51 protein-coding genes, 1 pseudogene and 1 riboswitch (2 of these 53 only partly in view) are annotated in these 57,671 nt (G+C 58.2%); of the genes and pseudogenes, 23 read left to right on the forward strand and 29 right to left on the reverse strand.

Annotated features, from left to right (window positions below):
* Positions 1-74, reverse strand: the 5' end (the start) of a protein-coding gene (locus GS611_RS12640; protein WP_171636142.1) for a carbohydrate ABC transporter permease. The gene continues 934 nt to the left of window position 1, outside the view; only the first 74 of its 1,008 coding nucleotides appear in the window; it begins with the start codon at positions 72-74; its stop codon lies off the left edge, out of view.
* A gap of 55 nt (positions 75-129) precedes the next feature.
* Positions 130-1,488, reverse strand: coding sequence for an ABC transporter substrate-binding protein (locus GS611_RS12645; RefSeq protein ID WP_171636144.1), 1,359 nt, complete (start codon positions 1,486-1,488; stop codon positions 130-132).
* A 220-nt stretch (positions 1,489-1,708) separates the two neighbouring features.
* Here GS611_RS12645 and GS611_RS12650 point away from each other — a divergent pair, with 220 nt between their 5' ends.
* The 9 genes and pseudogenes from GS611_RS12650 to GS611_RS12685 all read left to right on the forward strand — a co-directional run bounded on the left by GS611_RS12650 (position 1,709) and on the right by GS611_RS12685 (position 10,219).
* Positions 1,709-2,746: a LacI family DNA-binding transcriptional regulator gene (locus tag GS611_RS12650; RefSeq protein WP_171636146.1), complete on the forward strand. Its 1,038-nt coding sequence runs from the start codon at positions 1,709-1,711 to the stop codon at positions 2,744-2,746.
* Positions 2,743-4,044, forward strand: a pseudogene (locus GS611_RS21165) (GH1 family beta-glucosidase); the annotation flags it as partial. The gene GS611_RS12650 and the pseudogene GS611_RS21165, both read left to right, overlap by 4 nt.
* Complete coding sequence (locus GS611_RS21170; RefSeq protein ID WP_245218070.1) at positions 4,021-5,079, forward strand: ROK family protein; 1,059 nt, start codon at positions 4,021-4,023, stop codon at positions 5,077-5,079. The pseudogene GS611_RS21165 and the gene GS611_RS21170, both read left to right, overlap by 24 nt.
* Before the next feature lie 31 nt (positions 5,080-5,110).
* Positions 5,111-6,037, forward strand: a complete 927-nt coding sequence (locus tag GS611_RS12660) for a carbohydrate kinase (protein ID WP_171636150.1) — start codon at positions 5,111-5,113, stop codon at positions 6,035-6,037.
* A 16-nt stretch (positions 6,038-6,053) separates the two neighbouring features.
* A complete protein-coding gene (locus tag GS611_RS12665; protein ID WP_171636152.1) occupies positions 6,054-6,719 on the forward strand; it encodes a D-lyxose/D-mannose family sugar isomerase in 666 nt (221 codons plus the stop codon).
* 99 nt (positions 6,720-6,818) lie between these two features.
* Positions 6,819-7,016: riboswitch (cobalamin riboswitch) on the forward strand.
* Between the two features lie 97 nt (positions 7,017-7,113).
* Entirely contained in the window at positions 7,114-7,470 is a 357-nt protein-coding gene (locus GS611_RS12670) for a DUF1636 domain-containing protein (protein ID WP_171636155.1), read from the forward strand.
* The gene (locus tag GS611_RS12675; protein ID WP_171636157.1) at positions 7,467-8,240 is read left to right on the forward strand and encodes an ABC transporter ATP-binding protein; all 774 of its coding nucleotides are present in this window, start codon (positions 7,467-7,469) and stop codon (positions 8,238-8,240) included. The genes GS611_RS12670 and GS611_RS12675 overlap by 4 nt, the downstream gene beginning before the upstream one ends.
* A gap of 16 nt (positions 8,241-8,256) precedes the next feature.
* Positions 8,257-9,207 carry an ABC transporter substrate-binding protein gene (locus GS611_RS12680; RefSeq protein WP_245223510.1) on the forward strand — a complete coding sequence of 317 codons (951 nt, stop codon included), beginning with the start codon at positions 8,257-8,259 and terminating at the stop codon, positions 9,205-9,207.
* A gap of 1 nt (position 9,208) precedes the next feature.
* Positions 9,209-10,219 (forward strand): iron ABC transporter permease, encoded by a 1,011-nt coding sequence (locus GS611_RS12685; protein ID WP_171636159.1) that lies wholly within the window; start codon positions 9,209-9,211, stop codon positions 10,217-10,219.
* 23 nt (positions 10,220-10,242) lie between these two features.
* On the opposite strand, the gene GS611_RS12690 is transcribed toward GS611_RS12685, so the two are convergent.
* From GS611_RS12690 to GS611_RS12715, 6 genes are all read right to left on the reverse strand, one after another.
* On the reverse strand, positions 10,243-11,022 hold the full coding sequence (locus GS611_RS12690) for an inositol monophosphatase family protein (RefSeq protein WP_171636161.1): 780 nt from the start codon (positions 11,020-11,022) through the stop codon (positions 10,243-10,245).
* A gap of 266 nt (positions 11,023-11,288) precedes the next feature.
* Complete coding sequence (locus GS611_RS12695) at positions 11,289-13,733, reverse strand: FAD-dependent oxidoreductase (RefSeq protein WP_171636163.1); 2,445 nt, start codon at positions 13,731-13,733, stop codon at positions 11,289-11,291.
* Positions 13,734-13,741: 8 nt separating this feature from the next.
* Complete coding sequence (locus GS611_RS12700; RefSeq protein ID WP_216598272.1) at positions 13,742-14,623, reverse strand: phosphotransferase; 882 nt, start codon at positions 14,621-14,623, stop codon at positions 13,742-13,744.
* A gap of 1 nt (position 14,624) precedes the next feature.
* Positions 14,625-16,616, reverse strand: coding sequence for a proline/glycine betaine ABC transporter permease (locus tag GS611_RS12705; RefSeq protein ID WP_171636165.1), 1,992 nt, complete (start codon positions 16,614-16,616; stop codon positions 14,625-14,627).
* Entirely contained in the window at positions 16,613-17,635 is a 1,023-nt protein-coding gene (locus tag GS611_RS12710) for a glycine betaine/L-proline ABC transporter ATP-binding protein (RefSeq protein ID WP_171636166.1), read from the reverse strand. The genes GS611_RS12705 and GS611_RS12710 overlap by 4 nt, the downstream gene beginning before the upstream one ends.
* 74 nt (positions 17,636-17,709) lie before the next feature.
* Positions 17,710-18,654: an ABC transporter substrate-binding protein gene (locus GS611_RS12715; RefSeq protein ID WP_171636168.1), complete on the reverse strand. Its 945-nt coding sequence runs from the start codon at positions 18,652-18,654 to the stop codon at positions 17,710-17,712.
* 217 nt (positions 18,655-18,871) lie between these two features.
* On the opposite strand from GS611_RS12715, the gene GS611_RS12720 reads away from it, so the two are divergent.
* On the forward strand, positions 18,872-19,645 hold the full coding sequence (locus GS611_RS12720) for a DeoR/GlpR family DNA-binding transcription regulator (protein WP_171636170.1): 774 nt from the start codon (positions 18,872-18,874) through the stop codon (positions 19,643-19,645).
* A gap of 4 nt (positions 19,646-19,649) precedes the next feature.
* Here GS611_RS12720 and GS611_RS12725 read toward each other — a convergent pair whose 3' ends face one another.
* The 13 genes from GS611_RS12725 to hutI form a co-directional block, all read right to left on the reverse strand.
* Positions 19,650-20,405, reverse strand: coding sequence for a methyltransferase (locus tag GS611_RS12725; RefSeq protein WP_171636172.1), 756 nt, complete (start codon positions 20,403-20,405; stop codon positions 19,650-19,652).
* Positions 20,402-21,022, reverse strand: a complete 621-nt coding sequence (locus GS611_RS12730) for a DUF452 family protein (RefSeq protein WP_171636174.1) — start codon at positions 21,020-21,022, stop codon at positions 20,402-20,404. The genes GS611_RS12725 and GS611_RS12730 overlap by 4 nt, the downstream gene beginning before the upstream one ends.
* Positions 21,019-22,305 (reverse strand): adenosylmethionine--8-amino-7-oxononanoate transaminase, encoded by a 1,287-nt coding sequence (bioA, locus tag GS611_RS12735; protein ID WP_171636176.1) that lies wholly within the window; start codon positions 22,303-22,305, stop codon positions 21,019-21,021. Before bioA ends, GS611_RS12730 begins: the two co-directional genes overlap by 4 nt.
* Positions 22,302-22,922, reverse strand: coding sequence for a dethiobiotin synthase (bioD, locus tag GS611_RS12740; protein WP_171636178.1), 621 nt, complete (start codon positions 22,920-22,922; stop codon positions 22,302-22,304). Before bioD ends, bioA begins: the two co-directional genes overlap by 4 nt.
* Positions 22,919-24,052: an 8-amino-7-oxononanoate synthase gene (locus GS611_RS12745; RefSeq protein ID WP_171636180.1), complete on the reverse strand. Its 1,134-nt coding sequence runs from the start codon at positions 24,050-24,052 to the stop codon at positions 22,919-22,921. The genes bioD and GS611_RS12745 overlap by 4 nt, the downstream gene beginning before the upstream one ends.
* On the reverse strand, positions 24,049-25,029 hold the full coding sequence (gene bioB / locus GS611_RS12750) for a biotin synthase BioB (RefSeq protein WP_171636182.1): 981 nt from the start codon (positions 25,027-25,029) through the stop codon (positions 24,049-24,051). Before bioB ends, GS611_RS12745 begins: the two co-directional genes overlap by 4 nt.
* 115 nt (positions 25,030-25,144) lie before the next feature.
* The gene (gene nadC, locus GS611_RS12755; RefSeq protein ID WP_171636184.1) at positions 25,145-25,993 is read right to left on the reverse strand and encodes a carboxylating nicotinate-nucleotide diphosphorylase; all 849 of its coding nucleotides are present in this window, start codon (positions 25,991-25,993) and stop codon (positions 25,145-25,147) included.
* Positions 25,990-27,558: an L-aspartate oxidase gene (locus GS611_RS12760; RefSeq protein WP_171636186.1), complete on the reverse strand. Its 1,569-nt coding sequence runs from the start codon at positions 27,556-27,558 to the stop codon at positions 25,990-25,992. Before GS611_RS12760 ends, nadC begins: the two co-directional genes overlap by 4 nt.
* 6 nt (positions 27,559-27,564) lie before the next feature.
* Complete coding sequence (nadA, locus tag GS611_RS12765; RefSeq protein ID WP_171230399.1) at positions 27,565-28,614, reverse strand: quinolinate synthase NadA; 1,050 nt, start codon at positions 28,612-28,614, stop codon at positions 27,565-27,567.
* 142 nt (positions 28,615-28,756) lie between these two features.
* Positions 28,757-30,439, reverse strand: a complete 1,683-nt coding sequence (hutU, locus tag GS611_RS12770; protein ID WP_171636189.1) for a urocanate hydratase — start codon at positions 30,437-30,439, stop codon at positions 28,757-28,759.
* Positions 30,436-31,230 (reverse strand): N-formylglutamate deformylase, encoded by a 795-nt coding sequence (hutG, locus tag GS611_RS12775; protein ID WP_171636190.1) that lies wholly within the window; start codon positions 31,228-31,230, stop codon positions 30,436-30,438. Before hutG ends, hutU begins: the two co-directional genes overlap by 4 nt.
* Positions 31,227-32,765 carry a histidine ammonia-lyase gene (hutH, locus tag GS611_RS12780; protein ID WP_171636191.1) on the reverse strand — a complete coding sequence of 513 codons (1,539 nt, stop codon included), beginning with the start codon at positions 32,763-32,765 and terminating at the stop codon, positions 31,227-31,229. Before hutH ends, hutG begins: the two co-directional genes overlap by 4 nt.
* Complete coding sequence (gene hutI, locus GS611_RS12785) at positions 32,762-33,973, reverse strand: imidazolonepropionase (protein WP_171636192.1); 1,212 nt, start codon at positions 33,971-33,973, stop codon at positions 32,762-32,764. Before hutI ends, hutH begins: the two co-directional genes overlap by 4 nt.
* An 82-nt stretch (positions 33,974-34,055) precedes the next feature.
* On the opposite strand from hutI, the gene GS611_RS12790 reads away from it, so the two are divergent.
* Both GS611_RS12790 and GS611_RS12795 read left to right on the forward strand, forming a co-directional pair.
* The gene (locus GS611_RS12790) at positions 34,056-35,417 is read left to right on the forward strand and encodes a formimidoylglutamate deiminase (protein ID WP_171636193.1); all 1,362 of its coding nucleotides are present in this window, start codon (positions 34,056-34,058) and stop codon (positions 35,415-35,417) included.
* 77 nt (positions 35,418-35,494) lie between these two features.
* Positions 35,495-36,196, forward strand: a complete 702-nt coding sequence (locus GS611_RS12795) for a UTRA domain-containing protein (RefSeq protein ID WP_171636194.1) — start codon at positions 35,495-35,497, stop codon at positions 36,194-36,196.
* On the opposite strand, the gene GS611_RS12800 is transcribed toward GS611_RS12795, so the two are convergent.
* The gene (locus tag GS611_RS12800) at positions 36,166-36,756 is read right to left on the reverse strand and encodes a LysR substrate-binding domain-containing protein (RefSeq protein WP_305848770.1); all 591 of its coding nucleotides are present in this window, start codon (positions 36,754-36,756) and stop codon (positions 36,166-36,168) included. The genes GS611_RS12795 and GS611_RS12800 overlap by 31 nt on opposite strands.
* A gap of 201 nt (positions 36,757-36,957) precedes the next feature.
* On the opposite strand from GS611_RS12800, the gene GS611_RS12805 reads away from it, so the two are divergent.
* Positions 36,958-37,812 (forward strand): hypothetical protein, encoded by an 855-nt coding sequence (locus tag GS611_RS12805; RefSeq protein ID WP_171636196.1) that lies wholly within the window; start codon positions 36,958-36,960, stop codon positions 37,810-37,812.
* 106 nt (positions 37,813-37,918) lie between these two features.
* On the opposite strand, the gene GS611_RS12810 is transcribed toward GS611_RS12805, so the two are convergent.
* Positions 37,919-38,536, reverse strand: a complete 618-nt coding sequence (locus tag GS611_RS12810) for a TetR/AcrR family transcriptional regulator (RefSeq protein ID WP_171636198.1) — start codon at positions 38,534-38,536, stop codon at positions 37,919-37,921.
* Positions 38,537-38,682: 146 nt separating this feature from the next.
* Between GS611_RS12810 and GS611_RS12815 the strand changes: the two genes are divergently transcribed.
* The 6 genes from GS611_RS12815 to GS611_RS12840 all read left to right on the forward strand — a co-directional run bounded on the left by GS611_RS12815 (position 38,683) and on the right by GS611_RS12840 (position 45,793).
* Entirely contained in the window at positions 38,683-39,612 is a 930-nt protein-coding gene (locus GS611_RS12815; protein WP_171636200.1) for an AEC family transporter, read from the forward strand.
* A gap of 103 nt (positions 39,613-39,715) precedes the next feature.
* Positions 39,716-40,549, forward strand: a complete 834-nt coding sequence (fghA, locus tag GS611_RS12820; RefSeq protein ID WP_171636202.1) for an S-formylglutathione hydrolase — start codon at positions 39,716-39,718, stop codon at positions 40,547-40,549.
* A gap of 3 nt (positions 40,550-40,552) precedes the next feature.
* The gene (gene sthA / locus GS611_RS12825) at positions 40,553-42,010 is read left to right on the forward strand and encodes a Si-specific NAD(P)(+) transhydrogenase (RefSeq protein ID WP_171230389.1); all 1,458 of its coding nucleotides are present in this window, start codon (positions 40,553-40,555) and stop codon (positions 42,008-42,010) included.
* Positions 42,007-42,462: a YaiI/YqxD family protein gene (locus tag GS611_RS12830; RefSeq protein WP_171119171.1), complete on the forward strand. Its 456-nt coding sequence runs from the start codon at positions 42,007-42,009 to the stop codon at positions 42,460-42,462. The genes sthA and GS611_RS12830 overlap by 4 nt, the downstream gene beginning before the upstream one ends.
* 121 nt (positions 42,463-42,583) lie before the next feature.
* Positions 42,584-43,678 carry an S-methyl-5-thioribose-1-phosphate isomerase gene (gene mtnA, locus GS611_RS12835; RefSeq protein WP_171636204.1) on the forward strand — a complete coding sequence of 365 codons (1,095 nt, stop codon included), beginning with the start codon at positions 42,584-42,586 and terminating at the stop codon, positions 43,676-43,678.
* A 75-nt stretch (positions 43,679-43,753) separates the two neighbouring features.
* Positions 43,754-45,793: a bifunctional aldolase/short-chain dehydrogenase gene (locus GS611_RS12840; protein ID WP_216598274.1), complete on the forward strand. Its 2,040-nt coding sequence runs from the start codon at positions 43,754-43,756 to the stop codon at positions 45,791-45,793.
* Positions 45,794-45,838: 45 nt separating this feature from the next.
* On the opposite strand, the gene GS611_RS12845 is transcribed toward GS611_RS12840, so the two are convergent.
* The gene (locus GS611_RS12845; protein ID WP_171636206.1) at positions 45,839-47,074 is read right to left on the reverse strand and encodes an MFS transporter; all 1,236 of its coding nucleotides are present in this window, start codon (positions 47,072-47,074) and stop codon (positions 45,839-45,841) included.
* 148 nt (positions 47,075-47,222) lie between these two features.
* Between GS611_RS12845 and zapE the strand changes: the two genes are divergently transcribed.
* Positions 47,223-48,290 (forward strand): cell division protein ZapE, encoded by a 1,068-nt coding sequence (zapE, locus tag GS611_RS12850; protein WP_171636208.1) that lies wholly within the window; start codon positions 47,223-47,225, stop codon positions 48,288-48,290.
* A 64-nt stretch (positions 48,291-48,354) separates the two neighbouring features.
* Here the strand turns inward: zapE and GS611_RS12855 are convergent, their stop codons facing one another.
* Genes GS611_RS12855 through GS611_RS12870 form a run of 4 tightly spaced genes read right to left on the reverse strand, consistent with a single transcriptional unit; the run spans position 48,355 to position 54,600 of the window.
* Positions 48,355-49,629: a folylpolyglutamate synthase/dihydrofolate synthase family protein gene (locus tag GS611_RS12855; RefSeq protein WP_171636209.1), complete on the reverse strand. Its 1,275-nt coding sequence runs from the start codon at positions 49,627-49,629 to the stop codon at positions 48,355-48,357.
* Positions 49,626-50,555: an acetyl-CoA carboxylase, carboxyltransferase subunit beta gene (accD, locus tag GS611_RS12860; RefSeq protein WP_171636211.1), complete on the reverse strand. Its 930-nt coding sequence runs from the start codon at positions 50,553-50,555 to the stop codon at positions 49,626-49,628. Before accD ends, GS611_RS12855 begins: the two co-directional genes overlap by 4 nt.
* A 60-nt stretch (positions 50,556-50,615) precedes the next feature.
* Complete coding sequence (locus GS611_RS12865; RefSeq protein ID WP_171636272.1) at positions 50,616-51,500, reverse strand: CPBP family intramembrane glutamic endopeptidase; 885 nt, start codon at positions 51,498-51,500, stop codon at positions 50,616-50,618.
* Positions 51,493-54,600 (reverse strand): ABC transporter transmembrane domain-containing protein, encoded by a 3,108-nt coding sequence (locus GS611_RS12870; protein ID WP_171636213.1) that lies wholly within the window; start codon positions 54,598-54,600, stop codon positions 51,493-51,495. The genes GS611_RS12865 and GS611_RS12870 overlap by 8 nt, the downstream gene beginning before the upstream one ends.
* Before the next feature lie 252 nt (positions 54,601-54,852).
* Here GS611_RS12870 and GS611_RS12875 point away from each other — a divergent pair, with 252 nt between their 5' ends.
* The 3 genes from GS611_RS12875 to GS611_RS12885 all read left to right on the forward strand — a co-directional run bounded on the left by GS611_RS12875 (position 54,853) and on the right by GS611_RS12885 (position 57,590).
* On the forward strand, positions 54,853-55,614 hold the full coding sequence (locus GS611_RS12875) for a DUF6478 family protein (RefSeq protein WP_171636215.1): 762 nt from the start codon (positions 54,853-54,855) through the stop codon (positions 55,612-55,614).
* Between the two features lie 11 nt (positions 55,615-55,625).
* Complete coding sequence (locus GS611_RS12880; protein ID WP_171636217.1) at positions 55,626-55,985, forward strand: hypothetical protein; 360 nt, start codon at positions 55,626-55,628, stop codon at positions 55,983-55,985.
* A gap of 78 nt (positions 55,986-56,063) precedes the next feature.
* On the forward strand, positions 56,064-57,590 hold the full coding sequence (locus GS611_RS12885) for an MFS transporter (protein WP_171636219.1): 1,527 nt from the start codon (positions 56,064-56,066) through the stop codon (positions 57,588-57,590).
* A 42-nt stretch (positions 57,591-57,632) separates the two neighbouring features.
* On the opposite strand, the gene GS611_RS12890 is transcribed toward GS611_RS12885, so the two are convergent.
* Positions 57,633-57,671 carry the end of a S41 family peptidase gene (locus GS611_RS12890; protein ID WP_171119151.1) on the reverse strand. Its footprint extends 1,302 nt past the window's final position, so 39 of the gene's 1,341 nt are visible here — the last part of the coding sequence; the start codon falls outside the window, past its right edge; the stop codon is at positions 57,633-57,635.

The following is a 57,671-nucleotide window of genomic DNA, read 5'->3' on the forward strand; positions in this document are numbered from 1 at the left end:
GAAAGATAGAAGTAGCCCACGCAACCCGACACGCCGATGGCGATCGTCAGCAGGCCTTGTAATGCGGGTGTCATGATACGCCCATCCGTTTGGCAAACGGGGCGGCCTCAGGACCGCCCCATGAGTTGGTCACTTGATTGCGTCCCAGGACGCCTGGATTTCACGTGCCACGGTGGCTGCGTCTTTTGCACCCGACGAGTAATCGACCATCCCGGTCCAGAACGTACCTGCCCCGACCGCACCGGGCATCAGGTCGGACCCGTCAAAGCGGAAGGTCGTTGCGTTGGTCAGAATTTCACCCTGTCCCCGCTGTGAATCATTCGAATAGTTCGCCGGGTCCGCACCCAGATGTGGCGTCAGGAAACCGTCCTGCGACATCATGATCTCATGGGCGAAAGGTGTCTTGAGGAACTCCAGAAAGGCTTCGGCTGCGGGGTTTGGGTTGGTGATTGTGAACAATGTCCCTGCCCCAAGCACCGGTGTCCCCAGGTCTTTTTCGGCGTAAGCCGGGAAGTAGAAGAAATCAGCATCCACCCCCAATTCGGTGCCTTCCGGAAAATAGGCGGGAATAAACGAAGCCTGACGATGCATCATGCAAGCGGGCGGGCTATCGAAAAGACCTTTGGGGCTGTCACGGAAATCGATTGCCGCTGTGTCGTCTGCGTCACCTACCACATAGTCGTCATTGCGGGTAAAGCTGCCATATTCCTCAATCGCGGCTATGACGCGGGGATCATCGAACTTCATTTCGTTCGACACCCATTGGTCATAGACTTCAGGTGGTTGCGTACGCAGCATAAGATCCTCGACCCAGTCCGTCGCAGGCCAACCCGTTGCGCCGCCCGAGGCCAGACCGACGCACAAAGGCGTCTCGCCGTCCTCGACCATCTGATCCATCAGAGCCTTGAATTCTTCCATGGTTTCGGGCACTTCATACCCAAAGTCTTCGAAGTTTTCGGGCACGTACCAAACCAGCGATTTGACGTTCACATTGAAGAAGAACCCGTAAAAATCGTCAGACCCTTCCGCGTTCTCAAACGTGCCCAGATCGACCCAGGATTGTCCCGCGGCGAAGTTTTCCTTGATCCAGTCCTCAGTGCCTTCGGCCAATGGCGTCAGATAGCCCTGTTTTGCGAGGTTTGCCGCCAAACCAGGCTGCGGGAAAACAGTCAGATTCGGCGCCGAGCCTGCGGCCGCATCAATCAGGATCTGCTGTTCCAGAGAATCCGAACCCACATAGCTGGAATTCGCGCCTGTTGCCTCATCGAAATAGGCCACGAGGTTTTCGAAGGACTTGCCCTCGCCAGCCAGCCAGGGGCCGAAAATGGTCAGGCTTTCGCCGGACAGATCATTCGCTTCGGCAAAGGCCTGAAACCCATCCCAGTCAAAACTGCCCTCGCCGACGACGTGGATCATCTCACCTTCTGCCTGAACTGATCCGGCCATCAGGGCGAGTGCCGCCGCGCCTGCGTAAAGCCCGTGTTTCATCAAATCCTCCTCCCAAGCTTTCATGTACTCAAAGACTCGCTTTCAAAGCGCTTTGGATGACGTGTGTTATCCGCTAACATCGGCACCCTGTCAATATTTTGCTTCCCAGCGCCAAAATAATTTATATTTTTTGCTTTTAACACAAAACAAGTTGACGGATGCCATATTTGCTCACAAAACAAAAAAGAGCCACTCAATTTAAGGCGCTTTGAATCGTAAAATGAACCTGAAGCAGCTCTCGGAAGTTCTGGGCCTTTCGCAAACTACGGTCAGCCGGGCGCTGAACGGGTACCCCGAAGTGAGCGAGGACACACGTGCGCGCGTTCTAGCCGCGGCACGCAAACACGGGTACCGGCCGAACAGTCGCGCCAAAGGGCTTGCGACCGGACGATCGATGGTGATCGGCCACGTCATTCCCAGCTCGTCCCGGCATGAAATGGTCAACCCGATCTTCGGAGATTTCGTCGCCGGCGCCGCAAAGAAATACGCTGAACATGGCTATGACATGATGTTCACCAATGCCGACGACACTTCGATTGAAGAAGCGTATCGGAGTCTTTTTAAACGCGGCGCGGTGGACGGAGTCGTGCTGCAAGGCCCCAAAGTAAACGAACCACGGATCGAAGTCCTGACCCGCATGGGCGTCCCATTCATCGTGCACGGACGCTCGACCGGCGTCGACGCTCAGTATGACTGGATCGACGTGAACAACAAAAGTTCGTTCATGCGCGCCACGCGCTTTCTGATTGACCTTGGCCATCGCCGTATCGCTCTGATCAACGGTCTGGAAGATATGGATTTTGCCCAACGCCGCCGCGACGGATATCTTGAGGCGCTTGGTCAGGCCGGGCTTGCGCCCGATGCAAATCTGATGCGCAGCGCTGAAATGACAGAGGTTTACGGCCATCACGAAACGCAGAACATGTTGCGCCTCGATTCCCCTCCGACCGCTATTTTGTGTTCATCGATGATCTCTGCCATCGGCGTACGGCGTGCGCTGTCCGAAAACGGGCTTGAGATGGGTAGGGATGTGTCAGTGATCGCCCATGACGACGACCTGTCCTATTTGAAGAACGGGCAGGATGTTCCGATTTTCACGGCAACACGCTCATCCGTCCGTCAGGCGGGTGAAATGGCGGCTGACATGTTGATCCAGCGCATCAAATCCCCGAATGATCCCGTCAAAACCAGGCTGCTGGAGGCCGAGCTGGTCGTTGGTAGGTCAACCGGCCCTGCACCCAACAGGGTGCAACCATGAAATACGCACGCGCTGACTTTCCCAAAGATTTTCTCTTTGGTGTTGCCACTTCTGCGTACCAGATTGAAGGCCACGCACAGGGCGGGGCGGGGCGAACTCATTGGGATACCTTTGCGGCGTCGCCAGGCAACGTGGTGCGCGGGGAAAACGGAGACGTCGCATGCGATCACCTGAACCGGTTCGAGCAGGATTTCGATCTGGTGCGCGAGGCCGGGTTTGACTGTTATCGTTTTTCAACCAGCTGGGCACGCGTACTGCCCGACGGGCGTGGTCAGGTCAATCAGGCAGGGTTGGATTATTATGACCGATTGGCGGACGCCCTGCTGGAGCGCGGTATCCGCCCCTGTGTGACGCTTTATCATTGGGAATTGCCGTCAGCGCTTGCGGATCAGGGGGGATGGTGCAATCGCGACATCGCGGATTGGTTCGCGGATTATACACAGGTCATCATGGGTCGGATCGGAGACCGGATGTTCAGTGCCGCGCCGATCAACGAACCCTGGTGCGTCAGTTGGCTGAGCCATTTTGAAGGCCACCATGCGCCCGGTCTGCGCGATATCCGCGCCGCGGCCCGGGCGATGCATCACGTTTTGTTGGCCCACGGGCGGGCCATTCAGACCATGCGCAGTCTTGGGATGAGCAATCTGGGTGCCGTGTTCAACCTCGAATGGTCCGAGCCCGCGGATGACAGCGCAGATGCGCGGCTTGCGGCAGATCGCTACGATGCGATCTACAACCGGTTCTTCCTTGGCGGTGTTTTCAACAAGGAATATCCCCAAATAGCCCTGGAGGGGTTGGAGTCGCACTTGCCCAAGGGCTGGCAGAACGACTTTGAAACCATCGGCACACAAGTCGATTGGTGCGGGTTGAACTACTATACCCGAAAGTTGATAGCCCCGGCGGACACCGCTTGGCCCAGCCTGCAAGAGGTTACCGGACCGTTACCCAAAACGCAGATGGGATGGGAAATCGATCCCTCTGCCCTAACCCGCTTTCTTGTCAGAGCAAGGAAAGACTATACGGGCGCCCTGCCAATCTATATCACCGAAAACGGTATGGCGAGTGAGGAGCGCGTGCAGGACGATGATCGTATCGATTATCTCGACAAGCACCTTGCGGCCGTACTGGACGCTTTGGCACAAGGTGTTCCGGTGGATGGCTATTTTGTCTGGTCGCTGCTGGACAATTATGAATGGGCCTTCGGGTACGAGAAGAGGTTTGGACTGGTGGACGTGGATTTCGAAACACTTGCGAGAACGCCCAAAGCGTCTTTCATGGCGCTGAAATCCGCCCTGTCCGGGGGTCAGAGTGTCTCTCAGCCGTTAGCGCAACCATTCGGTGCCGTGCATGAGCATTGGAACCTGGTTGCGGATATCGGCGGTACGAACACACGTCTGGGCGTTGTTACGAACGGAGAATTGGCAGATCTTCGGAAACACCCGACGGGGACATTGGAAGATCTGCTCGAGGCGTTCCATGACCTCAGGGACGAGATCGGAACCAACCCACAGGCCGTCGTAGCAGCCGGAGCCGGGCCGGTCAGGGACGGAACGATTCAGTTGACCAACGCGAACCTGGATCTTTCGGAAACCGAGCTGACGAAAGCAACAGGAGCAGAGCGCACTTTTGTCATAAATGATTTCACCGCTGCGGCGTGGTCAGTGGCCGAGGTGACCCGGTCGGATGTTGCGGTCTTGCAGGGTCAGGCGACGCCGCCCGCTGGCACACGGCTGGTTGTAGGGCCCGGAACCGGGCTTGGTGTTGGTGCTTTGCTTTTTTCCGAAGGCAGGTATCACACGGTCTCCGGCGAAGGCGGGCACGTCGGCCTGTACCCGCGCCATCGCGACGAAGTTGATATCTTTGAGGCGGCACGTCGCATCGCACCGGGCTGTTTCTTTGGCGACAGCCTGGCGCTTGAAGCAGAAATGTTCCTGAGCGGAACCGGCCTGCCGATCCTGTATCAGGCGGTTGAATTGGCAGCCGGTCAGGCGCGGACTCAGGCGCGCTCTGCAAAGGACATTCTGAACGATGCCCGCAACGGCACCGATCTGGTCGCCGAAAAAGCAGCGCAGATTTTTACCACCCATCTGGGTGCTTTGATGGGTGATCTGGCGGTCACCTTGATGCCAGAGGGAGGCGTTTTCCTCGTCGGCGGCGTTGCCGAGAAAAACCGCTGGCTATTCAGCGACAACTTCAAGGATGCGTTCAACGGCGGCGGCCGCTTCAGCGACTTGCGCCGCTCCCTGAACCTTTACGTGTCTGAACAGGCAGAGTTCGGGATCATCGGCGCAAACAACTTCTGCAAGAACGCGCTGAGACAGCAACCAGACTGACCGAATTCTCTGTACCAAGAAGGACCAAGACATGATCCTGTGCTGTGGTGAAGCGCTGATAGATATGATTTCAGAACCGACCGCGTCGGGCGCAATTGGTTTTGTACCACATACTGGTGGTGCAGTTCTGAACACTGCCGTCGCGATGGGACGTCTGGGTGTTCCGGTTGGGATGCTGACAGGTTTGTCATCGGACATGTTCGGCCAGCAACTGATCGATGCGCTGAAAGCGAGCCATGTGGACACGACACATGTCATCATCTCGGACCGCCCTACCACGCTTGCCTTTGTGCAGCTCTCGGATGGACACGCGTCTTACAGCTTTGTTGATGAAAACACCGCAGGCCGGATGTTGCTGCCCGAGGACATGCCCGATCAGCTTCCCGCTGTCTCTGCCCTGTATCTCGGCGGAATCAGCCTTGCGTGTGAACCTTGCGCAGATGCATATGCCGCCCTTCTGCACCGCCACGGTTCCGACCGTGCGGTGATGCTGGACCCGAATATTCGCCCGGATTTCATCAAGGATCAAACCCGGTTTCGGACGCGTTTGAACCGCATGATCTCGCGTGCGGATATCGTAAAGGTTTCAGACGAGGACCTGGATTGGATTATTCCGGGCGCTGAATCCGAAGCCGCGAAAGCGTCTGTGCTGTTGCAGGCGGGTCCTTCCATTGTCATCGTCACGCGTGGCAGCGACGGGGCGCACGGTTACCTGGCGGATGGTTCCGAAGTCTCGGTTCCCGTGAAGCCCGTTGAAGTGGTCGATACGATCGGCGCAGGTGACACGTTCAACGCCGGCGTTCTGACCGAGCTCAGCCGCGCAGGGCATCTGACCAAGTCAGGTCTGCGCGGATTGACGGTTGAAAGCCTGCAAGCAGCCATGGAACTGGGCGCTGACGTGGCGGCCGTGACCGTTTCCCGAGCCGGGGCAGAACCCCCCTGGGCGCACGAACTTTGATCTGTGGGACGGCATGATGAAACGATCCGAAATCAACCGTATCAGGACCCGGGCACAGGCGTTCATTCAGTCCTTCGGTGCCGTGTTGCCACCCTTTGCGGATTGGTCGCCCGAGAAAATGCGCAGCCCTCTGGCCGAAACGATCCGCAGCCGCGGGCTGGGATGGGACATTACCGATTACGCCCAGGGCCGTTTTGATGAACTTGGACTGTTTCTATTCACTTTGCGCAATGGTGAGGCGAAGGATCTGAAATCCGGGCGCGGGATGCTCTATGCGGAAAAACTGTTGATCTCGAGAGAAAATCAGCTTTCTCCGATGCACCGGCATATCATCAAGGCAGAAGACATCATCAACCGGGGCGGCGGCGATCTCGTTCTGGAAATCCATGCGTCGGATCCAAACGGTGGCGTCGACCGCGACAACCCGGTGACGGTCCCAAGCGATGCCTGCCCTGTAACCTTGCAACCCGAAGAGCACTTGCGGCTGAAGCCGGGGCAAAGCGTAACTCTGATGCCCGGCATCTGGCACGCTTTCTGGGCCGAGCGCGGTGATTGCCTTATTGGCGAGGTATCGACCGTGAATGACGACCGAACGGACAATGTGTTTGAAAAGCCAATCCCACGGTTTTCAAAGGTTGAGGAAGATACCGAACCGGATTTTCTTCTTGTATCAGACTATTGACACCGTTCGGTCCGGGCTGGCGCAGCAGGATCGCTGGCTCAACCGTTGCAATTCCGTCCACCACCCTTTCGCCTGCCGCTTGACAAGTCAGGCGTAGCCGGACTAGCTGAGCGGGATGGTTCCGTAAGAGATGAAAATGGGAACACGGTGCGGCGCTGGAATGTGCCAAGTCCGTGACTGCCCCCGCAACTGTAAGCGGTGAGCGACGCCACTTCACCACTGACCCAAAAGGGTTGGGAAGGTCGGCCAAGCAACGACCCGCAAGTCAGGAGACCTGCCATCACACTATGAACCAACCCGAGGCGGGGCGTCTCGGAAGGAGGCTTGATGGCGCGTTTGCGTAATATCCGGGTATGTGCCCTCTGTCTGCATCTGGCAAACGACGGAGAAGGCAATGACCTGCTATTCTGATCACTACGTTCTGATCTGTTCAACATGTCAGGGGACGATGTCTGCCGAAGCCGCACAAGACGCGCTGGATGCCCGGTTGCCTGACGGTTTTGAAACCCGAATGGTGGCCTGCATGGCAGGTTGTGAACGGGCCATGACCGTCGGATTTCAGGCCCCGGGCAAAGCGCAGTACCTGTTTGGCGATATCACGACATCCCGCGATCTGTCTGCCTTGGTCGAATTTGCGATCCAGTTCGGCGACAGCGACGACGGCTGGACCAGTGCCTCGGACCGCCCCCCTGCCCTTTTCGCAAAGACCTTATCGCGAATTCCCGCTTTACCTTTCGGGGGGTCATCATGAGTTTTCTGATTGCAGAGAATTTGGAATACTACGCGCTCAATGGCGACATCCTGTTGCAGGATGTGTCCTTTCGTCTGGAAGAAGGATCAATTCTGGCAATCGCCGGGCCGAACGGCGCCGGCAAAACCACTCTGCTGAAACTGCTGTGCGGGATTGAACGGATTGCGTTGGGCGATGTTTGGATAGAAGGACAAAGCCTTCGGACCCTGTCCGCCCGCCAACGTGCCCGCTCCATTGCTGTGGTCGGGCAGCAGGAAATGCCCGACGGGCGGATGCGCCTGCAAGACTACGTTGCGCTGGGGCAAATCCCGATTCAGGGCGAACATTCGGTGACTCAGCACAGGGCTGATCTTGAACGGGTGCTGACGACGACCGAGCTGTTGCATTTTGCCAACAAAACGATGGGTCAACTGTCCGGCGGAGAACGTCAGCGCGCGCACATCGCGCGCGCGCTGGCCCAGAACCCGTCCTTGCTGTTTCTGGACGAGCCAACCAACCATCTGGACCCCGATGCCAAGGGGCACATGCTGTCTCTGGTCGCTGATCTGGGGGTAACGGTCGTCATGATCGTCCATGATCTGGTCATGATCCCGGAATTCGCCACCCATGTGGCGTTGATGAAAGCCACGCGCCTGACGGGGTTCGGGCCTGTTGGCGAAGTTCTGACCCCAGACCGGGTAAGTGAGACATTCGGCGTGGATTATCTGTGCTTTCAGCACGAAGGCCGCATGATCCCCGCACTGGACATCCGAAAACGGAAACTGTCATAATAACAGGAGCTTACATATGATGCAGAAACTCTGGCCGGTGGTTGTCTTCGCTGGCTTGGCAGGTGGCGTGGCAGCGGAAGCCGTCACCGTGGACAATTGCGGCGAACCGCTGGTTTTTGACTCGGCGCCGGAACGTCTGGTCGTGCATGATATGAACATGGCGGATATGGCCTTTGCACTCGGCCTTCAGGACGAGATCGTGGGACTTACCGGGATTTCGGGCTGGTACAAAACCAGCCCTGACTTTGATGCTCAGCGCGGCGACATCCCAGAGCTTGCCCCCAAATACCCGACGATTGAAAACCTTGTGGCCGTCGAACCTGATCTGTTTTTTGCCGGTTGGTACTATGGCATGAAACCCGGCGGAGATGTCACGCCCGACACGCTGGAACCCTTTGGTATCAAGACCATGATCCTGACCGAAAGCTGCGTGCATCTGGACGAGGATCGCCCCGAAGCCAGCATGAACCTGTTGTTTGATGACGTTCTGCGCCTGGGCAAGGTCATGCAGGTCGAAGACAAGGCCGAGGCGCTGGTTGCCGGCTGGAAGGACAAGTTGTCCGCCATTCAAGCAAAAACAGCCGATCTGGAAAAGCCGCGGGTATTCCTGTTGGACGGACCGGCCGATGCTCCGTTTACCGCCGGCAAGTTCGCCATTCCCGATGCGATGATCGCAGCCGCTGGCGGTGAGAACGTAACTCATGATCTGGATACCAGCTGGGGCCGCACGTCGTGGGAAGCTGTGGCAGCGGCTAACCCGGAATTTCTGGTGCTGCTCGACTATCAGTCCGGCAACGGCGCAGAGGACACTTTCCAGTTCCTCAAGGATCACCCGGTGATGTCACAAACGGACGCGGTAAAGAACGAGCGCTGGATTGGCCTGCGTTACGAAGAGCTGACTCCCGGCCCGGCAAATATCGAGGCGATCGAGAAGATGGCACAGGCGATGCACCCGGAGACCAACTGATATGGTCCAATTGGGCCGTTTGATAGTGCTGGGGGCGGTTGTTCTGACCGCCCTTTTGCTGTTGTCGATCGTCTATGGGACCACCCCAATCCCCGTGCGCGAAGTCTTTTCGGCCATCGGCCTCGGAACCGGTATGGTGGAAGGAGACATGTCGCCCTTGCACCGGATCGTCTTCGACCTTCGCCTGCCCCGCGCCCTGTTTGCCGCCGTGATTGGTGCGGGTCTGGGCGTCGTTGGTGTCGTTCTGCAAACAACGACGCGAAACGATCTGGCAGATCCGTTTCTGTTCGGTCTGTCCTCGGGTGCTGCTGCCGGCGCCGTTCTGGTGATCACCGTCACAGGGGATGTTCTGGGAATCTGGACGTTGCCGCTGGCAGCATTTTGCGGTGGCCTGATCGCGTCCGGCATTGTTCTGGCGCTGGTTCAGGGCTTGCGTACGAGCGCACCCGAAAAACTGATCCTGGCTGGTCTGGCGGTGTCCTTTCTGTTTTCCGCAATCACCAACTACCTTATTTTCTCTGGCGACAATCGCGCGGCTCATTCGGTGATATTCTGGATGCTTGGCGGCCTGGGACTGGCAAGATGGGAAACATTCCCGCTTGTCCTGATCGGACTGGGCCTGATCCTGAGCTATTCACTTTATCGCAGTCGGTGGCTTGACGCGCTGCTGACCGGGGATTTCACAGCCTCGTCACTGGGTATTCCCGTTCAAGGTCTGCGGTTCAGCATGTTTTTCGTTGCCGCTTTGGCGACGGCCAGTTTCGTTTCAGTTGCCGGTGTCATCGGCTTTGTCGGGCTGATGGTGCCTCATATTGCACGCGGCATCGCCGGTACTCTGCACCGAAACCTGCTGATCGTCTCGGCGATCGTGGGCGCGATTCTGCTGACATTGTCCGATATCTTGTCACGCCTTCTTCTGGCCCCGCAGGAGTTGCCCGTCGGAATCGTCACAACGTCAATAGGATCACTTTTTGTCTTTTTGTATTTGTTCAAATCTGATCGCGGAAGCTAGTTTTCCAAGGTTGCGCAACACTTTCATTTCTCAGCATTGATGAGGTCAAGCAGTTCAGCATGCAGTTCAGGGGTTGCGGCGGAAACGACCGCGCCATCTGAATCGAGGGTCAACGCATGCCCCTGCCAATCGGTCATCACTCCGCCAGCAGCCGTGATCAGAGGTGAAAGCGCCAGATAGTCATAAGGTTGCAGATCGTAATCCACCACAGCATCGACATGGCCCGAAGCAAGCAAGGCATGGGGGTAACAATCATAGGCAAATCGGCGCGTCTGCCCTGCATTCATCAACCGGTTGAACAGGTCAGGATGGTCGCAAAAAATCTTGTCGCCTTCATTCACATACAAAACCGAATGATCCAGACGCGTGGTGTGCGACACCTCTATCGGCCGCCCGTTCAGGCTGGCCCCGTTACCAACCACACCCAAATAGGTCTCATGCAAGGCCGGCATTCCGACCAGCCCCAACCGAGGGCGCCCATCCACAAGGTGCGCCAAAAGGAACCCGAACAAAGGATGGCCGGACAGAAACGAACGGGTTCCGTCAATCGGGTCAATCACCCACATATGACGCCCGTCGCCTGCTTCTTGCCCGTGCTCTTCGCCAAAGATGCCGTGTCCGGGAAAATGCTGTTTCAGGTAGGTACGTACTTCTGCCTCAACTGCCTTGTCGGCCTGCGTCACCGGGCTTTCATCCTGTTTGAATTCAATGCCCAAAGACCCCCGAAAAAAATGCATCGCGGATTCCGAGGCAATATCAGCAATCTTCATCGCATGCTCAGTCAACGCATCTGGGGTTACCATTTCCGGTCCTTTCGGCTGAAGTCATCCAATCTCCGACGGATGAAAGGTTGTTTACCCTGAAAGCTGAATGAGAAGTCTTGCAGTTCAGTTTTCAGATGGGCATGAGGTGTGACAATACTGAAACTTTATCAATGGCTTATGGATCGAAACCCGTCAGATTCGACGAACTTTCGCACATTCGGGGCGGATTTGCCCTGTTTGCATGCTTTCCCCGTGTGTTCCGATCGCTGTGCGTGTGTCTGTTGATCAGCTCTTGCACCCTCGGGTCAGGTCTTCACCCGGCTCATCTGCGGGTCGTAAAGCGGTTGCAGCGTCACTTCGCAAGGAACCCTCTGAGTGGCGACATCCAATTCATATGTCCCTGATGTGACGTATTGTGCGTCGACACCGTTGGCGTTTCGGATGTAACCGTAGCCGATCGACTTTCCGACGGTGTAACCATAGCCGCCCGAAGTCAGCCATCCGACCCTTTCGCCATTCCGATAGATCGTTTCACGCCCCAGAAGAACAACCTCGGGGTCAACCGTGAAACATGCCAGCATCTTCTTTACGCCGCCGGTTTTTTGCGCCTCAGATGCGGCGCGCCCTTTGAAATCAGTATTTTTCCGGAGTTTCACGGCCCAGCCCAAGCCGCTTTCGAACGGCGTATGATCCGGCCCGATATCCGAGCCCCAGGCGCGATAGCCTTTTTCAAGACGCAGCGATTCAATCGCCCTGTAGCCCGCATTGATCAAACCATGCGGGCGCCCTGCCTCCGTCAAGGCGTCATACACGGTCTGTGCATATTCCACCGGCAGGTGCAGTTCCCAGCCCAGCTCACCCACATAAGTCACGCGCAGCGCCTTGACCGGGCACCCCGCGATCCCGATGGTGCGGATCGTGCCAAACTTGAATCCGCTGTTCGAGACGTCATCGCGCGTCACCGCCGCCAGAATCTCACGCGATTTTGGCCCCATCAATGACAGAACCGCATTCGATGAGGTGATATCGAACAGCTGGCAATTCATGCCCTCGGGAATGCTGCGGTTGATCCAGTCGAGGTCATGCGTGGCATAGCCGGTGCCGGTGACAATATAGAACTCATCATGGGCTACGCGCCCAACAGTCAGGTCACACTCGATCCCGCCCTTGTCGTTCAGCATTTGGGTATAGACAAGCGCACCAACCGGCTTGTCCACATCATTGGCACAGATCCAGTTCATCGCCGCCAAAGCATCCGGGCCCTTGAGGGCGAATTTGGCGAAAGAGGTCTGATCGAACAACACAGCCGCTTCGCGTGCCGCTTTATGTTCGCGCCCGACAGCATCGAACCAGTTCTGGCGGCCAAAGCTGTATTCATCCTTGGGCACCTCGCCCTTTGACGCGTCCGCGTACCAGTTGGGGCGTTCCCAGCCCAGTTTCTCGCCAAAACACGCGCCCTGCTTTTTCAGCGTATCATAAAGCGGCGATTTTCGGCAGGGGCGGCCCGAGTCATGTTCCTCATGCGGCCAACCCATCGTGTAGTGTTTGCCATATGCCTCGACGGTACGTGTGCGAACCCAGTCGGTGTCGAAATGCGGGCGGCCAAAGCGGCGGATATCGGCGGACCACAGGTCAAAGGGGGGTTCTCCCTTGTGGACCCATTCAGCCAGCGCCATGCCCGCCCCGCCACCAGCGGCGATGCCGAAGGCATTGAAGCCTGCACCGACGAAAAAATTCCTCAACTCGGGCGCTTCGCCGATGATGAAATTGCCGTCGGGCGTGAAGCTTTCCGGCCCGTTGGTCAGCGTCTTGACGCCAGCGTTCTCCAACGCGGGCACGCGCCCCAGCGCAAGTTCCATCAGCTGTTCGAAATGATCGAAGTTGCTGTCGAGAAGGGTATAGTGGAAACCTTGCGGAATACCCTTGGTGGCCCAGGGGATCGGGTTCGGCTCATAGCCGCCCATGACCAGACCTCCGACTTCTTCCTTGTAGTAAGTCAGCCGGTCGGGATCGCGCAGAGTGGGCAGATTGCCGGGCACGTCGAAAGGTTCTGTCACCATGTACTGGTGCTCCATCGGAACCAGAGGAACGTTGACGCCAAAGCGGCTGGCAAAGGTGCGGGACCATTGCCCGGCGCAGCAGATCACTTTTTCACACTCGATCCGACCGTGTTCGGTGATTACCGCACGAATTTTGCCATCTGCGATCTCGATATCGGTGACTTTGGTATCTTCGAATATCTTCGCCCCGGCCATGCGGGCGCCCTTGGCCAATGCCTGCGTGATATCTGACGGGTTCGCCTGACCGTCTGTCGGCAGGTAAGCCGCGCCGATCACGTCAGAGACATCCATCAAGGGCCACAGCTCCTGCGCCTCGGATGGGGTCAGAAGCTGCATGTCCAGACCAAAGGAATGCGCCGTAGTGGCCTGGCGTTTCACCTCGGTCCAGCGCTCTTCGTTGCAGGCCAGACGCAAGCCGCCGTTCATCTTCCAGCCAGTGCCAAGCCCTGTTTCCTCTTCGATCTTGTTGTACAGATCGACGGAATAGCCCAGCAATTGCGTGATATTGGCGTTCGAACGCAACTGTCCCACCAGCCCTGCGGCGTGGAAGGTGGTGCCCGAGGTCAGTTTCCTGCGCTCCAGCAGCACCGTATCCGTCCAGCCCAGCTTGGCCAGGTGATAGGCGGTCGAGCAGCCGATGATCCCGCCACCGATAATGACGGCTTTGGCTGTATTCGGAAGGTCGGTCATGTCTGTCCTCAGGTGTTTTTGAAATCGGTTAGGGCTGCGCGGAACCGCGCCAGGTTTTCAGCTGTGTAGGCTGCGTAATCAAAGTCGATATCCGAGGTGATCTCGGACACCATGCTCCACATGGTTTCCCGCAGCAGCGAGGCGCATTTCATCGCCGCATAGCGGTGGCGCAGATCGTCGGCGACCGGGGCTTCAAAATAGCTCTCCAACACCCAGTCTTCCTGTTCAGGCGACAGGCCATTGTTCGACGCCAGCCCGCCCAGATCGAACAGCGGAGAATTGAACCCGGCATAGTCGAAATCGATCAGCCAAAGGCGGTTGCCGTCGTTCAGAAAGTTGCCACAGAGCAGATCGTTATGGCCAAACACCATGTCATACGGGCCGGCCTCGCGTTCCAACGTAGCGCCTGCATCGATCAGGTCAGGGATCAGCGTTGTATGGACACTGCCGCGTTCAGTGAGTGTCGCGGCATAGTCGCGGATGACGTGGAACACCCAGAACACCAGCGATGGACCGCGCAGGTGCTTCGGTACCTCGGCATGGCACGCCTTAACCAATTCCAGCACGCGCGGCAGCATATCCGGGTTGCGGACATCTTCCTCGGTCAGTGTACGGCTTTCGATGAACTCTAGCACCGTCAGATCGCCTGACGAGTGTACAACCGCTGGCGACAAACCCGCCGCATGGGCGGCTTTGCTGGCGGCCAGCTCATTGAACCGCATCACCTGATGCAGGGGGATGTCGTCGCCTACACGCACCACATAAGACCCGCTGCCATCCGTGACCTTGTAGTTCACATTGGTTATGCCACCGGTCAACGGAGCGGCCTCGATCTCTCCCTGCCAGATCGGCAGAGCGCGGATGCGGGTCATCAGGTCGGGATGGCTCATATCAACTCTCCAGTCCAAAGCGGATGCGGGCCTGACGGGCACTGGCATTGATCAACCGATCGGCGATGATGGCGATGAAGGCAATCGACAGGCCGGCCACCAGACCACGGCCGGTATCGGCCTTGGTCAGGGCGATATAGACCTCCTGCCCCAGATCGCGGGTGCCGACGAGGGCGGTGATCACCAGCATCGACAGCGCCAGCATGATCGTCTGATTGACGCCCAGCAGGATTTCAGGCAACGCCATCGGCAGGCGGATATGGCGCAGCAGTTGTCTGCGGGTGCAGCCCGAAACCAGACCCGCCTCGATCAGTTCCTCACTGACCGAGCGCACACCATGGGCGGCATAACGGACCGCCGGGGCCAGCGCATATAGAACGATGGCAATCAGGGCGGTGAAATCGCCAACCCGGAACAGCATGACGACAGGGATCAGGTAAACAAAGCTGGGCAGGGTTTGTAGCGTGTCGATCAGCAGGTTGATGGCCGTCCCAGCGCGTTTGTTCAGTGCCGCCAGAACACCCAGAGGCACCCCGATCAGCGTCGCCAGAGTGACAGATGCGCCGCACAGATAGACCGTCACCATCGCCTTGGACCACAGGCCCGACACAAGGATCAGAGAGGCCATTCCTCCGCACAACAGTGCCAGACGCCAGCCGCCCGCGTGCCAGCCCAACAGGGTCAGCATTGCAATGGCCCATGGCCACGGGATGCCTAGCAGAACCGTTTTGATCGGGATCATGAACCAGGTCAGGAAGAAAACCTTGATGGCCTCGAACGTGTCGAAATAGTTGACGTTCAGGTATTCGACCGTGTTGTCCCAGAACGCGCCGGTGGTGATGGTCTGATTTTCAGGATATTCCAGCAACAGAGGCGAGAACTGTCCCAGCACCCAGGTCAGCAGCATCAGAACCACAACCAGAACCGTCCGGCGATGACGTGCGATCCACGAGCCGGGGACCTCATGATGCACCTGCCCCATCCGTTCGGCAAAGGCCTGGCTCAGACGGTCGACGGCGATGGCCAGTACCACGATGGCGATGCCGGCTTCGAACCCTGCCCCAATGTCCAGACGGCGCAGCGCGGCGAGGACGTCAAAGCCCAGCCCCCCAGCCCCGATCATCGAGGCGATGATGACCATGTTCAGAGTCAGCATGATCACCTGATTGACGCCCACCATCAGGCTGTGGCTGGCCGAGGGCACCAGCACGCGCCACATCAACTGCCGCCGGGTCGTGCCCGCCATGCGTCCGAAATCCAGAATCTCAGGATCCACACCTTTCAGCGCCAGCGTTGTGATCCGCACCATCGGCGGGGTCGCATAGATGATCGTCGCGACCAAGGCAGAGATCGGGCCAAAGCCAAACATGAACAGGATCGGCACCAGATAGGCAAAGATCGGGATCGTCTGCATCAGGTCCAGGATTGGTGAGATGATCTTTTCAAAAAGCGGATGGCGATAGGCGAGAATGCCCAACAGCAACCCTCCGCCCGCGCCAATCGGCACCGCGATCAGGACCGAGGCCAGCGTCACCATGGCGCTGTCCCATTGTCCGAAAACTGCAAGATAGACGAAGCAGGCCCCGACCAGAGCGGCCAATCCCCAGTCACGGCAGTATTGCCCCAAGGCGACAACGGCGGTGATGACCACGATCCAGCTGATCGCAGGCAGGATGACCTGCGCGTCATTTCCCTGACCGCTGACAAAGCCGTCGGCCAGCAGGGCCAATACCAGATTATAGGGCTGCTCGATCAACCACGCGATGGCGCGGGTGACATCGGTGAAGGACACTGGCCCGATGGCGGCATCCTCGATCAGCCATGTCATCGCCGAGGAAATGTAGGTTTTGAACGGGATCACCCAGGCCGAAGGGAACTTGGTCAACCAGCGCGCATCCAGCGCCTTGCTCAAATCACGACCGAAATAGCCAAGCACGATGGTGACCAGAACAAGCAGCAGAATGGCCATCTGGCTGCGGGTCAGGCGGATCATGCCATGTCTCCGCCGCCGAACAGCACATGCGCAACGGCCTTGCGGTCAATCGCTCCGACGGGCTGGCCCTCTGCATCCACGACGGGGATCGGCGCATCTGCCGCGATAATCCGTTCCGCCACGTCCGAGATGCGCGTGGATTGAGAGATCGGATCGCCCTCGCCCACAGCGCCGTAGGTCATGACACCGCCGACGGTCAGGACCTTTGAACGGGGAATATGTTTCGTGAATTCAGCCACATAGTCGGTGGCCGGGTGCATCACCAGCTCTTCCGGCGTGGCGATCTGGATCACCTCTCCGTCCTTCATGATGGCGATGCGGTCGGCCAGGCGAACGGCCTCTTCGAAATCATGGGTGATGAAAACGATGGTCTTGTGCAACCGCTCCTGCAACCGCAGGAATTCATCCTGCATCTCGCGCCGGATCAGCGGATCGAGGGCCGAGAACGGCTCGTCCAGAAACCATAGATCAGGCTCGGTCACCAAGGAACGGGCAATGCCGACGCGCTGTTGCTGGCCGCCGGACAGCTCACGCGGGTAATAATCCTCGCGCCCCTTCAAACCGACCAGTTCCACCACCTCGCGGGCCTTGGCCTCGGCTTCGGGTCTGGGTGTGGCCTGAATCGTCAACGGAAACATCACATTCTGCAAAACGGTCAGATGCGGCAGCAACGCGAAATGCTGGAACACCATGCCCATCTTGTGACGCCGGATTTCGATCAGCTCATTCTCGCTGGCGCGCAAGAGGTCAGCATCGTCGAACAGAACTTCTCCGGCGGTTGGTTCGATCAACCGGGACAAGCACCGTACCAGAGTGGATTTGCCGGACCCCGACAGGCCCATGATGACGAAAATCTCACCTTCCGAGATCTCGATATTGGCGTTGCGCACTGCGCCGATCACGCCTGCCTTGCGAATTTCTTCTGCCGTAGGTTCGGGGGTTGTCCGCAGCAACCGATCTGCGTTGGGGCCATAAAGCTTCCAGACGTTTCGGCACGACAGTTTGGTCTTGGGGGGCATCAGGGTGGTCCGGTTCGTTCGCGAAAAAGGCCAGAGCGGTCCGAGAGAGCGGCAGGCCCGCTCTGGCCAGTGGATTACTTCGAGATCCAGCCGGACCAGCGGTCTTTGTTGGTCTCCATCCACTCTGCAACAACGCTGTCGATTTCCACGCCGTCCAGATCGGCCTTGCCAACCATGGCGCTCATTTCATCATTGTTGATTTTGTAGGCTTCAATGATGTCATAAGCGCCCGGCCATTTTTCTTGCAGGCCAGACCAGGCTGCTTTCCAGATCGGGCCACGCGGCTTGCCGCAATCATAGGCCATGTTCGGGTTCACACCAACCGAAGGGTCGCTGTAACACTCTGGCGTAAATGGCGGAAACTCGACAAACTCGCCTTCGTATTTCGCCGGCGCCCAATGTGGGACATAGACCCACAGAACAATTGGATCCTGCCTTTGATAAGCGGATTCCAATTCTGCAAACAGGGCCGCGTCGGTGCCCGCATGGACGACTTCGAAATCCAGTTCAAGCGCTTCGACACGCTCGTCATCGAAGCCACCCCAGGTCACCGGGCCGCCGACATAACGCCCGTTCGGAGCAGTTTCCGCCGTCGCGAATTCCTCGGCGCAGTCTTTCAGCGCCTCCCAATTCGGCAATCCCGGGCACCGTTCCTTCATGTAGCTGGGATACCACCATTCTTCGATCGCCATCAGGCCGGTTTCGCCGACATTGACAACCTTGCCGGTGCCGGTTGCCTCGTCCAGCGCTTCGCGCCCGGTGGTTTCCCAGATTTCCATTGCCAGATGCAGGTCACCCGTTTTCAGACCGGCGAACTGAGCAATGTAATCCGCCTGAACATATTCAACGTTGTACCCGGCTTCTTCCAGGATCGAACCCATGATCTTGGTATTGATCAACTGCCCCGACCAGTCGTGCAGCGTCAGTTTGATTGGGTCCGTGGACTCAACAGCCCCAGCAGTTGTTGCGGCTCCGGCGGCCATGAGGGCCAGCGCGGAAATTCCCATTTTACAATTCATAACACCTTCTCCCTGTCGTGATTTTTTTTGATGAATCGGTGGTATTGAGTATAGACGACCACATCGTGGGGTTTTGTGTCAATAAAAACCACGTAAAGCCACATAAATTCCTGCTCGAGGCAAGTTTCAACGGCTTCTCTTTGGTAGAACGTTGCTTTATGTGGGTATTGTGGTATGGCTTAACGTCCCTTATGACGATGCCATCAGAGCGCGAAACATGAACCTGCCGACCACAAACCAACGAGAAGAAGAAATCCTGCGCGCCCTTTTTCGCGCGGGCGGTTCGTGCCGCGTAAGTGTTCTGGCGAATGAACTTGGGGTCAGCCTGGAAACCATTCGGCGAAACGTCCGCAATCTGGAAGAGCGCGGCATCGTGCGCAAGGTCCATGGCGGGGTTCATCTTCTCGAAGACATTCTTGAACCGTCGCTGCAAAGCCGCCTGGACAAGAAGGTTGACGCGAAAGAGAAGCTGGCGAAGGCGGTTGCGGAGGTCATCAGTGACGGAGACTCCGTTTTCCTCGATATCGGCTCTACTACCGCTTATGTGGCGCAGGCACTTTGCAACCACAGTGACCTCTTTGTCGTGACGAACTCGGTTTTTGTTGCTCAGGCATTGGCTTCAAGAAACAACAACCGGGTCTTCCTGGCTGGTGGCGAGCTGCGGTCGCACGATGGGGGCGCATTTGGTATTGAAGCTCAGGACCTGATCAAACGTTTGAACGTCCGTTTCGCCGTTCTTTCAGTCGGGGCGGTCAATGCGGACCCGGGCTTTATGCTGCACGACCTGCAAGAAGCAAACCTGGCCCGCGTCGCCATTCGAAACGCACAGGTCCGCATTGTCGTGGCCGATGGCGAAAAGCTGGGAAAGCGCGCGCCGGTCACATTGGAACCTGCCGACAAGATCAATCTGTTCTTTACCGATGTGAACCCGCCCGAAGACATCTGCCAGATGCTGTCGGCAAATGAAATCGACCTTGTCGTCGCCGAATAAGCGCCTAACGCTTTTCGGCAATGACCCAAACCGGGTGGTAAGTCAGAGGAACCCTGCCGTCTTCTCCGAACTTTTGCACGTAGTCAGCTTCGAACCGGGCCAAGGTGGACCGGGTCCATGCACCCTGAGCCCGGCCATTTACCCCTGTACTGCGTAAATGCTTCAGCACATCTCTGGGTGTGTCAAAATAGGATGGCCGAACACTTTGGCCAACCGTCAGAATCTTGAACGGCCCATCTATGGCGGTTGCAAGGGCGTCAGGCAGGCATAGGCCCGGTGCACGGGCTGTCGATCCGATTTGCGCAAGCTCTTGATATTGCAATGGACCAAACCCGGAAATCGCCAGCCACCCTCCGGGTTCAAGCGCCTCGGCAACCTGTTGCAGCAAACCGGCCGGATCCTCCATCCATTGGATCATCGAGGCCGATGCGACCAAATCCAGCTTTGCGGGCCATTCGACCAGGCGGACGTCTCCGTCAACGAAAGCCGCATTTTCCGCATCTGCCGTCGCCCGAGCCTGCGGCGCGATATCGTTCAGGTGAAGATCGGGAAGATCAAAGTTCTGCCGCAGCAACCGGGTCAGATGGCCAGTGCCGCATCCCAGCTCGAACGCCACATCAAACCGGTTCGGCGCGCCAACCCGGCGCATCTCGGAAACCAGCTTGCGGGCAACCCAGGCCTGCTGGCTGGCTGTATCGTTGTAAGTCTGGAAGCTTCGGCTGAAGCTTCGCTGCACCTTGTCTGCCAATTGCGCGGTCATGACATCCACTCCGCCCAGCTTTGCCCCGGTTGGAAAGGTACATGCGGAGCAGCGACGCCCTTGACCACATCCGGGGGCGCGGCCCAGGCTATCCTTTGAGCATTGGACGGAATGATCCGGTCCCGCTCTGATATCCAAACCCGATCAAAGCCGGGATCAGGCGCCGAGCCGCGTTCGATTACCGCGTGAAGTTCCTTTCTTGCCTGCTCGATGTCCAGTTCAGGTACGTCAGCAGACAGTCCGGCGCGTCGGCAAAACTTGACGAAACTTGCCGAAGACAGCTGATCCGCCGTGGCCCGGACAATATCGGGCGCGATGCCCCGGCCTGCGCAGGCAGGATGCAACGTACCGCTGACGGCAACCAGCCGGTCAGGGCGAAACCCTGTGCTGGCCAACCAATGGGCCGCGGATGCGACGCCGAAAGAGAACGCAAGCATTTCGACTCGGTCATACCCGGCCAGATCGGGCAAGGGATCATCGAGCCGGGTATAGTCATCCACCAGCAGAACAGATCCGCCTCCGGTCAGCCCGCGGAACGGGGCAGAACCCAGCGCCCACCCCCCGAAGACCAGTGTCAGCTTGCTGTCATCCGATTGCGCCAGCCACTGGTGTCTCATTGCTTCCCCCCGGCCAAAGCGACCATCGCGCTGGTGATCCGGCCGAGCTCATCAGGTGAAACAATGTAAGGCGGCATACAATAGATGTTGCGCGCAAAGGGGCGCAGCCACACTCCGGTTTCAGGGGCCAGCCGATGAGCGACCGAAGGATCAACCGCTTCCTTCATTTCAATAACGCCAATGGCGCCAAGAACCCTGACATCTGCAACGCCCGGCAAACTGCGCGCTGGCTCCAGTTCGGTCCGCATCTGGCGTTCGATATCAGCCACCTGGCGTTGCCAGTTCCCCTCGGCCAGAAGTCTGAGGCTGGCCGAACCTGCGGAACAGGCCAGAGGGTTGGCCATATAGGTCGGGCCGTGCATGAACACTCCGGCCTCACTGTTGCCAATGCCATACGCCACCTGCTTGCTGGTCACGGTAGCAGCAAACGATATATGCCCCCCGGTCAATGCCTTACCCAGACAAATAATATCCGGGGTTATGCCCGCATGATCGGTGGCGAACAGCTTGCCGGTTCGGCCAAATCCGGTTGCGATCTCGTCAAAAATGATCAGCACGTCATGGGCATCGCACATGGCGCGTGCCGCGCGCAGCCATTTGGGATGATAGAAATACATGCCCCCGGCGCCTTGAACCACGGGTTCAAGGATCAGGGCCGCGAGGTGATCGCCCTTTTCGGCCAACAGTCGTTCCAGCGCCTCCAATCCGTTCAACGCGCTATCTTCGGGCCAGTCATCCCCCAACCGAACCTGGGGACGCGGCAGGAAGTGCTGGATCGACAAAGCCCCCCGGAACAGCCCGTGCATACCCGTCACAGGGTCACAGACGCTCATCGCTTTCCACGTGTCACCGTGATAGCCGCCCCGAATTGTCGCAAATTCGAATTTGCGGGTGCGGCCATGGGCCATTTGATACTGCACCGCCATCTTCATCGACACTTCGACCGAAACAGACCCACTGTCGCAATAGAAAATGCGGTCCAGCCCTTCGGGCAACATGTCGACCATCCTGCGCCCCAGATCAATGGCCGGATGGTGCGTCAGCCCTCCGAACATCACATGAGGCATCTTGTCCAGCTGGGACTGCATGGCGGACGTAATTTCGGGATGCTTGTGGCCGTGGATGGCGCACCACCATGACGACATGGCGTCTATCATCTTTGCGCCGTCCTCCCGATAGAGATACACGCCCTCGGCCCGGTCGATGAGATGCATCGCGCCGGGATCGGCCACGTTGGTATAGGGATGCCAAAGGTGGTTGGCGTCAAACTCCAGCGGGGTCACAGAAACCTCCGTATGGTCGCCACGTCTATGGACGAGAAGGCATCTGACAAGCTTTGCTGCGTCAGGTCTCCAAGATAAGGCAGGCGTCCGAGGTGTCGCACCTTGCTCATTTCGACGATGGTTTGTTCCACGTCGGGCTCCGGATCTCCGACAAAGGCAACGCCGACCACTTCGCACCCAGCGCCTCGGAGTGCCATCAGGGACAACGTAGTATGGTTGATCGTTCCCAACGCCGTGCGCGCGACCAGAACGACCGGGGCCTGCCATTGGGCAATCAGATCCAGATAGTAGGATTTGCGGTTCAGAGGCACCATCAGCCCCCCTGCCCCTTCCACAACCAGCGGCCCCTCAACCTGCGGCAGCGCTAGCCGGGACAGATCGATCTCTATGCCCATATCTTCGGCAGAAAGATGGGGTGAGGCGGGCATGTTCAGGCGATACGCCTCGGGCAACACGTCCACGCCGGACAAGGTGCAGACGGTTTCCGTGTCCGTTGCATCCTCGAGCCCCGATTGAACCGGCTTCCAGTAAGTGGCGTTCAGGGCCGCCGTCAGGCCAGCCGAAAAAACTGTTTTTCCGACGCCCGTGTCGGTTCCGACAATGACCAGAGCGCTCATGCGGCCTCCGACTGATGGCTGGAGATGGTTGCAAACAGGGCCGAAATGTCCTCAGGACTGACATTCCCGGTGATCGAGACGCGTAGACGGGATGTGCCTTTCGGAACGGTAGGCGGGCGAATGCCGCGAATGTCAAACCCCTGATGTTGCAAAGCCTGTGCCATCGCCATCGTGCGGGCCTCGTCCCCAAGAACGACGGGAATGATCTGGCTGTTCAAGGCCGCGTCAGGCAACCCAGTTTCACGGGCTGCATCATGTGCATGGCGCAGACGTTTGAGTGCAGCAGTGACCAAATCGTCATTCCCGGCCAGTTCACGCAGGACGGCCCGTACCAGCGCAGCATTCAGAGGGGACGGCGCCGTTGCAAAGATAAAGGGCCGTGCGCGGTTGATGAGGGTATCGATCATCGCCCGCGGGCCACAGATCAGCCCGCCGGAAACTCCAAGCCCCTTGCCGCAGGTGTGCAGGGTCAGAAGGTCAGCGTTCAGATCATGCGCCAGACCTTTGCCATTTGCCCCGAAAACGCCGGTTGCGTGCGCCTCATCCACGATCAGAACAGCTTGGACTTCACGCGCCAGACATAACAAATCTTCCAGCGGAGCCAGATCGCCCTCCATGGAATAGACGCTTTCAACGGCAATCCACACCTGACCCTGCCCACCAGCGGATCGCCATTCGGTCAGAACGTTGCGCGCATCCGCGACGTCGTTGTGACGGAAAGCGCGCAGATCCGCTCGGCTGGCGCGCATCCCTTCATGGGCGCTGGCGTGAACCAGTTCGTCATACAAAACCAGATCCCCGGCAGCCGGCAGCGTGGAAAAGATTGCCTGATTGGCCTGAAACCCCCCGCCCATGAACAATGCGGCCTCGGCCCCAAAGAACGCAGCTGCTTCGTGTTCCAGCGCCTCATGCTCGGGGTGATTTCCCCGCAGCAGCCGCGAGCCACCCGAGCCCACGGGCACGCCGCGCGCCAGCGCGGCCTGTGCGGCCTCTTGCAACAGGCTTGACCTGGCCAAGCCCAAATAGTCGTTGGACGCAAAATCCAGCCCGCGCGCCGGGATCAAAACCCGGCGGCGGTGCCGGGCTTCCAGCGCACCCAGCATGGATTCCAGTCGTTCGACTGCTTTCATTCGGCGGCTTCCGTGCGTTTATGGTCTTCAGCCGTTTCGGCCTGAAGGCCCAGTTTTGCAAACAGGATCGAGTCGGTGTCTTCTTCGGGGTTTTCCGCCGTCAAAAGAGTTTCACCGACAAAGATGGAATTTGCTCCGGCGAAGAAGCACATCGCCTGCATCTCGTCGCTCATGTCGCTGCGCCCGGCGGACAACCGAACATAGGCTTTGGGCATCAGGATGCGAGCGGTTGCGATGATCCGCACAAAGTCGATTGGATCAACCGGTTCCGCATCAGCCAGCGGGGTATCCGCCTGTGGCATCAGCATGTTGATCGGCACCGAATCCGGCGGCGGGGTCATGTTGGCCAAAGTCAGCAACATATCGATACGGTCGCCAGTGTGTTCACCCATCCCCAGAATACCACCCGAGCAGACCTTGATCCCGGCTTCTTGCACCCGGGTCATCGTGTCGATCCGGTCCGCGAAAGTACGGGTTGTGATCACTTCGGAATAATAGCGTTCGGACGTGTCGATATTGTGGTTGTAATAGTCCAACCCGGCATCGCGCAGCTGAACGACCTGGGTGTCATCCAGCATGCCCAGCGTCATGCAGGTTTCCATGCCCATCGCCTTGACGCCTTCCACCATGGCAACCAGGGCAGGCATATCGCGCGGCTTGGGCTCGCGCCAGGCGGCCCCCATGCAGAACCGGGTCGCGCCACCGTCGCGGGCCTTTTTGGCCTCGGCCAGTACACGCTGAACCTCGATCAGTTTCGATGCAGGCAGGGTGGATCCGTTGCGGGCCGATTGCGAGCAATAAGCGCAATCCTCGGCGCACCCGCCGGTTTTGATCGACAGCAGTTTAGAGGTCTGGATCTTGTTCGGATCAAAGTTCTCGCGGTGCACGGTCTGTGCCCGGAACAGAAGGTCCATCAACGGGAGGTCATGAACAGCTTGCGCAGACTTTCGGGTCCAGCCGGAATGAGGGATGATCATTTTATCTATAAAACTTCCTGCAGCTTGCGTTGCCGAGGATTTATTATCGATAAAATCTGAAGGCGCAACCGTGTTGGCGCAAACGATCCCAAATCAAGCGGAAATGCCGCGCTTTTCAGAAATCAAGACCAAGATCAACGGTTCGGGCGGAATGCGTCAGCGCCCCGGACGAGATGTAATCGACCCCGGACGCCGCAATTGATGCAACCCGGTCCAACGTCACATTACCGCTGGCTTCGGTCTTCATCCGCCCGTCCACCATGGCAACCGCTTCGCGCAGCATCTCGTCATCCATGTTGTCCAGCAATACGACGGACGCGCCGCCAACCTCGAGCACTTCCGCCAGCTGGTCCAGTCGATCGACTTCGATCTCGACGGCCATCATGTGGCTGGCTTGCGCTTTGGCGGCCTCAAGAACCTGACGCACACCCCCGGCAGCGGCAATGTGGTTGTCCTTGATCAGGATCGCGTCGGACAAAGAGTAGCGATGATTGAAACCGCCGCCATGCAGCACGGCCTGTTTTTCGACAATGCGAAGTCCGGGCGTGGTTTTGCGGGTACAGGTCATGCGGGCATTCGTGCCCTTTGTCTGCTGAACAAAGCTGGCAGTTTTTGTGGCAATACCGGTCAGACGACCGGCAAAATTCAGCGCGACCCGCTCACCCGAAAGGATCGAGGCGGCAGAACCTTTGATGGTCATCAGCGTGTCGCCGCGCCGACAGGGCTGGCCATCCTTGACATGCGCCTCAACCTCAAGCGTCGGGTCGACCAGCCGGAACGCAATCGTCGCCACCTGCATGCCCGAAACGACGGCATCCTCACGCGCATTCAGCCGGGCCGTATAGGTCGCGTTCGGCGGGATCACGGCGCGGGTGGTCACGTCACCGTATGCTCCCAGATCCTCCATCAACGCCGCGCGGATGACAGGTTCGAGGATCAGATCGGGCAGGGTCGCAAAACTCATGATATTTCCTTGCAGGCTTCGGCGCGAATGTGCAGCGCGTCGCTAAGATACATCCGGGATCGTTTGCCGGGGCCATCGGCAGTTTCCGGAAAGTCGGATCGCTCATGCGCGCCGCGGCTTTCTTCGCGCTGCAATGCCGCCGCGGCGATCAAGGTTGATGTGGCACACATGTTTCTGAAGGACGGGCATGTGCCATGCTGCTCTTCGAGCGTGGCAATCCTGCGCAATGCCCGGCATAACCCGGCGCGGTTCCGGACCACGCCAACATCGCGCGACATGGTCGTGCGCAACATACTGACCGCTTCAGACGTATCGGGGATGTCAGCTTGATCAAATTGAAGGGCCACAGGTTCCGACGCGGAAGTGTCCGGAATCGAACGCGCAATGTCCTCGGCACAGATGCGTGCAAACACCAACGCTTCGAGCAAACCGTTCGAGGCCAGCCGGTTGGCGCCGTGCAGGCCGGTCGAAGACGCCTCGCCGCACACCCACAACCGATCCAGCGTCGCGCGGCCATCAGTGCCTGTGGCAATCCCGCCCATGTGGTAATGCGCTGCCGGAGCAACCGGGATCGCGTCCCGGACCGGATCGATTCCGTTGCGCGCGCAATATGCGGCAACCGCTGGGAAAAGTTCGTTGATTTGCGCGCCCAAAGCCTTGCGGGTGTCCAGCATCGGGCAGTTGCCGGCCTGTACTTCGGCAAAAATCGCCCGGGCCACAACGTCGCGCGGGGCAAGCTCGGCATCAGGGTGAACGGCCTGCATGAAACGCTCGCCGTACTTGTTTATCAGTATTGCCCCTTCTCCGCGCAAGGCCTCGGTCGCCAGCGGGGCCGGGTCTTCACCCACGTCCATGGCGGTGGGGTGGAACTGCACGAATTCGGCATCGGCGATCAGCGCCCCCGCCCGTGCGGCCATTCCGATGACCTGCCCCCGGATGCGGGCCGGATTGGTCGTCAGGGCATAAAGCCCGCCAGAACCGCCGCCCGCCAACAATACGGCAGGTGCACGAAGCGTCACGGACGCAGATCCGCTTTCCGAGGCATCCTGTAAAACCACGCCCAACACGCGCCCTTCCGTCACTTCCAGCGCAACGGCAAGGACCCCCTCCAACACCTGCACCGACGGAGTTTCGCGCACTCGTTCGATCAGGGCGGCCATGATTTCACTGCCTGCCTGATCGCCCTTTACCCGCACGACGCGGGCAAAACTGTGCGCGGCTTCTCGGGACAGGACATACCCGCCACCCTCGGTGCGATCAAATGGTGTGCCCAAAGTGGTCAGGTCCAGAATATAGTCCCGCGCTTCTCGGGTCACCAAATCCGCAACGTCAGGTTCGACGGTGCCTGCCCCGGCATTGACGGTATCAACGGCGTGGCTTTCCGGGCTGTCGGCCAGGTCCATCGCCGCCGCCACGCCACCCTGCGCCCATGCCGAACTTGCACCTTCGCCCAAAGGTTCAGGCGAGATGATCACCACCGGTCGCGGCGCCAGTTTCAGCGCAGCATAAAGCGCGCCAATCCCGGCCCCGACAATAATGACGCGATCCGTGGTGATGTCGGTCATTACCGATCAGATGCCAAGCTTGCGGGACAGATCAATCATCGCCTGTACAGATTTGCGGGCCTTCTCTGCCACGTCTTCGGCGACCTCGACCTGGCCTTCCATCGTGTGCAGAGCATAGAGGATCTTTTCCAGCGTGATCTTTTTCATGTACGGGCACATATTGCACGGCCCTACGAAATCGACCTCGGGCAGTTCATCCGCGATGTTCGACGCCATCGAACATTCGGTGATCAGCATCGCCTTTTCGGGTTTCTCATCATGCACATATTTGATGATCCCGCTGGTTGAACCGGAATAATCCGCCTCGGCCACCACATCCGGCGGGCATTCCGGGTGCGCAATCAGGCGCGTTCCGGGGTTCCATTCCCGGAAGTCGCGCAGGTCCTGTGCGGTGTATTGTTCATGCACGATGCAGGAACCGGGCCAATACACCACGTTCTTGTGGCTTTCATTGGCCACGTTTTGAGCCAGATATTGATCCGGCGTCATGATGACCGTGTCGCTCTCCATGGCATTCACGATCTGCAAGGCGTTCGACGAGGTGCAGCAGATATCCGAGGCCGCTTTGACCTCGGCAGTGGTGTTCACGTAAGACACAACCGGCGCACCGGGGTATTTGGCCCGCATTTCGTCGATTCCTTCGGCAGTAATCGATTCTGCCAAAGAACAGCCGGCATCCATGTCGGGCATCAGAACAGTTTTCCCGGGGCTCAGAATTTTCGATGTCTCGGCCATGAAATGAACCCCGGCCTGAACGATCACATCCTCTTCCACCTCGCTGGCCTTGATCGCCAGTTGCAGGCTGTCACCCACGAAATCGGACACACCATGATAGATTTCCGGTGTCATGTAATTGTGCCCAAGGATCACGGCGTTACGCTCTTTCTTGAGCGCGTTGATCGCCCGCACATAGGGCGCATAGATCGCCCAATCCGGCGGGCTGATCACACGATCCATACGGGCAAACGTGTCTTTCATCTCATTGGCCAACGTGGCCGATGGGGCGAGGTCATAGACGTCCGAAAGAACAGTGCGGACTTGTGCAATATCGAGCAACGGGCGAGCCACCTTTGTCAGTTGTCGTTAGCCTGGCGGGCTGCTTAACGGCTTAGCCCTAGCGGAAACATCCCCGGTTCGAAACCGGAAAATGAGACGTTAGCGCTAAGCCATGCAGACAAATTCAAAGATGAATGGCAAATCAGCCCAGAATCCCCGGCAGTCGCAGCCCGTGCTCACGTGCGCATGCCTTGGCATCCTCATAACCCGCATCTGCGTGTCGCCAGACGCCAGAAGCCGGATCGTTCCACAGAACCCGTTCGAGGCGTTTAGCCGCTGCATCGGTGCCGTCGGCACAAATCACGACGCCCGCATGTTGGCTGAAACCCATGCCAACGCCGCCTCCGTGGTGCAGCGAGACCCATGTCGCGCCCGATGCGGTATTGACCAGCGCGTTCAGCAGCGGCCAATCCGACACCGCGTCCGAGCCGTCCTTCATCGCCTCGGTTTCGCGGTTCGGCGACGCGACCGAGCCGCTGTCGAGGTGGTCACGACCGATGACGACCGGCGCCTTCAACTCTCCGGTTTTGACCATCTCGTTAAATGCCAGCCCAGCCTTGTGGCGGTCACCCAGTCCGATCCAGCAGATGCGCGCGGGAAGGCCCTGAAAGGCGATGCGCTCCTGCGCCATGTCGAGCCAGTTGTGCAGATGGGTGTTTTCGGGGAACAGTTCCTTCATCTTTGCATCAGTTTTGTAGATATCCTCGGGATCACCCGACAGCGCGCACCAGCGGAACGGGCCAATGCCGCGGCAAAACAACGGGCGGATATAGGCGGGCACGAAACCGGGAAAGGCAAAGGCGTTTTCCAAGCCTTCGTCCTGCGCCACCTGCCGGATGTTGTTACCATAATCCAGGGTTGGCACACCCGCGTTCCAGAAATCGACCATGGCGGCCACGTGTTGCTTCATCGACGCGCGCGCTGCCTTTTCCACGGCCTTGGGGTCGCTTTCCCTCTTGTCTTTCCACTGCGCCATGCTCCAGCCCAATGGCAGATAACCGTTGACCGGATCATGGGCGCTGGTCTGGTCGGTCACGATATCGGGGCGCATCCCACCCGCCTGCATCCGCCGGTAGATCTCGGGGAAAATCTCGGCCGCATTGCCGAGCAAACCGACCGATTTCGCCTCGCCCGCCCTGGTCCAGCGGTCGATCATTTCCAGCGCTTCGTCCAGCGTCTCGGCCTTTTTGTCGAGATATTTGGTGCGCAGGCGGAAATCGATGCTGTCTGGATTGCACTCGACGGCCAGGCAACACGCCCCCGCAAAGACCGCCGCCAGGGGTTGCGCGCCACCCATGCCGCCCAGACCGCCAGTCAGAATCCACTTGCCGGTCAGGTCCCCGTCATAGTGTTGGCGTCCCGCCTCGGCGAAGGTTTCGTAGGTGCCCTGAACGATGCCTTGCGTCCCGATATAGATCCACGAACCGGCCGTCATCTGGCCGTACATCATCAGGCCCTTCTTATCGAGCTCGTTGAAGTGGTCCCAGTTGGCCCAATGCGGCACGAGGTTCGAGTTCGCGATCAGCACCCGAGGTGCATCGGCATGCGTCCGAACGATGGCGACCGGTTTGCCGGATTGCACCACCAGCGTTTCATCTTCCTCCAGATCCTTGAGGCTGGCAACGATGGTATCAAAATCTTTCCACGTCCGCGCGGCACGGCCGATCCCGCCATAGACAACCAGCTCATGCGGGTTCTCGGCCACATCCGGGTGCAGATTGTTCATCAGCATCCGCATCGGGGCTTCGGTCATCCAGCTTTTGGCGTTCAGTTCGGGCCCTGTCGGGGGAAAGATGTCACGGGTATTTTTACGAGGATCGGTCATCGGGCAAGCTCCAATGCAGTGTCATGGATAGCGTCAAGAATGTCTTTGAGCCACCGGCGCAGGCGGTCGGCTTTGTCGGTGTCAAAAGCCCAGGGCGGCGCTTCAGTTTTCAGGTAGGTCGACTGAGCCAGCTCCATCTGGATCGCGTGAACCCCTTCGGAGGGGCGGCCATAATAGCGCGTTGTCCATCCGCCCTTGAACCGCCCATTCAGAACAGCCGTATAGGGCGAGGACGTCGCGAATTCATGCGCTATGGCTTCGATTTCCGGCGCGCAGGTCGCCCCATTGTTCGTGCCGATGCTCATATCGGGCAGAGTACCTTCGAACAGAAAAGGAATATGGCTGCGGATCGAGTGGCAATCATACAGCACCGCAACCCCATGGGCCGCCTTCACGCGTTCCAGCTCGGCCTTCAGGGCGGCATGATACGGTGCATGAAAAGCTTCCCGTCGTTCGAGGATATCCTTTTCGGAAGGCGGGATGTCCCAGATGCCTTGGCCGTCAAAATCCGTCAGCGGCACAAGAGAGGTCGTGTTCTGGCCGGGATAAAGCGACACGCCCGACGGATCCCGGTTGGCGTCGATCACATATCGGTGGAAGGTCGCCCGAACCGTGGTCGCACCGGGCAGAAGTCCTTCATACAAGGTATGAACATGCCAATCCGTATCCGCCAGAGCCTTGCCCCGCGCATTCAGCTTGGCCTCGATCGTGGCCGGCACATGGGTGCCGGTATGCGGCAGACCCAGCACGATCGGACTGTCACCGCGCGAAATCTCGACCGGGCCGCTCATGCGCCAAGTTCCGGCATGGCGATGCCCGTGCCACGGGCAATCTCGCCACTGGCAATCAGGGCCGAGGCTGCTTCGATCTCGGGTGCCATATAGCGATCGTCACCCAAGGCCGGCACCACGGCACGAAGCCGTGCCATCACGGCCTGCAACGTTTCGCTCGTAGGCAGCGGCGCGCGGAACTCGACCCCTTGTGTGGCACACAGCAGTTCGACCCCCAGAATGCGTTCCAGATTGGCAACCATCTGCCCCAATCGCCGCGCGCCATGGGCCGCCATCGAAACGTGATCTTCCTGATTGGCCGATGTGGGCGTCGAGTCCGTCACGCATGGATTGGCCAGATGCTTGTTTTCACTCATCAGTGCGGCGGTCGTCACCTCAGCGATCATATAGCCCGAATTCAGGCCCGGATTGGGCGTCAGAAAAGGCGGCAGATCAAAGCTGAGTGCCGGATCGACGATCAACGCAATGCGGCGTTGCGCAATTGCCCCGATCTCGGCCACGGAGAGCGCAATCATGTCTGCGGCAAACCCAACGGGTTCGGCGTGAAAATTCCCGCCCGAAACGATCAGGCCGGTTTCCGAAAGAACCAGAGGATTGTCCGTCGCCGCGTTGGCCTCGATTTCCAGCGTTGTTGCAGCCTGCCTCAGCACATCCATCGCGGCCCCCACCACCTGAGGCTGGCAGCGGATACAATACGGGTCCTGAACCCGGGTATCGCCAACCCGATGGCTTTCACGAATGACCGACCCGGCCAGCAGCGCCCGCATGGTCACGCCGGCCTCGATCTGCCCGCGATGCCCGCGCAACGTGTGAATTTCCGGTTGCAACGGGGCGGTCGAACCCATGATCGCATCCGTCGTCAGCGCCGAGGTAACCAACGCGCTTTGCGCCGCCTGCCACGCGCCAAACAGCCCGGACAGCGCAAAGGCCGTCGAAAACTGGGTGCCATTGATCAGCGCCAGCCCTTCTTTGGGGCCCAGTTCGATCGGGTGCAGACCCGCTTTGGACAGCGCAGCGTCACCGGGCATCACATCGCCACTGAATTCGGCCTCACCAGCGCCCATCATGACGGCAGCCATGTGGGACAAGGGCGCAAGATCACCCGAAGCCCCGACCGAACCCTGCGCCGGGATCACCGGGGTCACACCTTGTGACAACATCCCTTCCAGCAGGGTGATCACTTCTGGCCGAACCCCCGAGGCCCCGCGCCCCAGGCTCAGCAATTTCAGAACCATCATCAATCTGGCAAGGGCGCGCGGGATCGCAGGGCCAACACCGCAGCAATGGCTGAGGATCAGGTTGCGCTGCAAGGTTGCTGTGTCCTCGGCCGCGATTTTGACGCTGGCCAGTTTCCCGAACCCTGTGTTCACGCCATATACGGCGGCCTCTCCCGTCGCCGCATCGGCGATGCGCTTGTGCGCTTCTTCGACGGCCGGGCGGCAGGCTGGGTCCAACCGAACAGCGCACTCTTCGCGAAGGACCAGTTCCAGTTGCGACAGGGTAACGGTGCCCGGGGTAAGGGTGAGGGTCGTCAAAATATACCTCCGAATATGCGGGTATGAAGAGGGTTGAAGCCGATGCGATAGGCCAATTCCGCGGGGTGTTCGACATTCCAAACCGCCAGATCAGCGCGCCGCCCGACTGAGATCTGACCGCAATCAGCCAACCCGAGAGCACGGGCCGCGTGAACCGTCACGCCTTGCAGGGCCTCTTCTGGCGTCATGCGAAACAGGGTGCATCCCATGTTCATCGCCAGCAACAGCGAGGTTATCGGCGCCGAACCGGGATTGCAATCCGTGGCAAGCGCCATGGGCACAGCATGCCGGCGCAACAGGTCAATCGGTGGCGCCTGTGTTTCGCGCAAGGTGTAGAAGGCCCCCGGCAGAATAACACCGACGGTACCGGCCTGCGCCATGTCCAGAACACCTGCTTCGTCAAGATATTCTATATGATCTGCCGAAAGCGCGCCGTATCCGGCAGCCAGTTTTGCGCCGCCCAAATTCGACAATTGTTCGGCGTGGATCTTGATCGGCAGGCCAAGCGCTGTCGCGGCATCAAAAAGCGGGATCAACTCTTCGGGTTGAAAGGCGATGCCTTCGCAGAAGGCATCGACCGCATCGACCAATCCCTCGGCATGAGCGGCGCGAAGCGTGGGAATGCAGACCTGATGAATGTAGTCCGACGCCCTGCCCTCATAGTTCTGAGGCACCGCATGAGCACCCAAAAAGCTGGTCAGAACACGGACGGGGCGATGATCGGGCAACGCCCGAGCCGCGCGCAACATGTTCAATTCAGTCTTGTCATCCAACCCGTAGCCGGACTTTACTTCGATGACCGATGCCCCTTCGGCCAGCATCGCATCCACACGCGGCAATGCTTGTGCGACCAACTCCTCCACTCCGGCTGCGCGCGTGGCTTTGACCGTCGAGATGATCCCGCCCCCAGCGCGCGCGACCTCTTCATAGCTCGCGCCGTTCAGGCGCATTTCGAACTCTGCGGCGCGATGGCCACCGTGAACCACATGGGTGTGGCAATCGATAAAGGCGGGCGTAACCAGGCGCCCACCCATTCGAGCCCTTGGCTGGTCGGCGAAACGTGACGGAAGATCCACAACAGGGCCGACCCATGCGATGCGCCCGTCCTGCAACACGATCGCGGCATCCGGGACCAAACCGTATGGCGCGCCGCCTTCGGTCATAGTTGCGGCATCAAGATCCGTCAAAACCTGCGTTTGCGTCTGCATGTGACTCGCACCCTCCGTGCATTTCCTACTTTTCTAGTACATTTCTATCATTTATATGTCTATGCATAAAATGAGGTGAAAAATGGCTATCTTCGCTAATCGCGCATTACTGAGCACCGGTTGGGCTATGAGCCTGCGCGTAGAAATCAGGCAAGGGCTGATGGTGTCGCTGCAACAGGGCGCGACGGCGCAAGAAGGCGATACTTGCGTCGACACTTTGCTGCCCGCATTGGCCAATCTGCACAGCCACGCATTTCAGCGCGCGATGGCGGGTATGACCGAATATCGAAAGGCCGGTCGCGACAGTTTCTGGACGTGGCGGGAACTGATGTATCGTTTCACTGCGCACCTTACGCCTGAACAGGTGCAGGCGATTGCCGCTCTGGTCTATATGGAGATGCAGGAAGCCGGCTATGCCTCGGTTGGTGAATTCCATTATCTGCATCACCAGCCAGACGGCACACCTTATGACAATCTCGCAGAGCTGTCCCAGCGAATCATGGCTGCGTCGGCCGAGACGGGAATCGGACTGACGCATCTGCCCGTACTTTATTCTTACGCAGGGGTCGACGAGCAACCGTTGGAAGCGGGACAGCAACGATTTGGCAATGATGTGGACCGCTATCTGGCGTTGGTCGAACAGGCGCAGGCGGCACTGGGCGATCTGCCGGATGACTGTCAGATAGGCATTGCCCCACATTCCTTGCGCGCGACATCACCGCAAGATCTTGCCCGGGTTCTGGACGCAAAAAAGACGGGACCTGTCCATATTCACATCGCGGAACAACCCATGGAAGTTGAACAGGTTCACGAGGGTCTGGGCGCCCGCCCGGTGGAATGGCTGCTGAACAATGCAACGGTAAACCATCGCTGGTGCCTCATCCACGCCACTCACATGACGGAAAAGGAAACCCGCGATATGGCCGCAACGGGCGCGGTCGCGGGGCTTTGCCCGATCACCGAGGCCAATTTGGGGGATGGCCCCTTCAATGGAGCCGTCTTTCTTGAAGCCGGTGGTCGTTTTGGGGTCGGGTCGGATTCAAACGTGTTGGTTTCGATGACAGAGGAACTGCGTACGCTGGAATATTCCCAACGCCTGCGAGACCTGTCGCGCAATGTCCTGGTCGAAGGGGAGGGTTCGGTTGGACAGACACTGTATTGCAATGCGGCTTTGGGCGGTGCGCAGGCCCTGCGGCGCACGGCGGGGCAGATCGCAGAAGGGATGCTGGCGGATCTTGTTGCTATTGACAGTCAGGATCCCGCGCTTTGTGCCCTGCGTCCTGAACAGTTGCTCGACGGGTTGGTCTTTGCCGCGAAGGACCACGTAGTGACCGATTTGTGGTCGGCTGGCCGCCATCAGGTACGCCGGGGCCGCCATATCGCTCGGGATCGGATTGTATCTGACTATCGACAGGCCATGGCTGATCTCATGCCGAGACTTTGAGCTTGCTGCGCCTTTACGGGCCGACAATAATGGCCTCATAATAACAATATGTTTGTACGTAATTGGATGAACACCACGTGACCGATCAAAAACCTCTCGGCTTTCAGGACATTCGGGACGAAGTCGTGAACCGCATTCAAACCCGTGTCTGGCCACAGGGCAGCCTGTTGCCCACCGAGATGGAACTGGCAGCCGAATTCGGTGTTGCACGGGCGACGGTCAATCGGGCGCTGCGGGAACTTGCCGAACAGGGAATTGTCACCCGCAAACGCAAGGGTGGCACGCGTGTTGTGACCACACCGGTAAAGCAGGCGAAATTGCCGATCACTGTCGTTCGACAGACCATCGAAGAAATGAACGCCGAATACCGCTATGCTCTGGTCAGCCGAACACTGATCGATTGCCCCGCGTGGTTGCAGGCAAAGCTGAGCATCCCGGAAGGTGCGCAGGTCGTCCATCTGCAATGCATGCACCACGCCGACAACCGTCCGTTTCAGTTCGAGGAACGCTGGATCAACGTCAGCACCGTGCCTCAGGTTCTCGACGAAGATTTCCTGACCACCGGGCCGAATGAATGGCTGCTGTCCGAGGTGCCGTTTTCAAACGCTGAAATTGCCTTCTCGGCCGTCCCGGCAACAGGGCATTTGCAGGAGTTTCTGGCGGTACCGCCCGGCACACCGTTGTTTCAGTTGGAACGCACGACATGGTTTCGCAGCGATCCTGTTACTTTCGTGCGCATGACCTTCCATCAGGGATACCAGATGCGCACCACGTATTGAGGCCAGAGCACCGAACAGGTTTGACATAGGAGCAAAAACCTTATCACTTCGATCCCACCTTCCTGACTGTAGTGGCAGTCACCTTTGCCCCCGCAGGTTCCGAGGCGGCCGAGTTTTGGCTCTCGTTGTTCACCGGCCAAGGCAGAGACAATTGTGCAATCGTCGGAATGGCAAATATGGCGGCAGGTCGTCTCGAACCTCAGCGTGGTCAGGTCGAAACGTTTGCTGATACGGCTTGATCCATCTTGTTTGGGAAGCCTCCCCTCAAGTTCGTATCCGAAACAGTGTGTAAGCCGGATAAAATCAAACGGCGGAGCATCCTCTGGGGTGATGGATGACAAGGAGCAAAGCGCGTGCCCTTTTCGAAGGGCCAGAAACAATGGTTCAGACCAGATTGAAGTGAAATCCAAAGCGGCGCTGCTGTTGATCTTCGCCGCAAGCGCCTTGTCCAGCAAGTGATCATCGACCATACGCAACATGTTTTCAGGCAGATCCTCGACCAGCGTGACCCGCATCCACGGAAACAGCGGGCTGAAGGGTTCAGAGAGATACCCGGTCAGATAAGGGGCCTAAGTCGGTGTCATTCCGACAGTCAAAGGAACTGCTTCGGGGTCGCGGAATTCGGTTGCGGTGTCACGGATTTTCCGCGCATCGTTCAGAAGGCGCCCAGCCTGTTCAACGACACGGGCACCGTACAGTGTCGGGGCACATCGTTGTTGAGGCGCAGGAACAGATCGGTTCCCAATTCCTGTTCAAGTTTTTTGATCTGGTTGGCCAAGGGTGACATTCGCACCGTCACCCTGAGCGGCAGCCTGAACGCAGAGCAAGAGCCCGGGCCGGCCTTGGACGGCAAGGTCACCGGCCACGCGACCGTAGTCATCACCCGGAATTCGGCGACCGGAGAAATCTCGTATTCCAGCGACCTGAGCGTTGTCGGTCGGAACGAAGCTGACCTGAACACACCCATCCCCGGCGCGGTTTCGGCCATCCATCTGCACAATGTGCCGGTCGGCCGAAACGGCCCGGTTGTACAGGAATCGCTGGCGGAGGCAGGCGCCACGCTGAACGTGAACGCATCAGGGGGCATCGGTGTCATCGGTCAGGACGTGATCTCGAACCAGGTCGAAACCGATGGACTGTTTTCAACTAAGTACGTCATTGACTCGGCTGATGGCGACGTGATTGTCGGCAGCGATCTGACCAATGCGCTGAACGGCGCGGTCGGCGTTGATCCGCAGAACGGTGAAGGCGGCGACGACATCCTTATCGGTTGCAATTCGGCGATTTCGGGCCGGATTAGACTTGGTGACGTCAACAAGCTGAAAATCGGTCAGGCCACACGGATTCGTTTGTCGGCTTTTGCGCAGGCCGATGTGTCCGAGGCCCGAGGTTCAATCTTTAATATCTCAGCCGACGCATTGGAGGACGAACGCACTGGCGAGTGCAATTTCAAGACCCGGGTCAAACTGAACGATCGGCAATCCGACGAAGTGGCCGCTTTGGACTTGGTCCCCGGCATGCCCGCAGACCTGTTCGTCAACACAAGTGAACGCGCAGTGATTGCATATCTGGCACAGCCTGTCAGCGAGCGTCTGGCCAGAACTTTCTTCGAGTAAAGGGTTTTAAAAGACTTGCAGCTTTAAACTGTTGTGTATCGAGTGTTTTGGTGAGTGAGCGATGGCCTGCGCCCCTGTTCCGGGCGCGGGCCATCACTTTTGTGGATCAGACCCCGTAACGGGCAAGAAACATGTCAACGGCCTGAGCAGCGACCTGATCTATTTCTTCCTGGGTGAACGTGTTCTGAATGCCAAAAGCCGCCCGGGTCCAGATCCGCACTTTGCACAGTTCGGAAAACTGCTCGGCAGCGATATGTACATCATCAATGGCCAATTCACCCTTGGCCACGGCTTTTTCCAGATACTCGGCCATCTGTCGCTGGCCGTTTTGCGGCCCTGCCTCGTAAAACGCACGGCCAAGCTCGGGAAACCGGTCGCGCTCGGCAACGCAGATCCTGAAAACCTGCTGCGCGAAATCCGACACAAGGAAGGCCGTCAATTGCGTCGCCGTGATCTGAAGCACTTCGCGGGCGGGTTTGGTTTCGTCGATCATCGAGATGACCCGCTCGGCCATCAGGCAGCATTCTGTCTGGGCCACTTCCATGAACAAAAGGCGCTTGTCCGGGAAATAGCTGTACAGCGTTGCTTTTGACACGCCCGCCGCGCGGGCAATGTCATCCACACTTGCCCCTTCAAACCCATCCGACATGAAAACCTCTCGAGCCCCGCGCAGAACCTGGTCGAATTTACGGCCGGTGCGCAGGATGGTGGCGGTCTGGGTCATGTCTTCTCCTCGATCGATAGCTGCGCCAGTTTATAAACCGCTCGGTTTAGATACAACGATTCTCAAATATTCCAGCGAAGCGGAGGTTGCATTTGCTTTGATGTCGGGTACTTGCAGCGCGTTCAAACCGTGCTAGGACTGGGCCCATGGTCGAAATCTTTCTGCGCACCCTTCCGTTTTTCGCGATTATCGGCCTGGGCTTTTGGGCGGGGCGCACGCGTTTTTTCACGGCTGAAGCAACGGCATATCTGACCAAGTTCGTCTTTTTCTTTGCGCTGTCGGCGATGCTGTTTCGCTTTGCCGCCACCCTTCCCTTTGCCGAGATTTTCAATGCCCGGCTCATCCTTGGATATCTGCTGGGAACCATGACCGTTTACGTTCTGGCGTCGGCCATCGCCTGGCTGCGCGGGCTCGACATTCCGACCGCTGCGGTCGAGGCTCAGTGCGCGGCCATCGGCAATGTCGGGTTCCTCGGGCTGCCCATGCTTTCCCTTTTGTTCTCCGAGGCTGCGATCGGGCCCGTGATGCTGGTTCTGACCGTCGATCTGGTCGTGTTCTCTTCCCTTATCGTGATCCTGATCAATGGCGGCCGTGACGGCAAACTGACCCCGACCACCTTCAAGTTGATCGGAATGGGTTTGGTCCGCAATCCCATGATCGTATCCATCTCGGCCGGTCTCATCTGGTCCTCGCTGCAATTGCCTGTTCCTGAACCTCTTGGCGATTTTCTGATCATTCTCGGTGGTGCAGCGACTCCGGGTGCATTGTTCGCCATTGGCGCGTCATTGGCAGACAAGTCGGCTGAACGTGTCCAGATCGCGGCATGGTTGAGCTTCTGCAAACTGGCGATCCATCCGGCCTGCGTTGCGGTCGCTCTGTTATGGCTGATACCGATTGATACTTTTCCCGCAACTGTTGCCATCTCTGCCGCTGCTTTGCCCGTTGCGGGCAATGTTTACATGCTGGCCGCGCATTACGGCATTGCCCCGCATCGCGCGTCGGCGGCAATCCTTCTATCCACAATCGTCAGTATTCTCACCGTGCCGATGGTGATCGCCTGGACGGGCACATTCTGACCTTCACCTTCTCGAAAAACACTCTCAACGAAGGCGCACAGACTTTACGCCGGGTCCGCGGATCGTTAGCCATGTTGCGACTCGAAAACAAGGACGGTGCCTGATGGAAACCCTTTCGGAAAATGCCTGTTTTGGCGGTGTGCAGGGCGTGTACCGCCACGCCTCTTCGTCGTGCAAGTGTGACATGACTTTTGGCCTGTTTCTTCCAGCCGAGGCCAAGGACGGGCCGGTCCCGGTTCTTTGGTATTTGTCGGGATTGACCTGCACCCATGAAAACGCGATGACCAAGGCCGGGGCTCAGGCGTGGGCCGCGGAACAAGGGATCGCCGTGGTGTTTCCGGATACCTCGCCGCGTGGTGACGGCGTCGCAGATCATGAAGATTATGATCTGGGTCAGGGCGCGGGGTTCTATGTGAACGCGACACAGGAACCCTGGGCACCGCATTTCCGGATGTGGGACTATGTCGCCGAAGAGCTGCCCGCCCTGCTGTTCGAAAACTTCGCCATCGACAGCGAACGCCAGGCCATAACGGGCCATTCCATGGGGGGGCACGGCGCCCTGACGCTTGCCATGAACCTGCACGGACGCTTCCGTTCGGTGTCAGCCTTTGCGCCGATCTCGAACCCGACCGGAGCGGATTGGGGACGCAAACAGCTGAGCGCCTACCTTGGTGACGACGAAACGCTTTGGGCAAAACACGATGCGTCCTTGTTGATGAAGAAAACCGGCTTTGACGGTCCGATCCTAATCGACACAGGTGCAAACGATCAATTCATGGACCTTTTGCGCCCCGAAGCGTTGGCTAAAGCCATCGCCGAACGCCGCCAGCAAGCGACGTATCGCTTCCAGCCGGGTTACGATCATTCGTACTTCTTTGTGTCCACGTTTATGGAAGATCACGTCATCTTCCATGCCGAGGCACTGTACGGAGACTGAGGGATGAGCAATTACGATTATGACCTGATCATCATAGGGTCGGGGCCTTCTGGGCGTTCTGCGGCGATTCAGGCAGGCAAACTGAAACGGCGTGTGCTGGTCATCGACCGCAAAGACCGTTTTGGTGGCGTCTCTGTCCACACCGGCACGATTCCGTCCAAGACCCTGCGCGAAACGGTTCTGAACCTGTCGGGCTGGCGCGAGCGCAGCTTTTACGGGCGTTCATACCGGGTAAAGGATCAGATCCGGGCAGAAGACTTGAAAGCCCGCCTGCATATGACCCTCGACCATGAAGTCGACGTGTTGGAACATCAGTTCAACAGGAACCATGTCGAAACCCTGGACGGTCTGGCCAGATTTGTCGGGCCGCACGAAGTAGAGGTCGCAACCGATGCCGGGGAAACAACGCGTGTGACGGCCGCGAAATTCCTGATTGCGACAGGCACGAAAACCTATCGTCCGGATTATGTCCCGTTCAACGGCAAGACGGTGGTGGATGGTGACGAATTTCTGGAAATGGCAGAGATTCCGCGCTCGCTGGTCGTTATCGGTGCCGGGGTCATTGGCGTGGAATATGCCACGATGTTTTCAGCCCTGGACGTGCGTGTGACGCTGATTGAACCCCGCGACACGTTTCTGGATTTCATCGACAGCCGGTTGATCCACGACTTTACCCATCAGATCCGGGAAAACGGTGTCGACCTGCGTTTGGGCTCGGCTGTCGAGAAGATTGAAGACGCCGGTGAACATGTGGAAGTGACCCTTGAAAACGGTCGCCACGTTCGCGCTGAAATGCTTCTGTTTGCGGCCGGACGCATGGGGGCGACGTCCAAACTCAATCTGGATGCCGTCGGGCTGGAGACGGACCACCGCAACCGGATCAAGGTAGACCGCAAGACATATCAAACGGCGGTACCGCATATCTATGCCACGGGCGATGTGATCGGACATCCGTCGCTGGCATCAACCTCTTTGCAGCAGGGGCGCGTGGCTGCCTGTCACGCCCTTGAAACGCCCACGCTGCCGGAAAGCCCGTGGTACCCCTATGGCATCTATTCAGTGCCCGAAATATCAACCTGCGGAATGTCGGAAGAAGAATTGCAGGAGCGCAACATCCCCTACGAGGTCGGTGTCGCGCGATTCCGCGAGACGTCACGCGGGCATATCATGGGGCTGGAACACGGCATGTTGAAAATGCTGTTCTCGCTCAAGACCCGCAGGGTGCTGGGTGTCCAGATCGTTGGTGAAGGCGCGACGGAGTTGATCCATATTGCGCAGGCCGTGCTGAACCTGAAAGGTACGGTGGACTACTTCGTTCAGAACACGTTCAACTACCCGACTCTTGCCGAAGCGTATAAAATCGCGGGCCTGGATGCGTTCAACCGCATGCCCATACCCGAGGAATTCAAGGTCAAAAAGAAACCGGTGGAGCCGGCAAAGAAAGAGGCAAAGAAGGCGTGACGACGCTGTATGTCGATGGCGATGCCTGTCCTGTAAAAGCCGAGGCCGAACGGGTCGCGACGCGGCACAAGGTGCCGATGGCGCTGGTGTCCAATGGCGGGCTTCGTCCATCGGCCAACCCGCTGGTGCAGGTCATTGTCGTTTCCGAAGGCGCGGATGAGGCCGACAAATGGATTGCCGAACGCTGTGGAGAAGGGGATGTCGTCATAACGTCCGACATCCCTTTGGCCGCAAAATGCGTTGAAGCAGGCGCACGCGTGCTGCGCCCCAATGGTGAAACCTTCACCGCGGCAAATATTGGCCAACAACTGGCAATGCGTGACTTGATGGCCGATCTGCGCGCGGCCAATCCGTTGGGAACCGGCGGCGGTGGGCGACCCTTCGGTAAAGCCGACCGCTCGCGGTTTCTGGACGCCTTGGAACGGGAAATACGTGCCGCCAGAAAGGGATGATCATTCCTTTTGCTAGATCAAATACTGACCCGAATTCCGAAACGCCCGTTTACAAGTACCTCATTAGAACGCACCCTGTGCTTGAATTCCGATCAGGCTTTTCGAATACGGAGACTGCGTTATGAAAGTACAAGGCACCCATTATCGGTCTATTTGGTGGGACAAACCGGCAGGCGTGGTTCGGATCATCGACCAAAGGTGGTTGCCGCATGATTTTCGGGTCGTAACCCTGAAAACGCTTGATGAATTTGCAGCTGCGATACGGGATATGTGGGTCAGGGGCGCACCTTTGATAGGCGCGACCGCTGCGTTTGGAATTGCCGAGCAGATGTCTCGGGACAGCTCAGAAGCCTCGTTTGACGCCGCGTATGACGTTTTACATGCAACCCGACCCACGGCAATCAACCTGCGCTGGGCATTGGACAGATGCCGAGAAGCGCTGATGCCGCTTGCTCCGGGTGACCGCGCCGAGCGCGCCTGGTCGCTGGCGCAGGAGATTGCAGACGAAGATGTCGAGATCAACGCCGCAATCGGCCGGCACGGGTTGGAACTGATCAAGGATATCGCGGCCCGAAAACCCGCCGGTGAGCCGGTTCGGTTGCTGACGCATTGCAATGCGGGATGGCTGGCGACTGTGGATTGGGGCACGGCCACAAGCCCGATGTATCACGCACATGACGCGGGCATCCCCTTGCACGTCTGGGTGGATGAAACCAGACCGCGCAACCAGGGCGCACTGACATCCTGGGAATTGGGCGAACATGGCATTCCCCACCACTACATCGTGGATAATGCCGGCGGTCATTTGATGCAGCACGGCCTGGTTGATTTGGTGATTACGGGCACGGACCGAACCACGGCCCAAGGTGATGTTTGCAACAAGATCGGGACCTATCTGAAGGCTTTGGCTGCGCGGGACAACGGTGTGCCATTTTATGTCGCCCTTCCCTCTCCTACGATTGACTGGACCGTTCGCGACGGTGTGGCCGAAATCCCGATCGAAGAACGTGATTCCAGGGAAGTCTCCCATGTCATGGGGGTTGATGGGCAGGGGAACATCTCGGATGTACGCGTGACGCCAGACGGCACGGAAGGTGGCAATCCTGCCTTTGATGTCACCCCAAACCGGCTGGTGACAGGGCTTATCACCGAGCGCGGCGTCAGCGAGGCGTCTGCTGACGGGCTTGCCCGGTTGTTTCCCGAACGGGCTGGTTAACACTTTGTTTAGCACAGTCTTGAATTGTGCAATCGCCCACGCGGATCATGCACCCGCTTAACTTGCTGAGAATGAATGATGATTGAAAACTGGTACAGGGCCGACGAGGCACGGAAATGGCGTGACCGGGCCGGAACAGACCCCGCAGATCAGGAACTGGGCGAACGTGTCTATACCTCGCGGCTGATCGGTCAGAACCCGGACCTCCTGATGCACGGGGGAGGCAACACGTCGGTCAAACTGGAACGCCCTGATCTGTTTGGCGATCCACAGCGCGTTCTGCATGTCAAGGGATCTGGGTGGGATCTGGACAGCATCGAGGCACCGGGCTTGCCGGGCGTGTGGCTAGATCCTTTGATGAAACTGCGCGCATTGGACCATCTGTCAGATGCACAGATGGTCAATGTTCAGCGCGCCAATCTGTTGGATTCGAGTTCTCCGAACCCTTCTGTAGAAACTCTGTTGCATGCATTTTTACCGCACAAATATGTGGATCACACGCATGCGACACCCTTTCTGGTGCTCGCCAATCTGCCAAATGCCGAGGACGTCTGCCGCGAGATTTTTGGCGACCGACTGGGCATTGTGCCCTACATCATGCCTGGCTTCGGGCTGGCCAAAAAGGCGGCCGAAGTATTTGACGAAAACCCGAATGTCGAAGGGCTTCTGCTGCTTCAGCACGGGCATTTCACCTTCGGCGCGACAGCGCAGGAAAGTTATGACCGGATCGTGGCGCATACCAACGAGGTTGCTGCCTATTTCAGGATGAAGGACCTGACGACAATTGGCCGTCGCGATCCGGCTGAGAACCTTGAGGTATTGCCGATCCTGCGCGGGGTCATCGCCGAAGTGGCGGCCCAACGGGATGACCCGATGCCGATTTTTGACCTCCGCAACGGGCCGGATGTCATGCAGTTTTTCGATCGTCCGGATATTGATTCATTGGCCCAGCGGGGCATGGCGTCGCCGGATCACGTATTACGGACAAAAGGCTGCCCGCTTGTATTGCGCGCGTCGGATTTGTCTGGGGGGCGGTCTCGGATTAAGGCAAAGGTCGAAGAGTTTGCCAAAGACTATCGGGCGTATTTTGAACGGCAGGCGCCGCAGGCCGACGAACGCAAGAAACTGCTGCCTCAAGACCCCAAGCATGCGTGGATCGAGGGCGTGGGGATCCTGGGAATGGGCCCGAACGCAAAGGCTGCCTCGGCCGCGGCAGATCTTGCGGAACAAAACCTGCGGGTGCGATCAGTGGGCGAAGACGCGGGCGGTTTTTTTCCCATCAATGAAAAAGATCGCTTTGATTGTGAATACTGGTCCTTGGAACAGGCGAAGCTGGGCAAAAGCTCACCACCTCCGCTTCAGGGCAAGATTGTGATGGTGACCGGTGGTGCAGGGGCGATAGGTCTGGCAACCGCCAAGGCCTTTGCTGATGCCGGTGCAAATGTCGTTCTGGTGGACCGGGATGAACGGGCGTTGGCCAAGGCCAAATCGACCCTTGGCACATGGCATTCGACATATGCCTGCGACGTAACCGAGAGAGGCGCCGCAGATGCCGCGATTGCGGCGGCGATACACCGGTTTGGTGGGATCGATGTAATGGTATCGAATGCCGGGTCGGCGACTTCGGGCGCTTTGCTGGATCTTGGTGACGACGAATTCCGCGCGGCTTTTGAACTGAATTTCTTCGCGCATAAGGCATTTGCGACACAGGCTGCCCGAGTGATGCAAGCTCAGGGCCGCGGCGGTCAGATCCTGTTCAATATCTCCAAACAGGCGATCAACCCGGGCCGGAACATGGGGGCCTATGGTACGCCAAAAGCCGCCACACTGTTCCTGTTGCGCCAGTTGACGCTTGAATTGGCCGAATACGGAATCCGTGTGAACGGGGTGAATGCAGATCGAATTCGGTCTGGCCTGCTGACGGATGGGTTCATTCAGGAACGCGCTGCCGCACGTGGCGTTTCCGAGGAGACCTATATGTCAGGCAACCTGCTGGGCCGCGAAGTCGAGGCGAAGCATGTCGCGAACGCTTTTGTTGCGCTGGCGCTGATGGAACGCACCACCGGTCATGTCGTGACGGTGGATGGCGGCAATACCGAGGCCGAACTTCGGTAACGCCTTTGCCCGATTGGTTCCCTGCCTGTGGCGTGTCGATGTGCCTCAGGCAGGAACTGCTGACCGGTTCTCGCGGATCGGCAGGTGGACTATGGCGCTGAAGGCACCGATCGCGACCCCGATCCACCAAACCATGTTGTAGTCGCCATACTGGTCATACATGCGTCCGCCAAGCCAGACGCCCAGGAAGCTGCCGATCTGGTGGCTCAAGAAGATAAAGCCATAGAGCGTTCCCATATAACGCAGACCGTATAGATGCGCGACGAGCCCCGAGGTCAGCGGCACGGTGGCCAGCCAAAGCGATCCCATCACCAGCGAGAACACGATGACCGTAATGGGTGTGATCGGGAACACGATGAACAAAGCCGCTGCAATCGTCCGGCCCGTATAAACCGCTGCCAGAAGGTATTTTTTCGGAAAGCGGTTGCCGGCCCAACCCGCCAGTAGCGTGCCGCCGATATTGGCCAGACCGATCAATGAAATCGACACCGCACCAAGTGCGGATGTAGAGGTGATCCCGATGGAATGCAGTACGCCTCCGGGCAGGATTGGTCCACACATCTCGGCCACGAAAGCCGGGAAATGCGCGGTGATGAAGCCCAGCTGGTATCCGCAGCTGAAAAAACCCAGAAATATCAGCGCATACGAAGGGTCGCGGAACGCCTTTCCCAGAATCTCGCTCATGCTTTCTTGCATCTCTGCCTTCGAAACGGGCTGTGGTGCACGCATGAAGGGCAAGGTCAGCACAAGGGCAAGAATTGCCGCGGCGAACACGACAAAAACCTGCTGCCAAGGCAGGAATGTCAGCAGCCATTCCGCGGTCGGCGCCCCCAGAACCTGCCCAAAGCTGCCCGCGGCGGTAACGATGGCCAGCGACATGGACCGGTTTTCATCGGTGGACGCGCGTCCGACAACCGCCAGAACCACGCCAAACCCGGTCCCGGCGATGCCGAAACCCACCAGCCACGCGTATATCTGATGCTCGAACGGTGTAACGGACCACGCCGTCAGCACCATGCCAGCCGCGTACGTGAGAGCGCCGAGGATGATGGCTCGGCGGTCGCCCACCTTTTCGGCAATCGCCGCAAAGATCGGCTGCCCGATGCCCCAGGCCAGGTTTTGAATTGCAATCGCCATCGAGAAATCGGTCCGCAGCCAGCCGAACTCATCGGCTATCGGAATCTGGAATACGCCGAACGACGCACGAACGGCGAAGCTGACCGTGATGATGATACATCCGACAATCAGAATCGGATTCAACAAGCGGGCGGATCGGGGCATGGAACCTCAGGCGTAACGTCCGAAGGACCGTATTACTTTTGGTGTCACCGTCAATTCAGCAGATTTGCGGTCACGGATAAACAAAATTGATGTGTCGCCAAAAATGGCTTCTTTTCAACGGCCGAGGCGACGGGTAAGGCTCGGATTCATGACGGATCTTATTTCGCTTTACGAGGCCCGCATCGCGGACGGAACGCTGACACGCGACGACGCGCAAGAGGCCGTTCTGCCCCAATTCGAACGCATCCGGGCGGCGCTGTCCAAGCCGGTCAAACGCGGGCTCTTCCGCAAGGCGCCTCCGCCACCCAAAGGGTTGTACCTGTGGGGCGGTGTCGGGCGTGGGAAATCCATGCTGATGGACATGTTCGTCGATACGCTGGGCAATATCCCGGCACGACGCGTGCATTTTCACGCTTTCATGCAGGAAATTCACGCCGGAATGCACAAGGCCCGGCAACAGAATGTCGAGGATGCCCTGGCACCGGTGGCGAAAGAGGTGGTCAATTCAGTTCGCTTGCTCGCGTTTGACGAAATGCAGATCACCGACATTACGGACGCAATGATTGTCGGGCGGCTGTTTGACTTGTTGCACGAAGGCGGCGTGGTCGTGGTTACCACGTCGAACAGGCATCCCGACGATCTGTACAAGGATGGGCTGAACCGGCAGCTGTTCCTGCCGTTCATCGCGCATATCAAAGAGCAGTTGCAGGTGTGGGAATTGGTGTCGCCGACGGACTATCGGCAGAACCGGTTGGAGGGTGCCCCGGTCTATTTCACTCCGATTGGCCCAGAAGCCCGGCAGAAGATCAGAGAGGTCTGGACAGATCTTGCCGGTGGACCCGCTGATCCGCTTGTGCTGCACGTCAAAGGCCGGGCCGTTGAATTGCCCGCCTTTCGCAACGGGGTCGCGCGGGCTTCATTCTATGATCTGTGTGGCCGCATGCTTGGGCCGGGTGATTATCTGGCGATCGCCGAAGAGGTAAAAGTGCTCGTGCTTGAGGACATCCCACGCCTGTCGCGCAACAATTTCAACGAGGCCAAACGTTTTGTCACCCTGATTGATGCGCTTTACGAAGCCAGGGTGCGTTTGATCTGCTCGGCTGCAGCGGAACCCGAGATGCTGTATGTCGAAGGCGAAGGAACCTTCGAATTTGAACGCACGGCATCACGCCTGCGTGAAATGCAGGATCAGGATTGGGGGCGACAGGGACACTGATCCGCCCGTATCGCCCGCGCCCCATCCAAGACAGTGTCAGCCAGATCATGAGGTTGGCACGCGCCTACGCGTTTTCTTGCAGAATTTTCCCAGCCAGATAGAGCGAGCCGCAGATCAGAACCCGCGCCTGCGGGTCATTGTCCGCAATCACTTTCAATGCGTCCGCCACGCTGTCGGCGGTGGATGCGGGAAGGTTGACCCTGGCCGCAGCCGCAGCGGTTTCTTCCGCGCTGAGCGTTGCGGTCTCACCCGGAATGGACACGGCTGTCAGACTTGTCGCTTTCTCTGCCAGAGGTGCAAGATACCCTGTCACATCCTTGGTGTTGAGCATGCCGCAGATCATGTGCGTGGGTTTTTGCGGCAGGTTCGTCAGTACATCCGCCAACGCGATTCCGGCGGCGGCGTTGTGACCACCATCCAGCCAAATCTCGGCATGCGGCGCCTGATCGACAAGCGGGCCGGATTTCAGACGCTGCATTCGCGCCGGCCATTCGGCCTTGGTCACGGCAGCTTCGTATGCGTCGTCGCCCATGTTCAGATGGCGCAGAACAGCCAACGCTGCGCCCGCATTCTGAATCTGATGTGCGCCCAGAAGGTTGGGCAGAGGCACATCCCGTAAACCGGTTTCGTCCTGATAGATCAGACGCCCGTTTTCTTCCTGCACGTGCCAGTGCTGACCATGAACCAACAAAGGCGCACCCAATCGGGCGGCCGTGTATTCGATGACCTCAAGCGCTTCGTCCTGTTGCGGGCCGACAATGCACGGAACGCCGGGCTTGATGATGCCCGCTTTTTCCGCCGCGATCTTGCCCAAAGTATCACCCAGGAACTGTTCATGGTCGATGGATACGGGGGTAATAACCGTGACGGCCGGGTTTTCGATCACGTTTGTGGCGTCCAGGCGCCCACCCAGCCCGACCTCGAGCAATGTGAAATCTGCCTTGGCGCGGGAAAAGGCCAACAGGGCGGCGCATGTTGTGATCTCGAAATAAGTGATGTTTTCGCCGCCATTCGCAGCGTAGCATTCATCCAGAACCGCCGTCAGTTCTGGCTCCGAGATCAGCTCTCCGGCCAATCGAATACGTTCATGAAAACGGGCCAGATGCGGCGAGGTATAGGCGTGTACCGAGCGCCCTGCCCTTTCTAGACCCGCTCTGATCATCGCCTGAGTCGAGCCTTTGCCGTTGGTCCCGGCAATATGAATGACCGGCGGCAATTTCAACTGCGGATTGTCCAATGCCGCCAGCAGACGCCAGACACGGTCCAAGGTCAGATCAATGATCTTGGGGTGCAGCGCCATCATCCGGTCGAGGATGGCGTCGGACGTCCTGGCCGTCATTTCTGATCTGTCTCTTCGGCGGGGAGTTCTGTTGCGTCGGTTGGTTCCGGTGCCGGCAGATCGCCCATGATCGCCGGCGGCAGATTCATCAGCATCCGCGTGATGGTAATCAGTTCATCGCGCATTTCGGTACGTCTGGTGACACGGTCCAGCATCCCGTGATCCAGCAGGTATTCGGCGCGTTGAAAGCCTTCGGGCAGTTTTTCGCGGATCGTCTGCTCGATCACGCGAGGTCCGGCAAAGCAGATCAGCGCATTGGGTTCCGAGATATGGACATCGCCCAGCATCGCATAAGACGCAGTAACGCCACCGGTTGTCGGATGAGTCAGCACCACGATATATGGTAGGTTGGCTTCCTTCAGCATCTCGACTGCCACGGTGGTGCGCGGCATCTGCATCAGGCTGAGGATACCTTCCTGCATACGGGCGCCACCGGCTGCCGAGAACAGGATCAGCGGCCGTTTGAGTTTTACCGCCTCCTGCGCGGCGGCGATGATCGCGTTGCCGACATACATGCCCATCGATCCGCCCATGAACGAAAAGTCCTGCGCGGCGGCCACAATGGGGGTGCGGCCAATTTCACCCAAGGCAACCAGCATGGCTTCCTTTTCGCCGGTCTTCTTCTGCGCTGCTTTCATGCGGTCGGGGTATTTCTTCTGATCGCGGAATTGCAACGGGTCGTCTTTTGGCGCGGGCACTTCAAGTTCGGTAAAGATGCCGCCGTCAAACAAGTGCTTGAACCGCTCACGCGGTGTGATCGCCATGTGGTGGTCGCACTGTGTGCAGACATTCTGGTTTTCCGCCAGCTCGCGATGGAACAGCATCGTTCCGCATTCGTCGCATTTGTGCCAGAGGTTTTCAGGCACTTCGCGGCGTGAGAAGATCGAGTTGATCCGGGGGCGGACGTAGTTTGTGATCCAGTTCATGTCGGAACCTTGGCTTGTGCGGTGTTGACGTCAAATAGGACGCCACGGAAGGAATTGCAATCAACGCCTGAGCGCAAGTCGCGCGGCCAGCCAGCAAACGAACATCACGGCAAGGTCCACCAGAAGCCAGGGACGAAGCTGTTCGGCATCAGATGCATCAAACGGAAGGGTGTACAGCGCCAGCCCGTTCAGGTTGTCCGGCAACGAGATGAACAGCAACGCAATGATGTTGTTGAAAAAATGCAAGGCGATAGCTGGCCCCAATGTTCCCGCCCGTGCCGTTAGGTCCGATGTCAGCAGACCGAAAACGCAAGCCCACAGCGCAATCAGCAACGCGTTGTCGCCAGCCATGTCCGGTGTGTAATGTCCAATTGCAAACAGGATGGATGGTACCCCCATCCAGATGACAGGCGATTGGAATCTGGCTGCCAGGGTTTGCTGAATATAGCCTCTGAACAACAGCTCTTCGGCGCTGGTCTGCACCAGAACAACCAAGGCCGAAACCGGCAAAAGAAGAAGCCAGGTTGACAATGGCAGGTTCTGCGACAGAGATCCGCCAAAGCCATAAGGCGGCAGCAGGAACCCGACAACGCCCAAAATAAGAAGTGCTTTCAACACTTTAAGGAATTGGCCCGCAGCCAATCGGTACCCGCCCACGATGGACACCAAAGACCTGTGCTGAACCTGCCGCGCGGCGACGGCCACGCCCAGAATGATGAATCCGAAACTGGCCAACAGCAACAGCAGCGCGAGGGGTGAACCGCCCAACAGAAGCGTCTGCGCCCAGTTTTCCGGACCCATCCCGGCAACCACGGTAAAAAATACCATGTTCAGAACGCTGACCAGCACGGCAACCAGCAAGAGCCCCAGCAACAGGCGCCAGATTTCCGGTTTGCCGCGTGCGGTTTCGACCAGATGGTCATGAGCGGAATATGCTTCAGGCATTTTCACCCGTGCTTTCCTGAATCGCCTGATCCGTAATAGTCGGGAGCAGCTCCTCGGGGTTCTGCGCCGCATTGATTCTTGTGGACAACGTAGTCAGATATCCCGCAACAGTCTGTAGCAATTGCGTAGCAACCGAAGCGTCGCTTTCGACCACGGCACGCAGTTCCTCGGCGCCGATACGCAGGAACCTGCAATCTTCGGTGGCGACCAGATCCAGTTGTCTGGGCTCTCCTGTTATGATCGAAAGATCACCGATCAGCCGCCCGGGTTCGATGATCGAGATCGGGCGTTTTTTTCCATCATCCGTGGGCCAGTCCAGCCTGGCCTGCCCTGAGACGCACAGATACGCCGCGTCGGGCGCCTGACCACGCGAGAAAATGACTTGCCCCGCTGCTGCTTCGTACCATTGCGCTGAGAACGCCAACAACCGCTGGTTGCGGCCATCCACGCCGGAAAACAACTCGGTCGCCGAAATGATTTCGAGCTTGCGGCTCAGATCGTCCGACGTGCTGTCTTCTTGCGGGGATTTGGATCGTGACACACCATCGATACGGCCATCCTTGATTTCCACAAACAGATCATACGCTTCGGGATGTGCAAAGTGATCTTCCATAAAGATCATAATGGAATCCGGCAACAATTCCCGCAGTTTCAGGCGGGTGCGCAACCGGCTTTCGGAATCGTGACTTGCCAGGGCCCTGTCCAGAATCAGGACGTCAGGCCGTTTGATACCCGCGCGTGAGAATGCGGCACGCTCCTGAAAGACGGTCGGCAGATTGTTCCCGCCCAGGCCTGCTGCCAGATCGTAGATGATGGCAGCTGCACGGCGTCGCAGGCCGGCTTCGTTCATGGCTTCGGCCACAACGTCTTCTATTTCGTCCGCGTGTGCACCGGCCATCAACGAAACCCGACCGTAGATCGCATTTTCCATCGCGGTCAGACGTGGCACATAGATGTCCGGCGCAACTGACATGAACATGCCGCCCATCGCGTCCAGCAGCCGCTTAGCCTGACTTTTGCGGATGGCAAGAATCTTTTCCTTGTATTCTTCCGGGAAGTTTGGGCCGATCTGCTCGGCCGTCAACAGGAACGGTACCGTCAATAGCAATGCGCGCTCCTGGTCGCTCACGGCCATATCACCCTTGGCTTTGCGCCGTTCTTCGATATCCAGCAATTTGTGATACATGTCCTTGGACATGCCAAGCCTCAGGAAAAGCGGGTGATCCGCCCCGTCCCGCCCGAAGGTCTTGCTGAGCGTGTCCATGACGGCCTGAGAAATGCTGATCACGTCGTCAACCAGATCATGGGCGCTGAGCATCTGAACGAACCGTTCGTCACCCGCCAGTATATCCGGAGAAATGTCCTTGGATGGCGCCGCGAACAACAAGTTTCCGCCCAGCGGAACTGCCGGGTTAAAGCGATCAGGGTCGAAACGGTACACATATCGATCAAGCCCCTTTTCTGCCAAGCGCTCGGCGATGGTCCCTCGTAAATTGACAACTTCCTGTGCCAGGACCGGGTGAATTTCCGGGTCGAACTGCGTACGCAAAGTGCGGCGGAACATGAACTCGTCGATGCCCATCGCTTCCACCAGCTGGAACCACCAGTCACGTATGTCGTCGATATCGTCAAGACCGGCGAGACCCGGGTCAATCCATTCATCGTCCAGAGAATCCGGTGAATTGCCTGCACGAACAGCTTCGATCTGCCACCGCGTCGGGGCCTTGAGCATATCTGCTTGATGTCGTGGATGCGTGCGCAAAGGCATCATGAGGTTGTCGCCCAATGTGCCGTCAAACAGGTAAGGGCGCGAATAGGCATAGCCGATCCGGGCCGCGATGACGGCCTGATGCAGACCCCGCAGATTATGCCCCGCTATTATCACCTCACCCTGAGCCGGCAACACCTCACGAGTCAAAAGCTGTCCCAACGCACTGCGTTCCGACGCCTGTCCAGACTGAATTGCGACGCGCGCGCCACGCGGAATGGTCAGATCAAGATCTTCGAGAACGGTTTTCCCATCGCTGTCGCGAACCGTCACATTTCGCAGCTCGATGTCGCCAGTCAGACGCGGGATGGTTTCAGGTTCTCCCTCGAACAGCTCTTCCGGTATCATGTTGTCAGGCGCAAATCTTTCGGTGACGATTTCCCAACGCAAAGACATGTCCTGCACCTGGTTGTAATAGGTCAGCAGATCCTTCCATGGGCCGCTCAGATCCTTGTAGGCGCCCAATGCGGCAACCAGCGCACCTACGGTCACCTCACCGGTAATCGCCAGATATCCTCCCACTGAATAAAACAGGAAGGGTGTCATCTGAGTTATCAGGTTGTTAAGGAACTTCATGAAGAATTTTTTGTTGTAGATCTTGAAACGGATCTCGAACAGTTTCCCTAGCCGATGGCTGAATTGCGCAAGGCGATAGCGCCACCCTCCGTTGGTACGCAGATCGCTGATACCTGCCGCAGTTTCGCCGATCTCCGAGCTCAGACGTCGGACTTCCTGAATGCGGTCCTTGTTTAGAAGGTTGATCTGCCGCTGAAGCTTGGGGATCAGCCAGGCCTGAAGCGGGATCAGCGCGATACTGGCAAGTCCGAACCAAACGCTTTGCATGAACAGGAAGGTGACGATCGTCATCATCTGGCCGAACTGGAAAACCGGCTGCGCGATGGCATCCCCCATCAGGCCACCCATCGGTTCGGCCTCGGACGTGATCATCGATACTAGCTCACCCTGGCTGGTGGTCGCAAAATAGGATTTCGGAAACCGCATCGACCGTTGAAACAACGTATAGCGCAGGCGCCGCAGCATGCGCTCGGCAAGGACGCCCTTCATCGTGTTGATGCGCATCTTCATGACACCGCTCACGATCACCGTCGCCAGGAACGCAACACACAGTATCATTAGATACTGAACCTGCGTCACGGTGAAGTTCCAGATGGTTACCGTGTCACCCGGCGCGCCGATTGCGTCGTTGATGATCTGTTTGGGAAGTTCCAGCGAGGCGTAAAGAAACGGGAACGACAGGACCGTCAGCAGAAGTAGAACAAGTTGCTGTTTCTTCGAATATTTCCAAATGAAGGCAAATAAAGTGGACTCCATAACCTGGCCTTGTCATGCGCTAAACTGTTGTGTGGCTGTTCTTGGGATGACCCACTTTGCAGGAGCCAAACGGTAAGCACTGACCCGGTACATTGCAAGAATAGACCAGTTCAGTTTCAGCATGTTGCGCCTATCCAAATTGTGGTCAGACCCCAACAGGAAAACACAAGGCTTCGATAGCAATTCCGTTATTACGGTTTTGTTCATGCCGTTGTCCTTGACTAAGGCCGGGCATTATCGGACGACGTGGCCATGGGCAGGATTCTGGATCGCTATATTCATCGCAAGACTCTGGGGCGCTGGCGTCGGGCCGCGCATCAGGCGCCGTATGCCAGCCAGGCAGATTTGCGCTTGCAACGGGATCAGGCCCGCAGTTTGCGCAGGCATCTTGATCATTTAATTCAGCAGGCAGACAGTCGCTTGATCCGGCCGACGATTGGGTCCACACAGTTTCCCAAACCCGTCGGAACAGACTGGAGCTGCCGTCCCGACCTATGGCGTGCGCCCCTCACGCAACCGGGTGTGGCTTCGGCACCGCGAAAGACCGTCCTGGACAGTCAGGTCAGCGTGTTCCACGATTGCCCGTTTTCTGAAATTGCCGTGCGGCAAGTCCGAAACAGAGAGGACAGAGATTTGGCTCCGTTCAGTCTCGTGATCGAGGCTTTCAGCTTTGGGGGGTCCTTCCTGTCCGTTTCGGTTGAATTGCCTGAGGACGCTGCAATTCACCTGACGCGCGAGCATCTTGTGAGGCTGGAAACCCTGATCGAGTGTGAAAAGCCATCGGGCGTTTTCGCGCGCCTCAACATTCAGCACGGGCCCAATATGGAACAGGTGTTGCGACGCCTTGATCCCGGCGAGGTATCAAAGGCCGTGGATTTTGATCTGGCGCATCTCCCCCTGAATGAGCGCAGGATCGAAAAAATCTGGCTGGATTTGATTTTTGAAACGCCCGAGATGAATCGCATGGTGGTGCGGGATCTTACGTTTTGCCGTTTTCATCGCGCCGATTTGTGAGAAGATCAGTCATGACGCAGACCAAGCTAACCTTCATACGGTTCGAAAACGGAATCTGGCAAGGTCACATTCAAGCCAGCAGTACGCCTAACCCCGAGGTAAGCTATCAGGGCGAAACCCTGAGCAATGTTGACCTGTCGCCCGCAGCAGACGGATGGGACTTGCGCATACAGGTGCCTGTTGCAGCCCTATCCGAAGGCGTGCACACGTTCGTCGTTGCAGATGCAGCCACAACCGAGAAACTGGGAAGCTTCACGGTGATTGCCGGTGAGCCCGCCGCAGATGACCTAAGGGCCGAAATTGATTTGCTGCGGGCTGAACTGGATATGCTGAAACGCGCTTTCCGCCGGATCTGCCGCGACGACCCCTGATCCGTTCCGGCTGGTTTTCCTGTCAATCTTTCAAAATTCGTGCATCATTGGCGTTTTCAGAACGGATCGCGCCTTATCATGGATCGCAGCAGCATAGTCAAAGTCATCGCTTTGATGGTTACCGGATTTGGTATCGGTATTGATTTTACCGGCGCCCTGATGCTGGTGCCTGCGATCGAAAGCAGCTTTGACGCCGATATCACCAGCACCCAATGGGTTCTGAACATCTATGCCTTGTTTTTTGCCATGACCATGGTCGCAGGCGGGCGACTTGGCGACATGTACGGCCACCGCAGGATGATGCTTTTTGGCCTGTCGATCTTTCTGTTTTCCTCAGTCATGTGCTTTGTTTCGCCCAGTCTTGATTTTCTTGTCATTGCGCGTGCGCTGCAAGGCATCGGCGCGGGTTGTGTATGGCCCTGCACGCTGGCCTTCGGGGCAACCAAAGTATCAAAGCCAGAACATCGAGCCTTGGTGATGGGGCTAATTCTGGCAGGTGTGACCACCGGCAATGTGTTTGGTCCGATGATAAGCGGATTGGCCGTGAACTTGGGAGAGTGGCGCTACTTTTTCCTCGCCAATGTGGTCTTTTCCTGCATTTCGATGGCCACCGCGCTGATCCTGATGGAGCGCGAAGCACAGCACAAACCGGATGAACACCTCGACCTCGCCGGGATGGGTGTGTTGTCTTTTGCCGTTTTGCTGCTGCTTTACGGTTTGGATGTGGGCGCGGACTGGGGGTGGACGTCCGTCCCGTTGTTGATGCTGTTTTTCACCAGCGCTGCGCTTTTCATTCTGTTCCCCAAAGTCGAGAAACGCGTGACAGAGCCACTGCTTTTGCCGCAGATGATGCAAAACCGCGAGTTTCGCATCACCCTTGGCCTGAACATGTTCAACGTGTCCGCGGCATTTGTGGGGCTGCTGTATTTTCCCCAATACATGCAAAAGGTGCTGGGCTGGTCGACGTTTGAATCGGCACTGGGCTTGGCGCCGCTGACCGTGTTGCTTGCCGTGGGATCAATTGTTTCGGGTACGCTTTACAATGATTTCGGCCCCAAGCGGCTGCTGTTTTGGGGATATCTGATCGCAACGATCGGCGCTGCGACCATTGTCGTGCTGCCCGGTGATCTGGGGTACTTTCGCATCCTGCCCGGCATGGCGATGATCGGGCTGGGCGCAACTTTGACGGTTGGGCCGTCAGGCACTGCTGCAATGTGCGCCGTAAAGCCGGAACGGGCTGGGCTGGTTGGCGGCCTGAGTTTCATGACCCACCTGGTTTACGGCGCAATCTCTGTCGCCTGTGCCACGGCCATCATGTACGTCGTCAGCCTGTCTGAGCTTCGCCAGTATGTGGCCGCTTCGGGCATCAAGTTGACCGAAGCAGAGCTTCGCACGATCAATGGCGGAACACTTGATACGCCGTCCGCCCACGCGGTAATAAGCCGGTTGTCATCCAGCGAGGCAGAGACGGTTCAACGGGCATTGTCGGCGGCGTTTGACAGCGGGATGAGTATGGCTTTCGTCTTTTCGGCCTTGTCCGTCTCGGTCGGTCTCGTTCTGGCGCTGCTTCTCGACGAAAAGAAACTGCACCGGATCGAAAGCTGAAGTCGGGAGCCAAGGGCTGCGACACCCGCAGCCCTTACCGTTTTACTGTGACGGCCCGTTGGGGTTGAAGGCCGATAGTCC

The organism is Ruegeria sp. HKCCD6119, assembly GCF_013110585.1.
GTDB lineage: Bacteria > Pseudomonadota > Alphaproteobacteria > Rhodobacterales > Rhodobacteraceae > Ruegeria.

Excerpts from the sequence above, each read along its gene's own strand:
- GS611_RS12645 (WP_171636144.1), bottom strand. The coding sequence starts at position 1,488 with ATGAAACACGGGCTTTACGCAGGCGCGGCGGCACTCGCCCTGATGGCC.
- GS611_RS12650 (WP_171636146.1), top strand. The coding sequence starts at position 1,709 with ATGAACCTGAAGCAGCTCTCGGAAGTTCTGGGCCTTTCGCAAACTACG.
- GS611_RS21170 (WP_245218070.1), top strand. The coding sequence starts at position 4,021 with ATGGCGCTGAAATCCGCCCTGTCCGGGGGTCAGAGTGTCTCTCAGCCG.
- GS611_RS12660 (WP_171636150.1), top strand. The coding sequence starts at position 5,111 with ATGATCCTGTGCTGTGGTGAAGCGCTGATAGATATGATTTCAGAACCG.
- GS611_RS12665 (WP_171636152.1), top strand. The coding sequence starts at position 6,054 with ATGAAACGATCCGAAATCAACCGTATCAGGACCCGGGCACAGGCGTTC.
- GS611_RS12670 (WP_171636155.1), top strand. The coding sequence starts at position 7,114 with ATGACCTGCTATTCTGATCACTACGTTCTGATCTGTTCAACATGTCAG.
- GS611_RS12675 (WP_171636157.1), top strand. The coding sequence starts at position 7,467 with ATGAGTTTTCTGATTGCAGAGAATTTGGAATACTACGCGCTCAATGGC.
- GS611_RS12680 (WP_245223510.1), top strand. The coding sequence starts at position 8,257 with ATGATGCAGAAACTCTGGCCGGTGGTTGTCTTCGCTGGCTTGGCAGGT.
- GS611_RS12685 (WP_171636159.1), top strand. The coding sequence starts at position 9,209 with ATGGTCCAATTGGGCCGTTTGATAGTGCTGGGGGCGGTTGTTCTGACC.
- GS611_RS12690 (WP_171636161.1), bottom strand. The coding sequence starts at position 11,022 with ATGGTAACCCCAGATGCGTTGACTGAGCATGCGATGAAGATTGCTGAT.
- GS611_RS12695 (WP_171636163.1), bottom strand. The coding sequence starts at position 13,733 with ATGACCGACCTTCCGAATACAGCCAAAGCCGTCATTATCGGTGGCGGG.
- GS611_RS12700 (WP_216598272.1), bottom strand. The coding sequence starts at position 14,623 with ATGAGCCATCCCGACCTGATGACCCGCATCCGCGCTCTGCCGATCTGG.
- GS611_RS12705 (WP_171636165.1), bottom strand. The coding sequence starts at position 16,616 with ATGATCCGCCTGACCCGCAGCCAGATGGCCATTCTGCTGCTTGTTCTG.
- GS611_RS12710 (WP_171636166.1), bottom strand. The coding sequence starts at position 17,635 with ATGCCCCCCAAGACCAAACTGTCGTGCCGAAACGTCTGGAAGCTTTAT.
- GS611_RS12715 (WP_171636168.1), bottom strand. The coding sequence starts at position 18,654 with ATGAATTGTAAAATGGGAATTTCCGCGCTGGCCCTCATGGCCGCCGGA.
- GS611_RS12720 (WP_171636170.1), top strand. The coding sequence starts at position 18,872 with ATGAACCTGCCGACCACAAACCAACGAGAAGAAGAAATCCTGCGCGCC.
- GS611_RS12725 (WP_171636172.1), bottom strand. The coding sequence starts at position 20,405 with ATGACCGCGCAATTGGCAGACAAGGTGCAGCGAAGCTTCAGCCGAAGC.
- GS611_RS12730 (WP_171636174.1), bottom strand. The coding sequence starts at position 21,022 with ATGAGACACCAGTGGCTGGCGCAATCGGATGACAGCAAGCTGACACTG.
- bioD (WP_171636178.1), bottom strand. The coding sequence starts at position 22,922 with ATGAGCGCTCTGGTCATTGTCGGAACCGACACGGGCGTCGGAAAAACA.
- GS611_RS12745 (WP_171636180.1), bottom strand. The coding sequence starts at position 24,052 with ATGAAAGCAGTCGAACGACTGGAATCCATGCTGGGTGCGCTGGAAGCC.
- bioB (WP_171636182.1), bottom strand. The coding sequence starts at position 25,029 with ATGATCATCCCTCATTCCGGCTGGACCCGAAAGTCTGCGCAAGCTGTT.
- nadC (WP_171636184.1), bottom strand. The coding sequence starts at position 25,993 with ATGAGTTTTGCGACCCTGCCCGATCTGATCCTCGAACCTGTCATCCGC.
- GS611_RS12760 (WP_171636186.1), bottom strand. The coding sequence starts at position 27,558 with ATGACCGACATCACCACGGATCGCGTCATTATTGTCGGGGCCGGGATT.
- hutU (WP_171636189.1), bottom strand. The coding sequence starts at position 30,439 with ATGACCGATCCTCGTAAAAATACCCGTGACATCTTTCCCCCGACAGGG.
- hutG (WP_171636190.1), bottom strand. The coding sequence starts at position 31,230 with ATGAGCGGCCCGGTCGAGATTTCGCGCGGTGACAGTCCGATCGTGCTG.
- hutI (WP_171636192.1), bottom strand. The coding sequence starts at position 33,973 with ATGCAGACGCAAACGCAGGTTTTGACGGATCTTGATGCCGCAACTATG.
- GS611_RS12790 (WP_171636193.1), top strand. The coding sequence starts at position 34,056 with ATGGCTATCTTCGCTAATCGCGCATTACTGAGCACCGGTTGGGCTATG.
- GS611_RS12810 (WP_171636198.1), bottom strand. The coding sequence starts at position 38,536 with ATGACCCAGACCGCCACCATCCTGCGCACCGGCCGTAAATTCGACCAG.
- GS611_RS12815 (WP_171636200.1), top strand. The coding sequence starts at position 38,683 with ATGGTCGAAATCTTTCTGCGCACCCTTCCGTTTTTCGCGATTATCGGC.
- fghA (WP_171636202.1), top strand. The coding sequence starts at position 39,716 with ATGGAAACCCTTTCGGAAAATGCCTGTTTTGGCGGTGTGCAGGGCGTG.
- sthA (WP_171230389.1), top strand. The coding sequence starts at position 40,553 with ATGAGCAATTACGATTATGACCTGATCATCATAGGGTCGGGGCCTTCT.
- mtnA (WP_171636204.1), top strand. The coding sequence starts at position 42,584 with ATGAAAGTACAAGGCACCCATTATCGGTCTATTTGGTGGGACAAACCG.
- GS611_RS12840 (WP_216598274.1), top strand. The coding sequence starts at position 43,754 with ATGATGATTGAAAACTGGTACAGGGCCGACGAGGCACGGAAATGGCGT.
- GS611_RS12845 (WP_171636206.1), bottom strand. The coding sequence starts at position 47,074 with ATGCCCCGATCCGCCCGCTTGTTGAATCCGATTCTGATTGTCGGATGT.
- zapE (WP_171636208.1), top strand. The coding sequence starts at position 47,223 with ATGACGGATCTTATTTCGCTTTACGAGGCCCGCATCGCGGACGGAACG.
- GS611_RS12855 (WP_171636209.1), bottom strand. The coding sequence starts at position 49,629 with ATGACGGCCAGGACGTCCGACGCCATCCTCGACCGGATGATGGCGCTG.
- accD (WP_171636211.1), bottom strand. The coding sequence starts at position 50,555 with ATGAACTGGATCACAAACTACGTCCGCCCCCGGATCAACTCGATCTTC.
- GS611_RS12865 (WP_171636272.1), bottom strand. The coding sequence starts at position 51,500 with ATGCCTGAAGCATATTCCGCTCATGACCATCTGGTCGAAACCGCACGC.
- GS611_RS12870 (WP_171636213.1), bottom strand. The coding sequence starts at position 54,600 with ATGGAGTCCACTTTATTTGCCTTCATTTGGAAATATTCGAAGAAACAG.
- GS611_RS12875 (WP_171636215.1), top strand. The coding sequence starts at position 54,853 with ATGGGCAGGATTCTGGATCGCTATATTCATCGCAAGACTCTGGGGCGC.
- GS611_RS12880 (WP_171636217.1), top strand. The coding sequence starts at position 55,626 with ATGACGCAGACCAAGCTAACCTTCATACGGTTCGAAAACGGAATCTGG.
- GS611_RS12885 (WP_171636219.1), top strand. The coding sequence starts at position 56,064 with ATGGATCGCAGCAGCATAGTCAAAGTCATCGCTTTGATGGTTACCGGA.